This window comes from Halorientalis regularis (assembly GCF_023698535.1).
Classification (GTDB): domain Archaea; phylum Halobacteriota; class Halobacteria; order Halobacteriales; family Haloarculaceae; genus Halorientalis; species Halorientalis regularis.
On record NZ_JALJCL010000004.1, the window covers coordinates 164060 to 218080 of the forward strand.

Sequence of the window (54021 nt, forward strand, 5' to 3'; positions counted from 1 at the left end):
CTTCCCCCGACACCGGAGTGCGTACCTCACGACCGTCGAAGCCGCCGGCTTCGAGTCGTACCTCTCCTATCACGCCTACGGGGACGCTAACGGCGACGGCCAGGCCGAACGGGGCGAACAGTTCTACGCCTTCTCGCCGGGGCCGACGCCCGACCTCGACCTCGATTCGGGCGGCCCCTACCTCGACCGGTACCGCGACCGCTACGCCGCCCGGGAGTGGCGGCCGGTCCCATCCTTCCGCGGCGTGGCTCCAAACAGCGTCTTCCACCCGAACTATGACATCATCGTCGACTACGGACCCTGAGGTCCACACGGAGCGGCTGTTCGTCGGCTTCGGGAGCGACAGCCCCGACTGCGACCGCCTGACCGTCTTCGCCGAGACCACCGTCGGCCTCTGTGGCACGCCCGCAGAGGTCGCCGTCATCGGGAGTTCCCACTACGTCTACGCCCCCGACCTTGGGTTCCGGGAGATCATCTCCTGTAAATCACTCTCCCACGACGCCGTGGCCGAACTCCCCCTGCCCGAGGGCGAGGACCGGCGACTCCGCTACGCCGGCGAGTCGGTGATCGCCGAGACGGCCGTCGCGATCCGCGATATCGACACCTACCCCGGCGGGCACGACTTCGAGCTGGCCCACGAGTTCGAACCCGACGCCTACACCGCCATCGCGGTCGACGGCGACGGCTACGAGACGTATCACACGTACCCCGAGCACGGCTGTCTGGTGTACTCCAGGACGGACCTCCAGCGGACCGACGACGCGACCGACGCCGACTCACCGGTCGATCAGCGGTAGATCTCCCGGCGCTCCCGGTCCGAGAGGTCGACGCTGGCGTTCGCGGACACCCGACAGAACGAACACTCGTCGGAACTGGCGACCGTTTTGAGCGTGAACGTCAGCCCGAACAGACGGAGGACCTTCTCCTCGCGGCGCTCGATCACGCGTTCGGCGTCGTGACCGCAGTACTGGCAGTGGTCGCGCTCGATCTCGGTCTGGTAGGAGACGAGATCGAACCCGAACCAGCCAAGCCCCGCGTAGGCTTCGTCGCGGGTCGTCTGCACGAGGTCGGGTTCGCTCTCGGTCTCGAACGACTCCCGTGAGATCGAGTTCGCCTCGCCCTCGTCGCGTTCCCGCCGGAGCGACATCTCCTCGCCCAGGGACAGCGAGTTGCGGTCGCCGGTGCAGTCGAGGACCACTGTCTCGTCGTTCCCGCGGACGCGGACGGAGTTGTGGTCGCCGGCCAGCGCGAGTCGGAACTCGTCGGCCGCCGGGGTCACGTCGACGGCACAGCGCTCGCCGGTGACGGCCAGGCTCTCGACGGTGCCGGCGTCGACGCTCTCGCGGTCGCCGCCGACCGTCGCCTCGTACTCGCCGGACTCGGGTGCGGAACTCATGGCAGGGCGGATCGGTTACCACTGGGACGGCGGCGGGCTTGAAAGTTCGTGGTTAGTTCTCAGGCGCTACAGACTCGGTGGAGGTCGTCGAGCGAGTCGATGTCCCACGTGGGCCAGACGTTGAGATCCCAGTCGGTGCGGTGGGGACGGCGGATGAACGCGGAATCGATGCCGGCGTTCTCGGCGGCCCGGATGTCGGACTCGTTGTCGCCGACGTACAGCGCCGAGTCCGCGTCGAGGTCGGCGAGCGCCCGCTCCAGGTAGTGGGCGTTGGGCTTGCGGAGATTGAGGCTCTCGATGGTCGCCTCGCGGCCGTAGGCGGTGTCGAACAGCCCGTCGATCTCGAAGTGATCGAGCAGGAAATCGACCGTGGCCTGCTGGTTCGAGCTGACGATGCCCCGCTTGATGTCGAGGTCCGCGATCGTCGATACGTCGCCGTACGGCGTCTTCCGGCCGGCTCGCGCCTCCGCCTGCTGGGCCTCAGAGACCGTGCGGTCGCGTGCGATCCAGAACTGGTCGGGATCGAGATCGTACGTGTCACAGACGGACGCGACCTGTGCTGGGGTCGCGCCGATGGTCATGTCCTCGACGTGGTCGGGGTCCGGGTCGGTGACGCCGAACTGCGCGAACGTATCGGCAGTGGCCTCCCGGAGCACCTCGAAGTGCGTCCGACCGACGAGGACACCGTCGTTGTCGAAGACGACGGTATCGTAAGTCATACTACCCGTAGCGTCGGCGACGAAATAAGGGTTTCCGATCTCACATCTCCGAGCGCTTGATCAGCGCGTACAGCACGAGGCCGCCGAGGATGACCGAGAGGTACACCTCGGCCGCGACCAGGATGCGAGAGGCCCACCCGCTGGCCCCGATGTTCCCGTAGCCGATGGTGAGGAACGTGATGTAGCTGAACGAGACCATCGTGTAGAACTCGCCGAACCCCGAGGGCGTCGCCAGTTGCGAGAGTGAGTCCAGCTGGTGGCTCGGGGCGGTCTCGAAGGCCGGGCCACCGAAGGTGTAGAAGAAGGCAAAAAAGAAGGGGACGACCGCGAACACGGCGAAGATGCGGAAGATGCGCATGCCGTGGCCACAGGTGATTCCGAGGAAGGCGTTCTCGGCGGCGCGGACGCCGTTTTTGAACCTGGAGCCGAGGTCCGCGGCTCCGTCGGCGGCGATGGCGAGGTGTTTCTTCCGGGCGTACTGCTGGCGTTTCACCCGGAACTCGCCGGCGGCTTTCATGTCGCCGGCCGCCGAGGCGCTGTTTTTCGCGTTGAGGTAGGTCGTCTCGATCACTTCGGGGGTCATCTCGACGGCGTAGGTGCGCTCGGTGGTGTCGTCGAACTCGTGGAGCACCCAGTCGTTGCGGTCGAGATAGTCCGTGTGTGTCGAGAAGTCGAACTCGTTGCCGTCGAACTCGCTGAAGACGGTGTTACAGAACCGGAAGTAATCCAGCAGGCGCTGGCCCCCGCCGCTCTCGTCGGCCGACTGGAGCGTGATGTCGCCGATGGAGGCCCGCGTGAGGTCGTAGCGGACCCACCCGTCTTTGGGCTGGGAAAGGGTGCCGCCCTTGATCGTCGCGTCCGTGAGGTTCACGTAGGGGTTATCGTCGATTGCCAGCACCAGCATGTCGATGCGGTCCTCGAAGGTCGCGTCGTCGAAATCGATCGTTCCGGCGAACTCGACGCGCATGAAGTTGGCCGAGGTGAACTCCGTCCCGGAGAAGTTGGCGTCGTCCGCGAACGTCGCGCTGTCGAAAGTGGCGTTGTCCTCCAGCTGGTTGGCGTGGCCCTGGAACTCCGCGCCGCGGAAGACGGCTTTCCCCCGGAAGGTCGTCTCCGAGAAGTCGGCGTCCTCGACGAAGCGGGCCTCGTCGAAGTCGGCCTGCCCGTCGAAGGTCGCGTCCACGAAATCCGCGTCGGCCATGAACCACGTCTCCTCGAAGACGGCCTCGCCCTGGAAGGTCGCGGCCTCGAAGTTGGAGTACCGGAACTCCGCCTCGCCGAACTGGGCCAGGCCGGCGAAGGTCGCATTCTCGAAGGACACGTCGTCTTCCAGCGAGCGCGCGCCACCCTCGAACACCGCGCCCTGGAAGCGTGCCTCGGCGGCGAAGTGCGCCCCGGCGAAGGTGGCGTCCTCCGTGAACCGCGCCTCGGCGAAGTTCGCCAGCGCCTCGAAGCTAGTGTCGGTGAACCGAACGTCGCCGTCGACGCGGATTTCGCGGAACCGCGCCGGCCCCTCGAAGGTCGCACCGTCGAACGTGCTGGCCCGGAGTCGGACCTGCTCGAAGACGGCCTCGTCGGCGAAGGTCGTCTCGGCGAAACTCGTGTTGTCGTCCATGGCGTTGGACTGACCGGAGAAACGCCCGCCCCGGAAGGAGACGACATCCCCGAACGTCGCGCCCGCGAAAGACGTGTCTTCGCCGCAGGTGATCTCCTCCAGGCGCGTCTCGGCCTCGAAGACAGTGTCGGAAAACTCGCAGTCCCGGTCGAACCGGGACTCTTCGGCCTGCACCGGTCCGGTGATCGTCGAGTCGACGACCTCCACGTCGTACTCGAAGTGGGCGTCCTCGATTTCGAGGGCACCGATCTCGCAGTTCTCGAAGACGAGCGGGACCATCACGTCGGCGTGCTCGACGCTGATCTCGTTCTCGAAGGAACAGTTCCGGAACTCGACCGGGTGGTTGTTCTCCCGGCCCACGTCCAGATAGTCGAGTTCGAGTCGCGGGAAGGTCCGACCCTCGAACACCTTCTGCTCGCCCTCGCCGTATCTGATCACCTCGATGAGGGCCTCCTGTACCGCCGCCGTGTCGATCCCTTGTTCGGCCCGCTCGCTGGGGGAGAGCTCCAGGATCGACCGACTCTCCGTGAGCGACGTGTCGGTCATTTGTCGGACCGTCGTGGACCTGGCTCAAAAGTTTTGCGAGAGTGAAACGTAGTCACAGGTCGTCCTTCGGAAACGCTTAGGACGTACCCGCCACACCGTCGAGTATGACCGATCCGTCCGATCTCGCTCGTCGCGTCCGCGAGGGCGAGCTCCGGCTCCACGAACTGGACGACCACGCCGACCCCGAGACGGCCGCCACGGCACGCCGCATGTTCGTCGCCGGCGAGACCGACACCGATCTCGACACCGTCGGGGAGTACGCCTTCGCGGCCGAGACCGCCGAACCCAACATCGAGAACATGATCGGCGGGACGCAGGTCCCCGTCGGCGTCGTCGGCCCCGTCGAGATCGACGGCGGCGCAGTCGCGGGCGAACGGTACCTCCCGCTGGCGACCACCGAGGGTGCACTCATCGCCAGCGTCAACCGCGGCTGTTCGGCCATCCGGGCGGCCGGCGGCGCGACCGCGCGCGTCCTCAAGAACGGTATGACCCGCGCGCCCGTGTTCACCGTCGCGGACGTGGGCGAAGCCGCCACGGTCGCCGCGTGGGTCCGCGAGAACACCGACGAACTCGCCGCGGCCGCCGAGTCGACGACCAGCCACGGCGAGTTGACCGACGTGACCCCCTACGTCGTCGGGGACTCCGTGTTCCTCCGGTTCACCTACGACACCAAAGACGCCATGGGAATGAACATGGCCACCATCGCCACGGAGGAAGCCTGCGGGGTCGTCGAGGCGGAGACACCCGCGTCGCTGGTCGCGCTGTCGGGCAATCTCTGCTCCGACAAGAAACCCGCCGCGATCAACGCCGTCGAGGGCCGCGGGCGCACCGTCGCCGCCGACGTGTTCATCCCCCACGACCTCGTGGAGGAGCGGTTCAAGACGACCGCCGACGCCATCGCGGAGGCAAACACCCGCAAGAACCTCGTGGGAAGCGCCAAGGCGGGCAGTCTGGGGTTCAACGCCCACGCCGCCAACACCGTCGCCGCCGCGTTCCTCGCGCTGGGGCAGGACATCGCGCAGGTCGTCGAGGGGTCGAACGCCATCACCACGGTCGAGGAGCGCGAGGACGGCCTCTACGCCAGCCTCACCATCGCCTCGCTGGAAGTCGGTACCGTCGGCGGCGGGACCGGCCTCGCCACGCAGGCCGAGGCCATGGAGGTGGTGGGTGTCACGGGCGGCGGTGATCCGCCGGGGAGCAACGCCGACGCGCTCGCGGAGGTCATCGCGACCGCGGCGCTGGCCGGCGAACTCTCACTGCTCTCGGCGCTGGCCTCCCGGCACCTCTCCAGCGCGCACGAGGAACTGGGTCGCTGACCGCGGTCACTCGCCGGTTTCCTGGGCAGGTGGAGCCCCAGTCGCATCGTCGGCCGCGTCCGTCCCCGTCGCGGGCGTGACGGTCGTCGTCTCGTCGGCGTATTCGTAGGTCCCGTCGACGGTCATCCCCGTACAGTCGGGGAAGTCGTCCCGCTGGGGACACCCCTGACAGTCGTCGAGCGCGGTCAGTCCCTTGTATGCGACGTACGGAATCAGGAACCCGACGAAGAGGGCGACGGTGACGAGCCGGTCGGCCGGCCGGAAGACGAACGGAAACGCCAGCAACGCCAACCCGACCGCCAGGAGCGCCTTCACCGCTATGCGGCTCCGCGTCCGCCACCGGCCGGGGCTGAGCGACTCGACGACTTTCGGGCCGATCAGCGCGAACCCGAGGCCGTAGAACGCCGGGGTCGCCAGCTCGAACAGCGCCGCGCCCGGCACGGCGAGTCGTGCGACGATCAGCGACGACAGCGCGAGGAGGCCGACGGGATAGACGACGAAACACCCCATACACAGCTGCTGGCCGTACAGCTCGAACGTGTGATGGGAGTAGTAGCGACAGGTCGGGTGGTGTGCGAGGAGCAACGGCTCTTCCTCGCCGATTCGCTGGACGGCCACCCGAAGTGGGTTCCGCATCTATCTGTACTGGTTCAGGTCCTCGCCGCAGTGCCCGCAGGTGGAGGCCCCCTGCGAGACGGTCTCCATGCACTCTGGGCACTGCTCCAGCGTCTCCCTGGCGTCGAAGTAGTAGTAGACGCCGTAGGGGAGACAGCAGAACCCACCGATGATTAGCTTGCCCATGTCGCCCGTGAACTCTTTTTTCGTCTGCAATCCTGCCATCATTTTCACCGTTTTTGCCATCTGGTTTATCTCTTTTGAAACGTAAACAATCGCGCTTCCTCGGGGGAGGGGAGCGCCGATCACCCTGGGGTGGCTCCAACCTGTCGGGAACTACGTCCTCGAACCGGCAGGTGTCCCCGATGATCCCGAGGACGGCCAGTGCGCCACCCAATGCCAGCACGGCGACGAGCAGGGCGAAGAAGGCTCCGCCCAGTAGTGGGACCAGCAGCCAGTCGACGAACGACAGCGCCCGGGCCGCCGCAGACAGGTGAAGCCCGCGGCCTGCAGTTCGTGGCTGAGGACGAAGCGGTACCCGCTCCCGAGCGCGAACCCCGCGACGAACAACAACTGCCCGAGTCGATGGAGGCCGATGGGGCCGACCGTCGGTCGGCCGGCGCTACCCGCGCCCACCACGACGAGCGCCCCGAGAGCGATAGCAGTCCCCGACACCAGCACGAGTACGTCGGCGGACTCCAGTCGCTGGTCGATCGTAATGGTAAGTCACCACGACGCACGGTACAACCCACAGTCGGAGGGCGGACACCTCGCTCCGCCGTCACCCGCGGTCCCGATTCCGGGAGCCCTGCACGACCAGCGCGACGGCACCGCCGACGACGACGGCCAGGCCGAGGACGAGCGCGGTTTCGCTCCCGAACGCAGGTGCGAGCGCGAGCAACCCCCAGCCGACCGCGCCGACGGCGTGGGCGATACCGATCAGGCGCTGTCCGCGCCGGAGGTAGACCACGCCGCCCAGGCCGAAGCCCAGCGCGAGGACGACCGTCGAGAGCGCGACGGGTCTGACCCGGAGGCCACCGAGCGCGAGCGGCCCGACCACCGGTTCGACGAGAAAGAGCAGGCCCGCCAGTCCGACGAGCGTGCCGACGGCCGCCGATCCGTAGTCGATGTCCCGGTCGACGAGGCTCACAGTACTCTGTAGGTGTCGCCGCTCTCGGTCACTTCGCCCTGGCGGACGAGTTTGTCGAGGGCATCCCGGACGTACTCGGCCGGAACGCCGCGCTCGGTGGCGTAGTCGACGACGCTCCCTTCGGTCGGGGCGTCCTGTTCGCGGAGCGCTTCCAGTACCGTCTCCCTGCGGCTCTGGCCGCCGCCCGCCCCCTGCTCGGCGCGGTCGGCGGCTGCCCCGACCGCCGCCGTGTCGACGCCCGACTGTTCGAGGTACGCCTCGTCGTCGACGCCGGCTTCGTCGAGGTAGCGGTCCATCTCGGCGAAGGAATCGAGGTCGTCGAAGGCGTCTTCGTGGCCCTGGCGTTTGGCCAGCATCGCCGCCCGGACCTCCCGGGCGTGGTCCGGATCGTCCGTCGTGACGAACTGCTTGAGTTTCTCGAACTTGCGACTCGCCCCACAGCGGGGACACTCCGACCGTTCCGGGCGGCCCTCGACGACCCGGAGCGCGTCACAGTCGCTGCACCCGACCACGGCGTACATGGTCGTCACTGAGGCCCGTTCGGGGAAGAATCTGCCGTCCGCGTCGCGACGCGAACGGTTAGGTGGGTTCGGTCCCTGTTCCGGCACGAATGCGACGCTCCCACGCCGTAGCCACACTGTGTCTCCTCACCGTCCTGGCCGGGTGTGGCGGACTCATCGACGACCGGGCGACACCCGAACCCGTCGAACTGGGGAACGCGTCGGTGCCGCCGGGAATCACGGCCGACGGGGTGGACGCGTCGACGCTGGCCGCGAACCACGACGCCGTCCTCGGATCGACCAGCTACACCGTCCGGGTCAGTGAAGTAATCACGAGCAATGGGACCGTCCGCCGGAACGCGACACGGGACCGCCGGGTCGCCCCGGGCGCGGACCGGTACCTGTTCCGGCGCGTCCAGCGAACGAACGGCTTCCCCACGTCCTCGCTCGCGCCGGTGTTGACCTACTGGTACGACGGGACGGCCGTTACCCAGCGAGTCGGGACCGGCGCGGATGCCCGGGTCGACCGGTTCCCGACCGAGCCGCCGGGTCCGCTCCGTGACCCGACGAGCCACCGGGGCGTCGCCAGGATCTTCGGTGCGTTCGAGTTGCGGCCGAACCGCACCCTCGGGGACGGACCGGTCCGGCTGACCGGGGTTCGGTTCAGCGATCCCGGGTCCGCGCCGACGCCGTCGTTCGTCGGGCCGCCGCGGAACGCGTCGCTGAGGGCCGTCGTCGACGGCCGGGGATACGTTCGGAGCTACCGCTTCGCGTACGACGCCGACGCCAGCGGTGTCTCGGGGACGGTCCGCGTGGTTCGCCGCGTTCAGTTCGTCGCTGTCGGAACGACGACCGTTGAGGCACCGGCCTGGGCGGACGAGGTCACGTGACAAGCCGCCGGCTACGGTCCGGCTCCCCCGCCACGGCGACCCGGGTGGCTACTCGCTCGCGCCGTCGCCGCTGGGCTCGAACGGGCTGGGGCCAACCCGAAAGAAGGCCTCGACCGGCGCGTCGAGTCCCGGCGGATCTTCGAGTGTGATGGTCGCCTGGCTCCTGTCGTCCCCGATGTCGAGTCGCGTGCCCGGATCCGGCGGCGTCCGTGTCAGCGTCGCGGTCGGCTCGTACTCCCCGGGCGACAGCGAGAAATAGAGCGTGGCACCCGGTTCGATGGGACGGTCCGACTGGACGGTGACGGTCCGGAGTCGGGACGAGAACTCGACGTTCGTGTTCGCCGGCACCGTCGGGCCGCCGGTGATCCGAACCGCCAGCGCGGTGTCGTTGGCCACCAGCGACGCCTCGCCACGGACGAGTTTCGGGACCCACGTCGGCCGCGGGACCGTCTCGACATCCGTCGTAGCCGTGATGTCGAAGCTGGTCGGCGGTCCCTCCCCGGCGTTCACCGTGCCGGTCGCTCGGCGGAGCAGTCCCCGCTCGTCGACCAGCAGACTCGCCTCGTACTGCTGGTACTCGGCGGCGAGCCCGGTCGATTTGGCGCTGTCGGCTTCGAGTCGGACGACCTGCGCTCCCCGGTAGGTGCTCGTGCCGACCCGCTCGAACTGCCCGGAGCCGACGTAGATGGCCAGGCCGAACCCGATACTGCTGCCGGCGGAGATCGCGCCCGACCGGTCGTCGGTGAACACGTATCGCTCGTCGCCCCACCGTTCGTGTTCGGCCGTCCACTCCCGATCGGTGGGCTGGTAGGTGACCGACGAGAACGTGCCACGACTCCGGTGTAGCAGGTGCGAATCGTTGCGGTAGGTCGTGGCGTTCGAGTCGACGGTCCCGTTCGAGCGCGTCAGATAGTGCTGCCGGCTCGCGCTCTCGTTGAGCGCCTCGAAGTGTGCGTTCAGCAGCGCCGACTCGTTGACGCTCCCGTCGACCGCCACGCCCGGAACGGTCGGCCAACCGGCCGTGTCGTCGCGGTCGTTCTCCTCGTCGTCTCCCGGATCGGCACCGGGCGTCGCCGTCGGCTCGCCCGCCAGCCCCGAACACCCGGCGAGGACGAGCGCCAGTACGCAGTGTCGATACAGTATCACGTGCTGGCCGGCCGGCGGACAAATTCGTTCCGGCTTCCGGCCCGGATCACAAAACATTCCTGACGGTCGTCGGAAACAGCCGGTATGCGCGAGCCCTCCCTGTTCGCTCTCGGGGTCGGCGGTTCCGTCGCCGGCACTGTCAGGACGGCCCTCGTCCTGATCGCTCCGCCGCCCTCCCTGCTCGTCGCGGCCGCCGCCGCAGTGGCAGTCTTTCCGGCCGCTACAGCCGTACCGATGCGCCTGTCGACACCCGAACGCATCGAACGGTTCCAGTCGCTGTCCGCGCAGGTCCCGGTCGTCGTCGTCCCAGTGATCCTGACGGCGGCCGTCGTGACCGTCCACTACGGCCTGGCGGGGCCCGGACGGGCCGTATTCTGGCCCGGCATGATCGGCGTCGGGGTCGCCTTCGTCGGTGCAGTGTCGATACTCCACGCCGCCGAACGTCGGTACGCCGCTCGCGTGGAAGCCGAGAGCGACGTGCGCGTGGTCCTGCCGGATCCGAGCGCCGACGGGCCGGGCAAGCGGTGGCAACTGGTCGGCGTGGCCGCTGGCGTCGTCGCCGTGGCGTTGTTTCTGCTGAGTGCCGTTCTCGGGGACAGCCCCGACGTGACCTGGTTGTTCGCCGCGCTCGGCGGGATCGTCCCGACGCTCACCGCCCGGCACCGCTCGGAACTGGTCGTCCTCGACGCCGGCCTGAAACAGGGGGTGGCGATCCGTCCGTGGAGCGACTTCGAGAGCTACGAGATTGCCGACGACGAACTGGTGATCCGGGACGGGAGCTGGTTCCCACAGCAGTGCGCCATCCCGCGCGAGAAGATCGACGACGAGGACGCGGCTGTCGCTGCGCTGTCGCGGTATCTGCCGGAAAAATAGCGCGCCCGCCCTCAGGCCAGGTCGTGGATGGTGTCGGCGACGCGTTCGGCGTACTCGCTGCAGGCGAGTTTCTCGCCGCCCTGGATCTGGCGTTCGATGTCGTAGGTGACCCGCTTGGACTTGATCGTCTCCTCGACGGCGTCCCGGATGAGTTCGCCCGCGTCCTTCCAGCCCATATATTCGAGCATGAGTTTGCCCGAGAGAATCATCGCAGTCGGGTTCACCTTGTCCTGGCCGGCGTACTTGGGGGCCGAGCCGTGGACGGGTTCGGCCAGACAGCGGCCGTCACCGAAGTTCGCACCGGGTGCGATGCCGAGCCCGCCGATCTGGGCCCCACAGGCGTCGGAGAGGTAGTCGCCGTTGAGGTTGGGCATCGCCAGCACGTCGTACTGCTCCGTGCGGGTGAGGATCTGCTGGAGCATGTTGTCCGCGATGCGGTCGTTGACGACGACGGCACCCTCGGGCTGTTCGCCGTCCCGTTCCTCCCAGAGGGTGTCCTCGGTGATGACCTCGTTGCCGTACTCCTCTTCGGCGACCTCGTAGCCCCAGTCCCGGAACGCCCCTTCGGTGAACTTCATGATGTTCCCCTTGTGGACGAGGGTGACCGAGTCATGGTCGTTCTCCAGGGCATAGTCGATGGCTTTGCGGACGAGGCGTTTCGTCCCGAACTCGCTGATGGGCTTGACGCCGATGCCGACGTCTCCCTCGTGGATGGTCTCGTCGAAGCCCATCTCCTCCTCGACGAACTCACGCACCTTCTCGGCACCCTCGGTGCCAGCTTCCCACTCGATGCCGGCGTAGACGTCTTCGGTGTTCTCCCGGAAGGTGACCATGTCCATCTGATCCGGGCGGGTGACCGGCGAGGGGACGCCCTCGATGTGGTAGGTCGGCCGGACGTTCGTGTAGAGGTCCAGCCGTTTCCGGAGCGCGACGTTCAGCGAGCGGAAGCCGGCACCAACGGGTGTCGTCAGCGGCCCCTTGATCCCGACGTTGAACTCCCGGAACGCCTGCAGTGTGTCCTCGGGGAGGTTCTCGTCGTACTGCTCGCGGGCAGTCTCGCCAGCGTAGACCCGCATCCAGCTAATCGAGCGGCCGGTCGCGTCTGCCGCCGCTTCGAGCACCTTCTGTGCGGCCGGACCGACATCGACGCCGATGCCGTCGCCGTAGATGATGGGGATGATGGGGTTCTCCGGGACAGCTAGCTCGTCGTTGTCCGGATCTACCACCTCGATTTTGTCCCCGTCCGCGGGCACGTCGACCTTCTCGTAGGGCATATCTCGGAACATCACACGTCGGGCTAAAAGGCCTACCGCTTCCTGGGAAACTGTAGACAACGACCGTGGTATTTCTGAGCTGTCACACAGCAATCGGCCCGTCGCCGCCGGACCGGGCCGTTCGGGTCCGCGTCGATGTCTGCTCGAACGGGCGGCATCCCACTCGCTGTAGCGCCCGCTTCAAACCGGGCCGCCCGGCGTAGTCGTCTCGGGTTCGGTCGGGGCCGCACCCTCGGTCGGCGTCTCGGTCCCGGGTTCGACCGGCGTCGCGGGTTCGGCCGGCGTCCCGACCGGTTCCATCTCGCCTGTGGTCTCGTTGCTGTCCTCGAACATCAGCGAGTCGACCTCGACCCGTTCGACCGAGAGCGTCGCTGTCACCGCCGCGAGATACTTGTCTCCCCTCCACCGGCCGTTCCCCGACACTGGAAACAGGTGTCCAGACCGTTTTCGCGGCGAAGCGACCGACTGTCTCGGATAGACGGTCGCTGATTGTCGGGCGGTTTCAGGTTGGCCATCGAATCGTGATTGTGCGTCTCGTCGCATGCGCGCGACCGACTATCGTCTCGCGAGCGGGTGAGCACTGAATTTCCTCGGCGCTGTCGGGCGGGTCTCGTCCGATCCCGCCGGACCGACGAGCTCGGCCGACGGACACGGTGGAGCGCAACTCCTTTGCCGCCCTTCGCCGAACGGGCGGGTATGACCGACGTGGATTTAGACGCCGAGCAGTACGACAAAAACCGGGAGGCGGGCGAGATCCTCGCACAGGTCCGCAACGAGGCCGCCGACCGGGTGGAAGTCGGTGCGAGCCACCTGGAGATCGCCGAGTGGGCCGAAGAGCGCATCCGCGAACTCGGGGGCGAACCCGCGTTCCCGGTGAACATCAGCATCGACGAGGAAGCCGCCCACGCCACACCTGGCGTCGACGACGAGACCACATTCGGCGAGGACATGGTCAATCTGGACATCGGCGTCCACGTCGACGGCTGGCTGGCCGACACTGCGGTCACGGTCGATCTCTCCGGCAATCCCGAACTCGCGGAGGCCTCCGAGGCCGCGCTGGAGGCTGCCCTCGATACCGTGGAAGCCGGCGTCGAAACCGGCGAGATCGGTGCGGTCATCGAGGAGACTATCGACGGCTACGGGTTCAACCCCGTCGTGAACCTCACGGGACACGGGCTAGGCCACTGGCAACAGCACACGCCACCGAACATCCCGAACCGCGCGGTCGATCAGGGGATCGAACTCGAAGCCGGCGACGTGGTGGCCATCGAACCGTTCGCCACCGACGGTGGCGGCAAGGTCCGGGAGGGCAGCGAGGAGGAGATTTTCGCACTCGAATCCGAGGGCTCGGTCCGGAACCGCGCGGCCCGCCAGGCGCTGAACCAGATCACCGAGGAGTTCAAGACGCTCCCCTTCGCCACGCGCTGGCTCGACGTGCGCCGCCCCGAGATGGCGCTGCGCCGGCTGAAACAGCAGGACATCCTCCACGGCTACCCCGTCCTCAAAGAACAGGCGGGCTGTCTGGTCAGCCAGAAAGAGCACACGATCATCGTGACCGAGGACGGCTGTGAGGTCACGACGCGGCTGTAGCGGTCGTTCCCGGGGCGCTGGTCTCGGCGATGTCGATGTCAGCGTCAGGCGTTGTTCATCCGCAACACGGTCCGAGCGCCGCAGACGCGACACTCGCTGACCCGGTAGGGTTCGCGCGAGTACTCGGCGTTCTCCGGGGTGGCACTCTCGGTGAGGATCTGCACCGACACCTCGTGCGGTGTCTCGCGACGACACTCCTCGCACTCCTCTGTCATCCCGTCGCCGCCGTCGTTTGTCGCTGACATCGTACCTCTCACTCTCACCGACGAGAGCATAAAAACCCCAATCCGTTCGGCTCCGTTCACGGAATCTTCGGCCGCTGTCTTGCGGTTTTCCGCGAGACTATCTGTGAAGCGAGCAAATCGTTTATGATGACCTCTCGTGTCCTCTTCCTGGTATTAAACTGGAAAACGGCCGAATGGTTTATATACCACTGCGTCAGGATTCGGGTGGTCGAACCGGGCCGTCTCGGCGGGGGCCTCCGTGGCGGTTAAGATACGGGCGGCCACAGGGCCGGCATGGAGCAGGTGTTCGCGCCCTGGCGGATCGACTGGATCGAACGTCCCGACAAGAACGCCGACATCGACGGCTGTGTGTTCTGTGCCTTCGCGGAACGCGACGACGACCGGGCCAACAACGTCGTCGCCCGGAGCAACCACGCGCTCGTCCTCCTGAACAACTACCCGTACAACCCGGGCCACGCGATGGTGATTCCCCACCAGCACACTGGCGACTACCGCGATTTGGACGAGCCGGTTCTCACGGACCACGCCCGCCTGAAACAGCGGACCATCGAGGCCATGGAGACCGCACTCCACCCGGAAGGGTACAACGCCGGGCTCAACCTCGGCGGCGGCGCAGCCGGGGGCTCAATCGACGATCACCTCCACACCCACGTCGTCCCCCGCTGGGAGGGTGACACCAACTTCATGCCCGTCATCTCCGAGACGAAAGTCATCGTCGAGGCCGTCGAAGACACCTACGACCGGCTGTACGAGGGCTTCGCCGAGCAGGAGGGTGCGACCGTCCCCGACGACGGCGCGGTCGAGTTCTAGCTCGACAGGGCGACTTTTTTACCCGGGTGTCCAAACGCCGACGATGGCACGCTCGACGACGCTTCGGCGGGTCGGCCTCGTGGTCCTCGGGGCCAACCTCCTGCTCGCGCTGGCGAAGGGCGGGGTCTGGTACGTCACCGGGAGCCTCGCCGTCGGGTCCGAGGCCGTCAACAGCCTCGCCGACACCGTCTACAGCGTCGTGGTCGTCGCCGGTCTCTACCTCACCACTCGGCCACCGGACTTCGAGCATCCCCACGGCCACGAGCGCATCGAGCCGTTCGTGGGCCTGTTCGTCGCACTGGGTATCTTCGCGGCCGGCGGGGCCGTCATCTGGCAGGCGCTGACCGCGGTCCTCGCCGGCCCGAGTCCGACCACGTCCAGCCCGGCCGCTGTCGGCGTCCTCGCCGTGGCCGCCGTCGCGAAGTATCTCCTCTACCGGTACTGCCTGACCGTCGGCGAAGACCACCGCTCGCCCGCCCTCGTCGCGACCGCGCTGGACAACCGCAACGACATCCTCACTGCCGTGGCGGCGCTTGGCGGGGTCGTCGGCGCGGCGCTGGGCTTCCCGCTTCTGGACCCCGTCGCCGCCGCGCTCGTCGGTGTCGGCATCCTCTACACAGGCGTCGAGGTCGTCCGGGACAACCTCGATTACCTCGTCGGGGCGGCCCCGCCGGAGGACCTGCGGGCCGAGATCGTTCGGCGGGCACTCTCCCACCCCGACGTGAAGGGGGCCCACGACGTGATCGCCCACTACGTCGGCCCGGAGATCGACGTGAGTCTCCACATCGAAGTCGAGGGCGACCGGACCCTGCTGGAGGCACACGACATCGAGACCGCCGTGATCACGTCGATCCAGGAACTCCCGGAAGTCGACGACGTGTTCGTCCACATCGACCCGAAAGAGGCCGGCGAGTGGAAACCCGACGAGGAGGTCGACCGGCTGGCCGATCACGGTCCCGGTCCGGACGGCGGGCCCTGACGACCACCAGGATTTAGCTACGACAGCGCGACGAACGCCGCCGACGAGAATGGCCAGCTGACGGCCGAGTACACCTTCGTCCAGGAGTTCGAACTCAAGCCCCGGACCGGCGAGTACGTCGGCGAACTCGACGAACTGGAGATCGTCTCGTTGCCCGACGACGACCACGTCGGGTTCGTCGTCGAGATCGACCGCGACGCGGACGCCCCGGTCGAGATGGCCGGTGCCGACGAGACCACCACCACGGTCACCTTCGAGGGGGTCGACGAGGAGGACAGACTGGCCGAGAAGTTCCGGGACGCCATCGACCGCAAGCTGTAGGTGGGTACCGGAGCCGCTAGATCGGCTCGCCGAACGCGTACACCGTGTTGTGGCTCGTGATCTCCACGTCGACGGTGTCACCCACTGACAGTCCGCGGTCCTCGGCGTCGGTGATCACGACCTGCCGGTACGCTTCGTCGTAGCCGACAAGCGAGTCGTCGGTGCCGTCCTCGGTCAGCAGGACCGACTGCTCGGTCCCGATCATCTCCTCGTGTGCCTGCCCCACGAGGTCCATCTTCAGGTCGGTCAGCGCCTTCGAGCGGTCCTTCTTGGTCTGGCCGCCCAGCCCCTTCATATCGGCGGCGTCGGTCCCGGGCCGCTTCGAGAATCGGGTGACGTTGATCTTCTCGGGCCGAGTCTCGGCCATCAGGGCGAGACTCTGCTCGTGATCCGCCGGCTCCTCGGTCGGGAAGCCGGCGATGAAGTCCGTCGAGAGCGTCCAGTAGTCCAGATGCTCGTCGAAGGTCTCGACCACTTCCACGTACTCGCCCACGGCGTGCTGGCGACGCATGTCCGCGAGCACGTCGTCGCTGCCCGACTGGACGGGTGCGTGCAGGAAGTTGTAGAGTTCGTCGTTCTCGGCGAACACCCGGGCCAGTTCGTCGCGGACGCCGTGGACGCCCTTCGGGTTGGCCATGCCCACGCGGACGCGGAACTCGCCGTCGATGTCACAGATTCGGTCGAGCAGCTCGGGCAGGAGGCTCTCGCCCTGATTGATATCCCAGCCGTAGACGCCGGTGTCCTGGCCGGTGATCCGGATCTCCTTCGCGCCCGCGTGGACGAGAGCGCGAGCCTTCTCGACGTTCTCCTCGATCGGCGGCGAGTCGATCCGCCCGGTCGCCTGCTTGGTGATGCAGTACGAACAGTCGCTCATACAGCCTCGGGCGATGGGGAGGATGCCGACGACGCCGTTCAGGACCGGGTCGGTCCCGTCGGTGACGGTCGGACACTCGCCGTTGAGGACGTGGTCGGGCACCTCGTCCCAGTGGAGGATCTCGGCGTCGATGTCCTCGTCGCGGAACATGTCTCCCTGTGCGAGCGCCATACAGCCTGTCACCACCAGGTCACCGGGGGTCTCGGCGTCCAACTCTTTGGCCCGCCGGAGCATGTTCTGCTCCGTCTTCTCCAGCACCGTGCATGTGTTGAGGATCGCCACGTCGGCGGCTTCCGGGCCGTCGACGGGGTGGTGGCCCCCCTCGCGGAGCGCCTGCTCGATCTGCTGGGTCTCACCTCTGTTGGAGGTACACCCGTACGTCTCGATGTGATAGCGGGCCATTCGCTACCTCCGACTCCGTGCTCGCCGAGCAAAAACGCGACGGATCCTACTCCCTCGCCGTTCGCCACTCCTCGACGATGGTGACGCCGCTGCTGGCCCCGATACGCTCGGCTCCGGCGTCGAACATCGCTTCCGCGCGCTCCCAGGACCCGATTCCCCCGCTGGCTTTCACCGGCAGGAACTCACTGAGCAGTTCCACGTCGGCGACCGTCGCGCCGCCATCTCCGAACCCGGTGGCGGTCTTGAGCATATCGGCGTCGGCCGCGGCGGCGAGTTCGCCCGCCCGTTCGAGCTTCGCGTCCGACAACAGTGGGGCCTGAACGATGACTTTCACCGGCAGCGGCGTCGCCGCGACGACTTCGGCGATTTCGTCCCGATAGTCGTCGTCCTCGCCGCCGAGCAGGCGGCCGGCGTTGGCGACCAGATCGAGTTCGTCCGCGCCGGCCTCCCAGGCCAACTCGGCTTCCTCGGCTTTCGCCGTCGGCGTGTGCTGTCCGTGCGGGAAGCCGATCACGGTCGCGACCGTCGTCTCGGGTGCGTAACTCGACGCCATCTCGACGTAACACGGCGGGATGCAGGCGTTCGTGCCGTACTCGATGGCTTCGTCGAGGACGGCCAGTACGTCGTCGCCCGTCGTCGCCGGTCCCAGCACCGTGTGGTCGATCTGCCCGGGAACGTCCATGCATCCGATAGCGGCCCGTGGGATAAAAATCGACGTGGCCGACCGGAAGGCTTTCGGCCGCCGCGCAACCCCCTCCGGCATGTTCTTCCAGATACTGCCCGAAGGACTGGTCGTCCCCGGCCTGGCGTATCTGCTCGGTCTGGCGGTCGCCGGTCTCGCCGTCGGCGCGGTGCTTTTCACCCGTCGCCCGCCGGTCACGCAACGACTCGTCGTCGCGTTCACGCCCTGGATGGCGGCCGGTGCGGCGTTTCACGTCCTCTACCAGCTGGAAGCGGTCCCCGATGCCATCGCTCCACTCTTCTCGGCCCCCACAGTGTACGTGACGACGTTTCTCGCCGCTGGGACGGTCTGGGGTGGACTGATCCTCGCGGATCGAGGGGTCCCGCCCGCACTCGCCACGACCGGTGGTGTGGCGACCCTTGCCGGTGCCGCGCTGGTCGTACAGACGGCCACGGCCCGGGGCACGCTCGCGCCGGCGTTGCCCGTCGCCGCGCTGATCGCGTCTGTCGTCGTCGCGGTCGTGACGTATGCCATTCTCGACCGGGTTCGCCCGACCGTAACCGCCCGAACCGGGACGCTCGGCGTGGTCGTCGTGTTCGGCCACGCGCTCGACGGTGTGTCGACGGCTGTCGGCGTCGATCTGCTCGGGAGCGGCGAACGAAGCCCGGTCCCTGCGGCGATCATGGAGTTCGCCGGCTCCCTGCCGACGGCGTCGGTCGTCGGTAAGGGATGGCTGTTCGTCCTGGTGAAACTCCTGATCGCGGCCGCGGTTCTGGTGTTGTTCGCCGACTTCGTGGAGGAAGATCCCGCCCAGGGCAACGCGGCCCTCGGTGTGGTCGCCGCCGTCGGACTCGGGCCGGGAACGCACAATCTGTTGCTGTTTGCCGCCGCTGGACTGTTCTGAGCGGCGCTGTTCGGCGTATTTTCCGAAAGGGAACGAGAGTGAGGGTCGGTACCGGTCAACCCCGTGGTGTTGGGCGTGGTTCGTCCGGTGAGGGTTCGGACGCGTGGTGTTTGCTTGGAGTGGCGTGCTCCGCCTTCCCCCGCGCCCTCATCGTATCCATATTCCCCCGAGAGTATAAAGGTTACTGCTCGTGAACCTTACTTCGTAAGGACGAAATTCGGGTCAAGAGCAGATAGAGCCGTAATCTAAACTCCCCAAGATTAATGCGCATGGCTGAAATATGGATTCCCATGCCCTCAGACTCCGGTTCCGAGGAGTATCCCCGGGCACCCGCCCAGAAGGCGCGGGACGAGAACATTCTGGGCGTCTTCGAGGGGACGGACGACCCTGTCCTGACCACCTCGGAAGTCGCGGAGGAACTTCCAATCGGGAAGCGTGCGACGCTGAACCGGCTGGAGGACCTCGTGGACCGGGACGAACTGGACTCGAAGGACGTGGGGGTCGGTCGCGTGTGGTGGCGCGCAACGCCCGAATCGGAATCCGAACCGGACGTCGCAGCCGAACCCGAGCCGGGACCGACGCCCACCGGGCCTGCTGCTCCCGCACAGCCGGCGGAAACGACGCCGCCGGCTTCCGAGGACACCACGGAGCCACTGGAGACGGAGAGTCCGCGATGGGCCTTCATCGGCAGTCTGGGCCGTCACTCCATCCTGGCGGGAATCTTCCTGTTCGGCCTCGTGCTGGTCGATGGAATCGTCCAGCCCCAGTCGTTGCTTCCGGTGTCAGCGATCTCCCTGTCGCTGACGGCACTCGTCTTCTTCCTGATCGGGTTCCCGGCACGGGGCGCGTACCGGGCCAAGAGGTTCTTCGAGTCGACCGACCTCTCGCTCGCGCAGTTCATGGGACCCGTGGGTCGCCTGTTCGGTCGGGACGACTCGAAGTCCTGAGCGCCGATCCCCGTCCGTTTTGTAGCCGCTGGCTGAATGGCACGTATGGCCAAACAGCCACATCTGCTGGTCGAACCGGGCGACCTGGCGAACGTCGCACTCCTGCCGGGCGACCCCGGGCGCGTCGACCGCATCGCCGACGCCTGCGACGAGGCGACGACGGTCGCACAGAACCGCGAGTACAAGGTCGTCAACGCCACCTACGAGGGCCGTGACCTCACGATCTGTTCGACCGGTATCGGCTGCCCGTCGGCAGCCATCGCCGTCGAGGAACTCCACGCCGTCGGCGTCGAGACCGTGATCCGGGTCGGCACCACGGGTGCGCTCCAGGCCGGGATCGAAATCGGCGACATGGTCGTCGCGACCGGCGCGGCCAAAGACGAGGGAACGACCGGCCGCTACGAGGCCGACACCGTGCCCGCGGTGCCGGACTACGACGTTCTCTCGGCGCTCGTCGATGAGGCCGAAGTCAATGGTGAAGACGTACACGTGGGGCCGGTGGCCACGGACGACGCCTTCTACGCGGAGACGGACGAGTACGTCCGGGCCTGGGAGGCCGCCGGCCTGCTGGCCGTCGAGATGGAGGCGGCAGCGATTTTCTCGCTGGCCCGCCGGAAGGGGATGGCCGCCGGCGCGATCTGCACCGTCGACGGCAACCTGGTCGAGGGGACACAGAAAGGCGAGACCGACGACGACGAACTCCCCGAGAAGGCGAGAAACAACGTCGAGCGGGCGATCCGGATCGCGCTCGACGCCGCGACGGCGCTGTAGCGGTCACGGGATCGGCGCGCGGTTTTTGTGTCCGGCTTCGAAAGGGGTGGGTATGCGCGACCGGGTGCGTGAGCGACTCGCCGCGGCCCGAGCGCGGGTCCGCCGGTTCGAGCGCCGCGAAGTGTGGACGATCCGCCGCTGGCTCGAGAACACCCGCAACCTGGTCCACTTGTCGGTGCTGGTGTTCGTTCCCCTGCTCATCGCAGCGGTCACCTGGATCTCGAACGCCGTCTCCGTGCTGCCCTTCCTGCTCTTTCCGCCGCTGGCCTCGGGGACGTACATGCTCTTCGCCAGACCGGAGAGCGAGTTCGCCTCGCCGACGCGGTTCGTCGGTGGCCTCACCGTCGGCGCGTTCTGTGGCTGGCTCGCGTACGGTGTCGCGACCGCCCTGTGGGCGGCACCCGGGCGAACGACGGTCGATCCCGGTGCCGCGGCGTTTTCGGTCTTCCTCACGGGGCTGGTGACTTGGCTGCTCACGGTCGAGGAAGCCTCCGCGTACTCCAGTGCCCTGCTGGTCCACGTCATCGACGTCAGCAGCGCCAACTCGATCACGCTCGACGTGGTGACGGGCCTGTCGGTGACGCTGACGCCGCGGCTGGCTTACGTCGGGAGCGTCCTCGTCTCCTCGACGCTGGTCGCCGGCGTCTTCCTGCTCTGGCGGGAGACCTTCTTCGAGGAGCGGGCCCGCTATCTCTACCAGTCGACGAAGGGCGACGACCACGTGCTGGTACCGATGCGGACCGACGACGCCGAGGCGACGGCGATGCTGGCCGCGAAACTCGCCGCCGCCCACGAAGCCGGGAAGGTCGTCCTGCTGGATGTCGTGGACGACGAGCAGGTAGCCGCCGCCGAGCGACAACTGCTCGACGGAACGGCTGGAGTTCGGATGGACGGTGGTCCCGCGAGTGATGCGAGCGGGCCCTCGTCGGAGCCACGGTCCGAGGGTAGCCGTCCCGACGACCCCGAGGCGGGCATCGACGCCGGCGACTCGGATTCAGCGGCCTCCGAGGAGGAACTCGACGCGGAGACGCTCGACGAGATGGCCGAACACCGCGCCGCATCGAGCGCCGTCGAACGACTGGAGGAACAGGCCGCACAGGTCGAGACGAAAGTCGGCGTCCCCTGCGAGGTCGTCGTCGCCACGGCCGGCGGGACGCCCGCGTCGACGGTTATCTCGACCGCACACGAGACCAACTGCGATCTGATCGCGACGCCGTACGAACAGCGCCACGGGAGTCTCTCGCCGTTCGTTCGACTCCTCTTTCGGGGCGACGTGGACGTGCTGGTCCATCGCTCCTGTGCGGGGCGGACGCGCTGGCACCGCGTCCTCGTGCCGGTCCGTCGGGCCGGCGACGTGGCCCACGCGATGATCGACTTCGCGCTCCGGTTGGCCGGCCGGACCGGGCACGTCGGCGTCGCCAACTGCCTGCAGGGTGACGGCAACCGTCGCCGCGCCGAGAACATGCTCTCGGATCTGGTCGAGCCCTTCGAGGGCTCGCTCGAAACGCGGGTTTCGAGTGCTCCCATCGAGGACTTCCTGTCGGCGAACGCGACGAACTACGATCTGGTGTTCATGGGCGCGAGCACGGATCGAAGTCGCGCCTCGCGGCTGGTCTCGCCGCCCACCTTCGAGCGTATCCGCGATCTGGACTGTGACGTAGCTATCGTCGACCGCAACCGCTGAGGATCACTCGCCGGCCGCGCTCCCGCCGGAACTGTCGAGCAACTGGTCGGCAACGGTCTCGACGTTCTCGTCGCCCAGCGCCGACTCGACCAGCAGGTGGCCACCGATGACTGCGGGGCTGATGACCGTGTCCGCACCCGCGCGTCTGAGTTTCTCGACGTTCTCGCGGTCGGTCGCGCCCGCGACCACCCGGATGTCGGCGTTGAGTGACTTCGCGGTGAGGATCGCCAGCGCGTCGTTGGCGTCGTTGTTGGTCGCCGCGACGACCGCGCGGGCGTCCTCGATGCTCGCGCGCTGGAGCGGTGCCTCGTCGCTGGGATCGGCCGACAGCACCGCGATGTCGCGGGCGTTGAGCTCCGCCGCCGCCTCCTGGTCCGGAGTGATGACGACGAAGGGGACCGTGCCGTCGAGTTCGTCGATGATCGGTTCCGTCAGGTCGCCGTAGCCGAGGACGATCACGTGGTCCTCGAGCAGTTCGAGTTGTCGTTCTGTCATGGTACCGAGTGCCTGTGCGAACCGCGCTTCTATGGCTGGGCCGAGTAGCGACCCCAGTGCGAGCGTGAAACTCGCCACCCCGAGGATCAACACGGAGATCGAGAACAGGCGGGCCTGCTGTGTGGTGGGAATCGCATCGCCGTACCCGACCGTGCTGGCGGTGACGATGGTGTAGTACACCGCGTCGAGGATGGTCTCGACGTTGTTGAAGTCCTCGCTGAGTCGGTAGGTGCCGGCCGTCCCGTAGACCATCGTGCCGAGGAGGGCAGCCGTCGCGGCGAGTTGGGTCGTCGACAGGTCGATCTGCCGGTCGAACCGGCGGTAGTTGAGCAAGACGAACGGAATCGAGAGCAGGGAGAGCGCGATCAGCGGCGTCGAGGCCACGCTGGATTGGGCCAGTCCCTGGACCGCCGTCACGGGCAACAGCAAGACGGTCGAGTACCACGCGACCCGAAGTCCGCGGCGGAGTCCGAGGACGCTTCCGAGCATCAGAAATCCGGTGAGCGCGCCCGTGAACCCGGCCGCACGTTCCAGATCCTCCGGAACGTACGCCGCGACCGATTCGTCGACGCCGGTGGTCCCGATTTTGACGACGCCAGTCGTAAACGAAAGCACCGCGACGAGCGTCACGAGAACCATCGTCACACGAGCACCGAGCAACACGCGCCGGGACGCCATGCTCCTCCGTCCGACGTGAGCGCGGATAAAACCGCCGACCCGGACGCTCCATCCGGCGGTACTGGTTTGTACGAGGCGGTCCCAGCCAGTCCATGGCCTCGCTCCCAGTCGAAGTTCTGCTGGGCATCTATCTCGGCTTTCTCACTGGTATCATCCCTTCGCTTGTCGCGTGGACGCTCGGCTTCGGATTCAAATACTTCACCGGCGTCTCCATCCCCGGGTTCGGTGTGGTTGTGCTTGCGGTCGCGCTGGCGGGCGTCAGCGGCGGTTTGCTGGCGCTCGCGGATCCGACCGTCACCCAGTCGACCAACGCACCGACGCTGGTGACCGCCATCCTGGTGGTGACGGCGCTGTCGCTGTACGCCCACGCCAAGGGCGACCAGCTCGGCGCGAACGCCCCCCGGAAACTCTCACTGTCGAAACTCCGCGAGCGCACGCTCTCGCGGGATCTCGCTGACCTCGTGGCGGGCGGTCAGGTCCGTATCGACGTGGTCGGCGACGTGTCGGACATGGAGGGGTACCCGCCGCTGTCCGACGACCTCCGGACCGAGATCCGCGAGGCCGAGTACACCTTCCCGGCGGACCTGCGTGTCGCGGAACTGGAAGAACGGGTCGCCGAACGGCTCCGGACGGAGTTCGACCTCGGGGACGTGACGGTGACCATCGACGAACGCGGCCGGGCGTCGGTCGCGGCCGCACCGCCCTTCTCGGGGCTCTCGAAGCGCGTCCCGGCGGGCGAGCGGGCCGTGTCGGTCGACGCCCTCATTCCGACCGGGCTGGCCCGGGGCGACGAGGTGACGCTCATCACGGCCGACGCGCAGGTCAGTGGAACGGTCGTAAGCGCGAAATCGGCCGACCCGGCGGCCGACAAGCGCCTGACTGCGCCGACGACGCCCGCACACGTCGATGACGACGACGCGGAGTCGACCCCGCGGGCCGTGCGAGCGCCGACGACGGCTGGCGGTGAGGGGCGACTCACGGCTGCGGTCACCCGGACCGACGCGGAGCCGCTGGTCCGGGCCGACCGGGCCCGCGTCGTCGTGGAAGCACGGGGAACCCGGCTGGAGTACGAACTCATCTCCCTGCTCCGGCGCAGTGGCAAGCGGTTCCGCCGGTTCACCGTCGCCGCCGAGAGTGCCCTCGACGGCGTGACGCTCGGGGCTGCCAGCGCCCGGGAGACACACGGTGTGGCGATACTGGCTGTCAGGAAACCGACGGGCTGGCAACTGGTCCCACAGGGGACGACCGCGCTCGCCGGCGGCGACGAGGTGTTCGCGGTCGGGCCGCCCGACAACCTCGACGCGTTCGCGGAGGTGGTCGCGTGATGGTCCAGACGGTCACGCTGTTCGACCGGCTAGTACTCGCACTCGCGAAACTGGTCGGCCTGGCCGTGCTGGCGGGCGTCCTCTCGGGAATCGTCGCACTGCTGTACCGGTGGTATACGCGCGACCGGATCCAGCGTGGCCTCCCCGTCCTGGTGGGACTCGGCGGTGTCGCGGTCTCGTTGAACACGATGACGGCACTCGGCCAGGTCATCGCGCCGACGACTGGCGGTACCAACCCCCTCTCGCCGGAAACCGCGCTGTTCAATATCGCGGCCGTCGTCGTCGCGAGTCTCGTCGCGGCCGGGGCCGTCGACGTGGGCGACCGCTTCGGCAACGACCTCTTTGCCGCGACCGGCAGCACGAGCGTCGAAGGCGAGGTCAGTCGCGTCGTCGAGGCGGTCGGCCGCGTGATCGCGGTCGACCTCCCCGAGGAGATCGACGACATCGTCGGCTACGATCCCGTCGCCGCCGAGACCAAAGAGCAACTCGCCGGCCGGACCTTCCTCTTTCCCAAGCGGCTGACCGTCGCGGATCTGGAAGACCGCCTGCGGACCCGGATCAAGGGTGATTTCGGTGTCGGCCACGTCGACGTGGACCTCGCCGACGACGGCACCGTCGAGTACCTCGCCATCGGTGCGCGGGTCGCGGGGATCGGCCCGACGCTCCCGCCCGAGACCGCCGCCGTCGCTGTCCAGGCCGACCCCGCCTTCGCCGCCAGCTCCGGTGACGTGGTGCAGGTGTGGCGACCCGCCCCCTTCGAGCGGGTCACGACCGCCGAAGTGCGGGGGATCGCCGGCGACACCGTGACCCTGGCCGTCGACGCCGCCGACACGCCCAAACTCGACGCCGAGACCGAGTATCGCCTGATCACGCTGCCCGTCGAGTCCCGGACCGACCGGGAGTTCGCCTCCCTCCTGCGGGCCGCCGAGGAGACCATGAGCGTCGTCGAGGTCGAGACGGGGAGCCCGCTGGTGGGCCAGCCTATCGGCTCGCTCGACGTGGCGGTGATCGCGATTCGGCCGGCCGACGGCGGCATCGAGGCGCTCCCGAACCGGAACCACGTCCTCGCGGTCGAGGACGCGGTCTACGCGGTCGCCAAACCCGAACGGCTCCGCAAGCTCGAAGCCGCCGCAAAGGGGGCCGACCCGGCCGCGACGCGGGTCGAAGCGGCCGACACGAGCGACGACGACTGACGGGCGGTTCGACCCTGGGAGAACCGGTGTCCGTCCGAGCGGGCGCGAGCCCGCGAGCAGCGAGGTCGACGACCGAAGGGCAACGGCTTTTGCCGCCGCGGCCGCTCCTCCGGGTATGGAGTGGAAGCTGTTCGCCAGTCTCAAGGAGGTCGTCGGTCAGTCCGAGGTCGAGGTCGACGTACAGCCGGGCGCGACGTTCGGCGACGCGCTCGACGCACTGCTGGAGGCCAATCCCGAACTCGCCGAGGAAGTGCTGAACGACGACGGCGAGTTGCGCGACCACATCCGCGTCCTCCACAACGGGGACAACCCCTTCGTCTCCGGCGAGGGCCGGGATACGGAACTGGAAGCGGGCGACGAACTCGCACTGTTCCCGCCGGTCAGCGGCGGATGAAGTTAGGACCGACGCGTGCTGTCACCGCCCGCTCAGGTCCGCTTCCAGCACGAAATCGGGGTCCTCGCCGAGTTCGACGCCCGCGTACGCGGCGTCGCTGACCGCCCGGGCAGTCTCGGGGATCAGCACGCGCGTCCGGTCCGCGCCGACCGCGGCGGCGTCCCGAGAGATCGCGGCGAACAACGTCCGAGCGGCGGGCACGTCCGCCCACGCGGCGACGCCGTACTCGGCGATTCGCGCGTCACCCTCGCCGGGTTCGTAGTCCCGAACTCTGTAGGCCATCCCGCGGGTCCCGCTGCCGTCCTCCTGCACCGCGAACACGGCGGTCTCGTCGGCGAGTCGCCGGAGGTCCGCGCGAGTCAGTTCCCGGACGGCCCAGGACTCGTCGGGGGCCAGCGCCAGCCCCTGAAGCGCCCGATTGGCGTCGCTCCGTCGCCAGCAACTCCAGGCGGCGTCCGCGTTATCGGTGATCTCGTGGTCCGTGTCGACGCTCGCACCGGCGTCGGGTTCGGGGTGGGCCCACCGGAACTCGGAGACCGGCTCGAAGCCGATGCCCCGCGAGGTCCCAATCCCCTGTGCGTTCCAGGAGAACACGAGGTTGCGACAGACGGCCGCGCCCTGCTCGGCTGCCCAGTCGAAGACCGCCCCAGTGAGTCGGTGGGCCAGACCCAGCCCGCGGGCGTCGGGGGCGACGCGCATCCCCTGCGCCCACCCCTCGTACTCGGAGAGCATGACGCCCTGCAGGACGCCCGCGGGGTCACCGTCGACCGTCGCGACGAACGTCCGCTGGTCGGGGCCGTCGCTCTCGACCCACTCGGGGAACACGCGAGGCAGGTAGTCGCTCACGTCGCGGTCCGGCCAGGTGTCCTCGGTGAAGGCGACGATCCCGTCGTGGTCGTCGGCGCGGGCCTGCCTGACGCGGACGGTCGGATCGACCGCCTTCTCGCCGCTCTCGTCGGCCATCTCAGGTCCAGGGCCGCGACTGGGCCCGGATCTCGCCGGCCAGGGACTCTCGCATGGCCCGGGCGGGGTCGTCGGCGTTCGCCAGCACCCACATCAACTTCACCTTCGCCGTCCCCGGGAGCATGTCCTCGCCCTCGATCACGCCGGCGTCGAGCAGGTCGCGCCCGGTGTCGTACACCCGATCACAGACCCGCCCTTCCAGACACTGACTGGTCATCACGACGGTGGTGCCCGCGTCGGTCACGGCCTCGACCGTCTCGATCCAGTCGGTGTCGACGTGGCCCAGTCCTGTCCCCTCGATGACGACGCCGGCCGCGCCGTCCGCCGCGGTTTCGAGCATCGCGGGGTCGGTGCCGGGCGTGAACTTCACGAGGCTCACGTCGGTCGCCAGGTCGTCCTGCAGCGTGAGGTCGGTCTCGCCGCGCCCGGCGTACTCGCGGCGGAACGTGATCTCCTCGGTGTCGTAATCGACCTCTCCCAGTGGCTTCGCCCCGACGGTCTCGAAGGCGTCCCGCCGGGACGTGTGGTTCTTCCGGACCCGGGTGCCCCGGTGGAGCGCACACCGCTCGTCGGCCTCGTCGGCGTGCATACAGACCATGACCTCGGCGCAGTCGGATTTCGCCGCTTCGACCGCACAGACGGCGTTCATCACGTTGTCCGAGGACGGCCGGTCGGCCGACCGCTGACTGCCCGTGAAGACGATGGGGACGGGCGTGTCCAGCATGAACGCCAGCGCGGAGGCGGTGAACTGCATCGTGTCGGTGCCGTGCATGACGACGACGCCGTCCGCGCCGGCCTCGATCTCCTCGTTCACGGCGCGTGCCAGGTCCTGCCACACGCCGGGCGTCATGTTCTCGCTCAGGATGTTGGCGACGACCCGGCCGCGGTAGTTCGCGCGGCCGGCCAGGTCCGGCACCGCCCGCAGCACGTCCTCGGCGTCGAACTGGGCGGTCACCGCGCCCGTCCGGTAGTCGACCGTCGAGGCGATGGTCCCGCCGGTCGAGATCAGCGAGATCGTCGGCAGGTCGTCGTCGAACTCGATGGCCGACTCGCCCTCGGCGTCCTGTGCGCCTTCCACGTCGTAGGTGTCGGCTTCGAGTACCTCGACCGACGCCGCGTCCCGGTCGACGCCGACGTTGTAGCCGCTCTCCAGTTTGACGACGAGGTTCTCGGCGGTCGTCGAGGGCAGCAAGACGCCCTCGTAGCTCTGGTCCGCGCGCTCGACGCGGACCCGGTCCCCTGGGTTCATACCCGAGCGTACCGCGTGCCCGGACTTGAAACCATCCTTCCGACCGGCCCGCGGGAAAAGACTCACGTCGCCCCGCGGGGAACGTCTCCTATGGCCGAACGTTCCGACCAGCGGACCCGGCCGGACGAGTCCGTCGAGGAGCCACTCGACGAGGCGTCGTTCGGACTCGACGACGAGCCACCGGTCGAGACCGACACCGGGCCGTCCACGCCGGACGAGACCGGCAGTTCCGGCCTCACCGGCCGACTCGGGGCGGCCGTCCGTGCGCCGTTCGGCGCGGTCGCGTCGCGTCTGCGGTCGCCCTTCGAGGGGCTGTTCTCGCTCCGCGCGTTCCTGCTCTTGCTGGTCACCAGCGTCGCCGGCATGCTGCTGGCGGGCACGGTCCTCCCCTTCGGCTCTATCGGCGGACTCGTCGGGATCGCCGCGGCGACGTTCGCTGCCGGCCTCGCGGGCGAGCGGTCCCGCTACGTCGAGGCGTCGGCCAGCGGCGCGCTCGCGTCGGGGATCAGCTGGTTGCTCGGGAATCTGGTCCTGACGGCGGTCGGACCGGGCGTCCCGCTCGTCGCCGTCGGCGTCGGATTCGGTGTCCTCGCGGCGCTGCTCGGGCACTACTTCGGCCGGGACCTGCGGTCCGGGCTGACCCGTGACCTCTAGTCGGTGAGCCGCCACTGCTCGCCGTCGCGGGCGAGCAGATCGTTCTCCTCGAGTTCGGCCAGCGCCTCGCGGACGACCGGTGGGGGTGCTTCGACGCCCTCGACGATCTCGTCAGTGGTCGCCGGTTCCTCGACCAGTTCGCTCAATACGTCGGCGTAGAGGCGGGTGTCGTCCACGTCCAGCTTCTCGCCGAGCTGTTCCATGACGGCGGCGAGTCGCCCCTGGACCCACCGCTGGGCCATCGACAGCTCGTTTTCCAGCTGTTCGAGCCGCGCCAGTTCCGTCGCCACGTCGCGGATATCGCTCGGATCACGCGTACTCACGTCGATTTTCAGGTGGCGACAGCTGGCGGTCACGTCGAGGCTCTGGCTCGCGGGGTAGGCGCTTTTCGCCCCGAACCCGTACGGCGAGACGCTGACCTCCAGCCGGAGGTTCTGTGAGATGAAGTAGTACTTCCGTCGCTGGTCGTCGGTCCGGCTCTCGACCAGGTCGGCCTCTTCGAGTTTCCGGAGGTGGTCGATGACCGCTTTCGGACTCACGCCGAGGTACTCGCTGATCTCGGTCACGTAGCAGGGCTTCCGAGCGAGCAGCCGCAGGATCCGTCTGCGGTTCTCGTTTCCCAGGAGGTTGAGTAACTCGGCCGAATCCATTTACCGAACGTAAGCGATGACCAGTGAAAAGGCTAACTGGCCGCGGTCAGGTGCGGCCGGGCGGTCCGCCGCCGGTGTCGCCACCCCCGGCGGGGCCCGCAGGTCCGCCGTTTCCGGGGCTGTCCGAGCCAGCGGCCGATCCACCGCCCGCCTCGCCGGCACCGTTGCCCGCCTCGTCGGCTCCGCTCCCGGTGTCGTCGGCGGTGTCGCCCTGGTCCGCGTCGTCGGATCCGTCGGCCGAGCCTGCCGATCCGCGATCACTGCTGTTTGCTCTCCGGTCGGCCGGTGACTCACCGTCCGTCGACGGTTCGGTCTCTTCGTTACCGGGTGGCCCGTCGTGCCGGCCGCGGTCGGCCGGCGGTCCCGGCTGGTCGTCGTTCGTTACGTTCGTCGACGGCCCCACACCCTCGGGCGGGCCAGCCTGTCCCGGGCCTCGGTCGTCGGGCGGTCCAGCGTTACCGGGCCCCCTGTCTTCCGGCGGGCCGGCGTGATCTGGCCGACCCACGCCGAGTTCACGCGCGACGGCCGCGACCTCCTGCCCGCTCAGGTTCCGGGCCTGCGTCCGGAGCCGATCGAGTTGCGACGTGTTCACACCCACGGCCCGCGCTCGGTCGCCCGTCTCGTTGATCGACTCGTCGAGCGCGTTCAGCTCCGCGGTGAGCCGGCTCGCCCGTGCTCTGTAGGCCACCCGTGGGATCGTACCGTTCTCGTATTTCGCCTGGAGGTCCGACATGCGCTCGCGCAACCGCTCGCTCCGGCGCTCCAGTCGGTCGATGCGGGACTGGACGACGGCCGGCCGCTCGTCAGCCTCGGACCGGTTGAACTCGGCGGCCCACATCCCCGCCTCGACGGAACTGTCCGTCTCCGCGCTGCTCGCCTGCATGAACGAGGAGATCCGGGCCCCGAGACTCACGTTACTCGCCGTCTCGTTGGTTCCGTTCGTCTGGACCGCCGACGCCCCGTCGCTGGCCGGTGCGATGCCGCCGACGGCACCGAACACCGGGACGGCGACCAGGGCGACGCCGACCACGACGGCGACCGCGGCCAACAGTGTCCCACGAGCACTCATACTGACCGTATCTATACCGGTAACCCACAAAAAAGCGGAGATCCGTTCTCACTGTTCACCCGACCCCTCTCACGACCCCAGACCGTCCAATAGCGTTTACACGCCCCGCTCCACCGTCCGCTCCCGAAACCGCCCCAGTCGACCCGTCGGCGACGACACTCTCGCCGCCCGCGTTTCCCGTCCCCGCGCGCCCCGACGCCCGAAACCCGCTGAAAGCGCGACGACATAAGGGCTCCGGCCAAGGTTTTTCTACGGTGATGTGGTAGGTGTCACCGTATAGCATGTTTGAGCGGTTTTCGAGCGGGTACTACCTCGGCCGGTTGTACGTGACGCCGGGCGAGAGTGAGACCGCAGCCATCAGTCGGGACCAACACGAGCGCGTCAACGAGCAACTCTACGCCGACGGCGAGGGCGTCGAGCGACTCGACAGACCGCTGGTGATGAAAGTCGACGAACGACACTTCCCCGTGACCGGCGCGGACGACGTGCCACAGGACACACTCGCAGTGCCACCGTCGGTGCTCGAAGACACGCGCGTCCGAAACCCACCGGCGCTCACGGAGGTCTTGCTGGCCAAGGCCGACCGCGCCCGACAGTTATTGACCATGACTGGGGGGAGCGTCGCCGTCGACGACCTCGAGGACGGCCCGGGCGGCCCCGCAATTTAAGCCCCCTCCGCTGTCCTGTCCGGTGATGCTCGACGAGCTGCTGGGGCGTGCCGACCTCAAAGAGCGCATCGCGGAGCTAGAGGAGGACAAGCGCCACCTCGAACGACAACTGGAGGCCGAACAGGAGCGCCGCGCCGACGCTGCCAGCGCTCGACAGGAGGCTCAACAGCGGGCCAACCGCCTCGAAGACCGGATCGCCGATCTGGAGGGCACCGTCGACCGCCTCCAGGACGAGGAGGCGTCGCTCGACTACCGCCGCCGCGAACAGCTTCGGGATGAGCGTCTGACTGCGGTGCTGGACCGCCTCGAATCGGTCGACACCGGTCCCGAGGGCGCGTTGACGGCCTACGTCGCCGACGACACCCCCGACGCAGTGCGTGACGGCTTCGGGAAGCGTGCGACGCTGGTATCCGAGGCGACGCCCTGCCTCGCGGTGACCGACGACGCCGGCCTCGTCAGCGCGACCCTCTCGGTCCCGGCCCCACCGGACCCGTTCGCCGAGTGGGGCGACGGGTTCCAGTTCGACCGGACCTGGTTCGAACCCGATGCCCAGTTCACCCTCGCACTGATCCGGTCGGACCTGTTCGCCATGGGCGAGTACGACGGCCGCGAGCGGACCGCGTTCCACGGCTTCGACTCCGATCTCAAGAGCCAACACTCAAAGGGTGGGTTCTCGCAGGCCCGGTTCGAGCGACTGCGCGACGAACAGATCGACTCGCACGTCGATCGCTGTCTGGAGGCGCTCGACGAGCGGACGACCGACCCGCTGTACGTCGTCGGCGAGCGGACGGTCCTCACGGAGTTCTCGTCGGTGGCGGACGTGACCGCCACGGTCGACGCCACCGGGGACCCCGAACCCGCGCTGAATGATGCCTTCCGTGACTTCTGGACGGTGCAGTTGCGTGCTATCTGAGCCGGGTCGCGAGCAGACCGCAACTCACGATGACCAGGGCGACCAGGGCCGTCGCGGGCGAGAAACCCGGGCCGACCGCGTCGGTGACCGTCACCACGCCCGTCGAGTTGTCGGTCGACTCGGGGGTCGTGGTGCTGGCGTCGGTCGGACTCTCGGGTGCGGTCGTGTCGGTTGCGGGCTCGTCAGGCGTGTCGGGCGTCTCGTCCGTCGTGGGAGCGGAGTCGGTCGGTTCGTTCGGTGTCACGTCGTCCGGTGTATCGGCCGTGGGTGTGTCGGGCGTGTCGACCGTCCCTTCGTCGACAGGTGAGTCCGTCTCGAGTGCGGCTGCTCTGACCGAGTCCGAGAGTGGCGTGACCGACAGCGGGACCGGGAACGCGCCGCTACGGAGCGTCGCGGCCAGTTGTCGAGCTTCCGCCGTGGTTTGGGCGATGAGAAAGACCGAGGGGTCTTCGTCGTACTCCTGGAAGTTGATGGCCCAGGCGATGTCCCCGCCCAGCGACCGCGCGGAGACGAACTCGCCGTTGAAGTAGGTGTAGATGCAGTACCCCTGGGCCGTGTCGGGGTTCTCGGCCGCGTCGTCGGGACAGGCCGTGACGCCATCCTCGGTGAACCCGGCGCGTTTCACCGTCGCGGCGGCTTCACGGGCCGCTTCGACGCCGAGGAACACCTCGACGGTCGGCCGATCCGTGAAGGCCCGACTCGCTCGGGCTTCCCCGATGCGGACGAAGTCCTCGTTTTCGAGGATGGTCGTCTCTCGGTAGACCGTCTGCCCGTTGGTCGTGGCCGGATAGTGCGCGATGATCTCGATTCGACCCTGGTTCCGGAGAATCGCACCGACCTGGGTTCGGTTCGCGCCCGTGACGACGACGTGTGGAATGCCGTCGACGGTGACGGTCTTCGCGGTCGCGTCGATCCGCCGCATATCGAGTCTGGCCTGCAGGACCCGGACGACGGCCGTCCGCGTCCGGTCGGTGGCTCCCCGGCGCACCGCGTTCGGCGAGAACCCGGCCGCGGCGACCCCGTCCGCGATGGCGGCCGTCGACAGGTTCGGACCGAACACCTCGGCCGTCCCGTTCGCCGGTTGCAACAGGACGTTGTCGGTCGGAACGCTGAGGTTCGCGGCCACGGTTCGACGGGTCCGCTCCGTCGCGTTCTCGTCTATCGCGAGCCCCGTGACGGTCCAGGTGTTAATTTCGACGCCGACGGCCGTCTCGTTTCCGTCGGTCGTGGACTGTGCGCCCGCCGCCGGCGTGGCGACGAGTGTGAGTACTAAGATGCCCCCACCAGGAGCGCTGTCGTTAGACGGCGCATACCGAACTGTCACGCAATATCTATACAAAAAGATGGGTGTAGTGTTTATGCCCGAGCCACGAGACGGGTCGGGTATGAACGTCGCCGTTCTCGCCCACGAGCGGTTCCCCGACCGCGCCAAGACCGCCGTCGGCGTCCTCCGATACGCCGACTACGACGTGACCGCCGTCCTCGACCGCGACCGCCCCGGCGAGCGGGTCGCCGACCACCGCCCGGACGTGCAGGACGCCCCAATCGTCGCCGGCATCGACGATGTCCCTGAGCCCGTCGATGCGATGGTGATCGGGGTCGCCCCCATCGGCGGTGACTTCGACGAGTCCTGGCGACCCGACGTGCGCGAGGCCATCGAACGCGGGTGTGACGTGCTCTCCGGCCTGCACTACTTCCTCGCCGAGGACGACGAGTTCGCCGCCCTCGCCGACGACCACGGGGTCTCCCTCCGGGACCTGCGCCGGCCGCCCGCGGATCTGTCAGTCGCCGACGGTCGCGCCCGCGAGGTCGACGCCGACGTGGTACTCACCGTCGGGACGGACTGTTCGACCGGGAAGATGACTACGAGCGCCGAACTCGTCGCGGCCGCCCGCGAGCGGGGGATCGACGCCGCCCTGATCCCGACCGGCCAGACCGGCGTCCTGATCGAGGACTGGGGGATCGTCGTCGACCGCGTCCCGAGCGACTTCGTCGCTGGCGCGGTCGAGCGGCTGGTCCGCGAGCGCGGCGACGACCACGACCTGCTGGTCGTCGAAGGCCAGGGGTCGATCACCCACCCGGCCTACTCGGCGGTGACCTGTAGCATCCTCCACGGGGCGATGCCCGACGCGCTCGTCCTCTGTCACGAGGCCGGTCGCGAGGCGATTCACGGCTACGAGGAGTTCCCTATCCCGCCCGTCGCCGAGGTCCGTTCGCTGTACGAGGATCTGGCCGCGCCCGTCGCGGACACAACCGTGGCCGCCGGCGCGCTGAACACGAGCGGACTGGCCGACGCCGACGCGAACCAGGCGGTCGTCGAGTACGCCACGGCCATCGACGCGCCCGCGACCGACCCCGTTCGCTTCGGGGCCGACGAACTGCTCGATGCAGTGCGATGACTCTCGCCACCGCCTTCGACTGGCACGACCTCGAACTGGACGAACCCTTCGGGATCTCCCGTGGAACGACGACCGTCTCCGAGAACGTCGTCGTCCGGGTGGAAGACGAGGCGGGCCATCGCGGCGTCGGCGGCGCGGCCCCGGCCGACTACTACAGCCCGTCCCGCGAGGCGATCACCGACGCGCTCCCCGACCTGCTGGCGGCCGTCGCGGACTGTGACCCGCACAACCGCCAGCGGATCGCGCGCCGACTCGCCGCCGCCGCGGGCGGTCCCACCGCGCTCCCGGGAGCCCGGGCCGCCGTCAGTATCGCGCTGACGGACCTGGCCGCGAAGCGGGTCGACCTCCCGCTCTATCGGCTCCTCGGCCTCGATCCAGACCGCCCGATCACCTCCTCGTTCACCGTCGGCATCGACGACACCGACCGGATGGCCGAGCGGGCGGCACGCGCGGCCGAGACCTACGGAATCCTGAAACTCAAACTCGGGACCGACCGGGACCGGGAGATCGTCCGGGCCGTCCGCGACCGGGTGCCCGACGCGACGATCCGGGTGGACGCCAACGGGGCCTGGGACGCCGACGAGGCCGTGACGATGGCCCGATTTCTCGCCGACCAGGCCATCGAATTCGTCGAGCAACCCGTTCCGGCCGACGACCTCGCAGGGCTGGCCCGGGTCAGCGAGGACGGCCCCCTGCCGGTCGCCGCCGACGAGAGTTGCGTGGTCCCCGCCGACGTTCCCCGTGTCGCCGAGGCCGCCGACATCGTGGTGCTGAAACTCACGAAGAGTGGCGGCGTCTGGCCCGTCTTCCGGATGTGCCACGCCGCCCGCGCGTGCGGGCTTGACGTGATGTTGGGATGCATGACCGAGACCGACGCGTCCATCGCGGCCGCGGCCCACCTCACGCCGCTTTCCGACTACGCCGACCTCGACGGGGCGCTGTTGCTCGCCGAGGATGCCTTCGAAGGTATCGAGATGCCGGGCGGCGAGATCGACCTGTCGCGGGTCGACCGGGTGGGGACGGGTGCGCAGGAGCGGTGAGCGAGCGGGCGAGCCGGCCTCAGAGCCAGTCGGCGAAGGTATCGTGCTCCCGGGACAGCCGGGCGTACTCCGACTGCATCGTCGCGAGCGCCTCGTCGAGGCTCGCGCCCGCGTCCAGTTCTGCGCGGGCACGGCCGATCTTCCACTGGCTCGGAGTCGTCCGCTCGTCCCAGCGCGCTTCGAGTGGACCGAGGTAGCGGTCCGCGGTGGCGTCGTCGATGCCTTGCTCGGCGAGCCCGCGGCGAGCGAACTCGAAGACCTCGGGGAAGATGATCTCGCTGTCATCGGTCCGCTCGCCGTCCGCGGTGATCCAGGCCAGTTCGGCGTCGAGCCCGTTCTCGACGGCCGCGTAGAAACTCCGTTCCGCGGCGTCGTGGTCGAGGTCGCCCAGCGGGTGGTCGGCGGCGACGAGGCCCCGGAGGAGGCCGCCGACGAGCGCCTGAAAGCCCACGATGTCACGGATCGACGGCTGGGTCGGGAGCGGGCGGTACTCGATGCGGATCGAGCGGCGGCCGCCGATGCCGTCGACGTGATCGCCGCCGATGACCCCGCGAAGCCAGCGCCAGAAGGTCCCACGCTTGTGGTCGAACTCCCAGATCTCGCCGGTGAAGCCCTCCTCGGCTCCCTCGACCCACTCCGCGAGGAAGGGGGCCAGGAGTGGGTCATCGACGACGTAATCGACGGCGTCGGTGTCCGTCTCCAGGTCGTCGGGCACGCGAACCTTCGGCGGGTCGGTGTGGTTGACCGACTGCTCGAACGCCGCGATCCGGAGTTCGTGGTGGGTCTCGTCGAGCAGTGTCTCGGGGTCGACGCCGTCGTCGTACATGTCCCCCGGGAGGAACGGGGAGTTGGTCGCGAGCGCCAGCACCGGGCCGAGCGTCCGGATGCCGAGGTTGTGGTACCGCGGGAACTCGGTGGCGTCGGGGATCTGGACGTGCGGCTGAATCGACGTGGCCAGCGACTCGAACAGGATCGTCGGGAACTCGACGGTCGCGCCGGGCACGTCGAAGGGGACGGCCCCGCCGGCCAGGTTCACGCAGTGGCGGTCGATGGCCCAGTACCGCGGGACCGGCCGCATGTTCGCCGGGAGGTCGGTCCCGTCGTGGTCGTCGGTATCGCCGAGATACGCCACGCTCCCCTCGGCCGGCGGCGTCGTCCACATCGCGTCCAGTACGAGGTCACAGCCGTGATCGCGGGCCGCGGCCTGTGCCCGTTCCCACTGGGCCGCCAGCGCCTGCGCCTGTGCGTCGAGCCCGTCGGCCGTGAACGGGTCCGGATCGGTGTTCAACTCGGCGTTGTGAAGCCCCAGCTCCTTGTTGCACGCCTCGAAGACACCCTCGGGGATGGTCGTGAGTCGCCCGCCGTCGTCGACGGCGTACACTTCCAGTTCTAGCCCGATAGCGAACCCCTCGGTGTCGAGGTCGCCCTGCTCCAGCGCCGTTCTGAGAAATTCCGCTTGCTCGTCCACGCGGTCCTCGAATGCGTCCCGCGTCGCCGGAGAGAGCGACTGCCCCACCAGCTCGACCGGATCGGTCATTGCTAAAGAATCCCGAGAGCGAGGGATTCAGTGTTGCGGATTGCCCGCGCCCGCCGAACCACCACGCCGAGCCGGGGAACCGAACACGTTTCACCCCCGCTTTATTTAAAACACCTTTCTTTACCCACGATATTTATTTGAGTTATCGGAAGGTATTGTCGATAACTCATGGCTGGGGACGTGTACACGGTTGCGGGCGGCAAGGGCGGTGTGGGCAAGACGACGACGGCCGTAAACACGGCGATCGCACTGCAAGCGGCCGGCCGACGGACCATCGTGGTGGACGCGGATCTGGGGATGACGAACCTGAGCGAACTGCTCGGGCTGGATCACGAACCGCGCCTCCACGACGTGCTGGCCGGCGATGCCGAGCTGGGCGACGCCATCGCCGAGGGGCCTCGGGGTGTGTCGGTGCTGGCCGGGCGGGGCACGCTGGAGTCGTTCGCGGAGGCCGATCCGTCGAACCTCCGGCCGGTCCTGCGGGCACTGCGACGCTCCTACGAGGCGGTCATCGTCGACACGGGCGCGGGGCTCTCCCACGAGACGCTCGTGCCGGCGGGGATGTCCGACGGCATCGTCCTCGTGACGACGCCGGACGAAGTGTCGCTGACCGACGCCAAGAAGGTCGGCGACCTGGCCGAGCGCGTCGACGGGTCGATCGTGGGGGCCGTCCTGACGAAGGTGCGCGACGACATCGACGTGTCCGCGGTCGGCGACGAACTGGGCGAGGAGATCCTTGGCGTGGTGCCACAGGACGACGAGGCGACGGCGGACGAACCGCTCGTGGTCACCTCGCCGGATAGCTACGCCGCACAGGCCTACCGTCGCCTCGGGACGAAACTCGCCGACCGAATCGACGACCCGACGGTCGAACGGCCCGTCGAGTCCTGATCGAGCCGATTCCTGTCGGCTCGGCGACCTCGGACTGGTCGCCCGGCTCTCAATACACTTATCCCGCGGTGCCGACTTGCCACGGGTATGAGCGAGGTCACGGTCACGCTCCCCGACGGGTCGACCCTCGAGATGGAGCAGGGGTCGACGGTCGAGGACGTCGCGTTCGAGATTGGACCGGGATTGGGTCGGGACACCGTCGCCGGGGTCGTCGACGGCGAACTCGTCGACAAGCACGCCCCCATCGAGACGGACGTGGACGTGGAGATCGTCACACCGAGCGCCGACGAGTACCTCGACGTACTCCGCCACTCCGCGGCCCACGTGTTCGCACAGGCCCTGGAACGACTCTATCCCGAGGCGAAACTCACCATCGGCCCCTGGACCGACGACGGCTTCTACTACGACATCGCCGGCGTCGACCTGGACGAGGACGACCTCGAAGCCATCGAGGAGGAAGCCCACGACATCATCCATGAAGACCTCGATATCGAGCGGGACATGGTCGCCCGCGACGAGGCGTTCGACCGCTACGAGGACAACCGCTTCAAACGGGAGATCCTCGACGACGAGGCGGCCGGCGAGGACCCCGTCCAGTTCTACCAGCAAGGCGAGTTCTACGACCTCTGTCAGGGGCCCCACGTCGAATCCACGGGTGAGATCGGCGGGTTCTCCCTGCTGGAGATCTCCGGCGCGTACTGGCGCGGCGAGGAGGACAACGAGATGCTCACCCGCGTCTACGGCACCGCCTTCCCCTCCGAGGACGATCTGGAGGAGTTCCTCGAGCAGCGCCGGAAGGCCCAGGAACGGGACCACCGCAAGATCGGCCAGGAGATGGACCTCTTTTCCATCGACGAGACGACGGGCCCGGGCCTGCCGCTCTACCATCCGAACGGGAAGACGATCCTGAACGAACTCTCGGACTACGTGGCCAGCCTCAACCGCGAGAACGACTACCGCGAGGTCGAGACGCCCCACGTCTTCCGCACCGAACTCTGGAAGAAGTCGGGCCACTACGAGAACTACGTCGACGACATGTTCCTGCTCGACGTCAACGACGAGGAGTATGGGCTCAAGCCCATGAACTGTCCCGGCCACGCGACCATCTTCGATCAGGGGCAGTGGTCCTATCGTGACCTCCCGGTTCGGTACTTCGAGGACGGGAAAGTCTACCGCAAGGAACAGCGAGGCGAACTCTCCGGCCTCTCGCGGGTCTGGTCGTTCACTATCGACGACGGCCACCTGTTCGTCCGCCCGGACCAGATCGAAGACGAGGTCGAGGCGATCATCGACATCATTCTCGACATCCTCGATACGTTCGATCTGGACTACACGGTGCAGTTCGCTACCCGCCCGGACAAGTCGGTCGGGAGCGACGAAATCTGGGAGCGCGCCGAATCACAGCTCGGATCGGTCCTCGACAGCGCGGACATGGAGTACGTCGTCGAGGACGGCGACGGGGCCTTCTACGGGCCGAAGATCGACTTCGCCTTCGAGGACGCACTGGGACGGGACTGGGACGGGCCGACGGTCCAGCTGGACTTCAACATGCCCGAGCGGTTCGACCTGACCTACGTCGGCGAGGACAACGAGGAACACCGGCCGGTGATGATCCACCGCGCGCTGTATGGCTCCTACGAACGGTTCTTCATGGTCCTGACCGAACACTACAACGGGAAGTTCCCCACCTGGCTCGCGCCCGAGCAGGTGCGCATCCTCCCGATCAGCGACGACCACATCCCCTACGCCGAGGAGATCAAACGCGAACTTGGCGACTACCGCGTGACCATCGAGGAACGCTCCTGGACGGTCAAAAAGAAGATTCGTCAGGCCCACGAGGACCTGGTGCCGTACATGCTCATCCTCGGTGACGACGAGGAAGGCGAGGGGACCATCTCCGTGCGCGACCGGAAAGAACGGGAGGCAAACGACGTGGACCCGACGGCCTTCCGCGAGCACCTCGACGACGAGGTGGGCCAACAGCGGATCGAACCGGACTTCCTCGATTAGTCGTCGATACCCGCGCTGTCGCCGCTTTTCGTCTCCGTATCGCCCCAGTCCAGATCGCGCTCCCGGTCGGTCTCCCGGAGGACGAACGGGCCGATGGCCAGCGTCCGTTTCGTGACCGTGACGATCCGCATGATGTACGACAGCAGGATGGCGAAGGGCAACAGCGATATCGTCACCGCCAGCGCCACGAGATAGAGCGCGTCGGTCTGGCCGAACGTCGTCGACGTGATCGTGCTGACCTCGAAAAACAGGAGCATGCCGATCGCGACGATCAGCGCCGGAACCGCGGTGAAGAGGATGGTTCGCGAGAGGGTCGTCAGCTCCCACTGGAAGTACAGCGTCTTGAAGTGTTCCCGTGCCGGCCCGAATAGCTCCAGCGCGTCGACGAGTTCTTCGAACGCCTCGGTCGCGGGGTCGGTCAACACGTCCTCGTATTCGGCCCGGATACGCCGGGCGGCGTACAGTTTCCAGGAGTAGTTGTAGTTCAGCGCCGAGAACACCACGTCGAACTCCCCGAACTGTGCGCCTTCGAGGTTGCTCGTGACCGCGTCGGCGTTCTGTTCGACACTGTCGACGTAGATTTCGACCTGTTCGGCGAGGTTCTCGTCGTCGATGTCGTCGACGGCCTCTTGGACCGCCTGTGCGCGCCGCCGGGTGAGTTTCACCAGCGACCGGAGGAACGCGGAGGGCTGGGCCGGGCTCACCGGCTCCTGGATCACGTCTTCCACGTCGCGACGGAACGACATGGCACCCTCCATGCGCTCGCGCTGGTCGCCGACCGGCCCCTGCTCCTGTGAGAGGACCAGTTGACTTAGGGTCAACACGAGCGTGACGCCCGTGACCGTCGCACCGATGATCGCCTGGAACAGTGTCTCCAGTGGGTCGCCGTTCGTCAGGAGCCGGAACGGGGGAGCCGGGGCGACGAGTCCGAACACGATCACCCCGAACAGGATGGCCGCTGAAATGAGCGTCGTCACGACCCACCGATCCGCGACGAGCATGAACCAGAACTTGGCGCTGTTCTCGGGCACCCGCTGGCGCATCGTGTCGCTCGGTTGCCCACTGTCGCCGTCGGAGTCCGGCATACACCCACCGACGGTCGGGTGTCTAAAAAAGAGCAGTGACTACTTCTCTTCTTCTTTCAGCTCTTCGAGTTCGGCGTCGAGTTCCGCGTCGCTGACCTCCGTCTCCTCGGCGTCGGGCGTTTCGACGGCTTCCGGGTCCACGTCGGCGGCGTCGACATCTCCCTCCGTCTCGGTGTCCGTGTCGGCGGTTCCGGTCTCGGACTCGCCCTCGTCTTTCCCCATCTCGGCTTTGAGCGTGTCGAGTTCGGCGTCGACCTCGCCCGTGGTGCGGATCTCCTCGAGTTCCCGGTCCAGCTGGTCCTTGTCGCTCATGGCGTCCTCGAAGGCACCGCTCTCCTGGAGTTCGTCCATCGCGGCCGAGCGCGCTTCCATCTCCTCGGTGCGTTCCTCGGCCCGCTGGATGGCCCGACCCACGTCTTCCATCTCGTCGCCGGCACCGGTCATCGCCTCGGAGACGCGGTTGGAGGCCTCGGCGGCCTTGTAGCGGGCCTTCATCGTCTCCTTTTTCGTGCGGAACTGCTCGATGCGGTTCTGGAGTTCGTCTTTCTTCTCGATCAGCTGGTCCTGCTGGCGCTGGAGGTCCTGGATCTGGCTCTCCAGATCCTCGATCTGGTTCATCTTCTGTTTTTTCTTCTCCAGCGCCCGGCGCGCGAGGTCCTCGCGGTCCTGGCGGACGGCCTCACGGGCCTGGTCGTTGTGCTTCTCGACGTTCTCTTCGAGGCGGCGCTGTTGAATCTCCAGCCGTTTCTTCTGGGTCGTCAGGTCGGCGATGCCCTGCTTGACGTTCTGGAGTTCGTCGCGCATCTGCTCGTAGGAGTAATCGAGAGTCTCGGAGGGGTCTTCGGCCCTGTTGAGAACCCCGTTGACCTTCGAGCGGATGATGTAGGAGGCGCGCGAGAGGATGCCCATGGCATGCCTTGGGTACCGCTGCCCTTAAATCTCTCACACCTGACTGTCTCCCTACATGAGCGAACAGCGCCACATCGACGGCGACCGCACGATCCAGGTCACCGTCGACACGCCCGACGCCGACCGGGCCGTCGTCGCCTGCCCCCCACACCCACAGATGGGCGGCACCCGGTCGGATCCCCGCCTGCGCGCCGTGGGTGAGGCCCTGGCCGACCGTGGCGTGGCTTGCCTGCGCTTCGACTACGGCCCCTGGGACGAGGGCGAGGCCGAGCGCCGGGACGCGCTGAACGTCCTCGCGTCGGCGCGGGACCGCTACGCCGACGTGGGGCTGTTCGGCTACAGCTTCGGTGCCGGCGTCGCGCTGCTGGTGGCGGCCGAATCGGAGCCGGCCGCCCTCGCCGTCCTCGCACCGCCAGCGACGCTCGGTGATGCGGACACGGTGGCGGCCCTCGATTCCCTCACCTGCCCCGTCCAGATTTGCTACGGTGAGCGCGATTCCACCGTGGAGTGGGAACCGGTGGTCGAGCGCGCCCGCGAACGCGAGGACACAGTCGAGTCGATCCCGGGCGATCACTTCGTCGCGGGGCAGATCGAGCGGATCGGCGAGTCGGTCGCGGCATTTCTCGGTGCACGAGCGTAGTCGGGTCCCGGACGACTGTCGACCCCGGATCAGAAGTGTGCATACGTTGCACACTCGGGGCTTCCCGTAACCGTTTTGAGCGCGCCGCGCGCACCGTCGGTATGCCGACCGAATCAGAGACGAACTACGACCCCGAGCTGGGTCGGAAGTTCATTTTCGTCACCGGCGGCGTGATGTCCGGACTGGGGAAAGGCATCACCGCCGCGAGCACGGGGCGGTTGCTGGCAAACGCCGGCTTCGACGTAACGGCGGTCAAGATCGACCCCTATCTCAACGTCGACGCGGGGACGATGAACCCCTACCAGCACGGCGAGGTGTACGTGCTGAAAGACGGTGGGGAGGTCGACCTGGACCTGGGGAACTACGAGCGGTTCCTCGACATCGACATGACCTTCGACCACAACGTCACCACGGGGAAGGTCTACCAGCACGTCATCGAGAAGGAACGCGCGGGCGACTATCTGGGCAAAACAGTACAAATCATCCCGCACATCACCGACGACATCAAGCGCCGCATCCGGGAAGCCGCCGAGGGCCACGACGTGTGTATCGTCGAGGTCGGCGGCACGGTGGGAGACATCGAGGGGATGCCCTATCTGGAAGCCCTGCGCCAGTTCGCCCACGAGGAAGACGACGACGACATCCTCTTTACCCACGTCACCCTCGTCCCCTACTCGAAGAACGGCGAACAGAAGACCAAGCCGACACAGCACTCGGTCAAGGAACTCCGGTCCATCGGCCTCCAGCCCGACATCCTCGTCGGGCGCTGTGAGGACAAACTCCACGCCGACGTGAAAGAGAAGATCGCGCTGTTCTGTGACGTGCCCACCGACGCCGTCTTCTCCAATCCCGACGTCGAGGATATCTACCACGTCCCGCTGATGGTCGAGGAGGAAGGCCTCGACGAGTACGTGATGGAACGGCTCGACCTCGAATCCGAGGCCCTGCCCGAGGCAGAACGGGACAACCGCTGGCGGGAACTCGTGACCCAGGACACGACCGGCGAGGTCGAGATCGCGCTGGTCGGAAAGTACGGGCTGGAAGACGCCTACATCTCGATCCACGAGTCGCTGAAACACGCCGGCCTCGAAGCCGGTGTGGACGTGAACACGACGTGGGTCCACAGCGAGGATCTGGCCGACGGCTACGACGGGGAACTCGACGACGTGGACGGCGTCGTCGTCCCCGGCGGCTTCGGCTCCCGGGGCATCGAGGGGAAGATCGAGGCCTGCCGGTACGCCCGCGAGAACGACCTGCCGTGGCTCGGCCTCTGTCTGGGTTTCCAGATGGCCGTCGTCGAGTACGCGCGTAACGTCCTCGATCTAGAGGACGCCCACTCCGCCGAGATCGAGGATGGCACGCCCCACCCCGTGATCGACCTGCTCCCCGAGCAGTACGACCTGGAAGACATGGGCGGGACGATGCGCCTGGGCGCACACGAAACCGACATCGACGCCGGGACGCTCGCCCACGAGCTGTACGGTGACACGTCCTGTACCGAACGCCACCGCCACCGCTACGAGGTCAACCCCGAGTACATCGACGACCTCGAAGACGCCGGCCTCGTCTTCTCGGGCCACACCAACAAGCGCATGGAGATTCTGGAACTACCAGACCACCCCTACTACCTGGGGACGCAGTTCCATCCCGAGTTCCGCTCGCGGCCCGGCCGCGCCAGTCCGCCGTTCGTCGGGCTGCTGGAGACCGTACTGGACGAGACCGGCGCCGAACCCGAGGAGGTGGAGGCCTGATGGTCGACGTGGATTCGTTCATCGACGAGAAGATCGACGAGATCAGCGAGTCGGTCGGTGACGAAAACGCCGTCATCGCCCTCTCGGGGGGCGTCGACTCCTCGACGGCCGCCGCGCTGGCCTACGAGGCCATCGGCGATCAACTGACGCCGGTCTACGTCGACACCGGTCTGATGCGCAAAGGCGAGACCGAACAGATCGCAGAGACCTTCGAGTACATGGACTCCCTGCGGATCGTCGAGGCCAAGGATCGCTTCCTCGACGCGCTCGAAGGCATCACCGATCCCGAGGAGAAGCGCCACGCCATCGGCGAGCAGTTCATCCGGGAGTTCGAGACCGTCGCTCGCGAGGTCGACGCCGACTACCTCGTGCAGGGGACCATCTACCCCGACCGCATCGAGAGCGAGGGGACGATCAAGTCCCACCACAACGTCGGCGGCCTGCCCGAGGTCGTCGACTTCGAGGGCATCGTCGAGCCGATGCGGGACCTCTACAAGGACGAGGTCCGTGAGGTGGCCCGCGACCTCGATCTGGAGGCGATCATCGCCGAGCGGATGCCGTTCCCCGGCCCCGGGCTGGCGGTGCGGATCATCGGTGAAGTGACCGAGGAGAAACTCGGCGTGGCCCGGGAGGCCAACCACGTGGTCGAGGAGGAACTGGAGGACCACGACCCGTGGCAGGCGCTGGCGGCCGTCATCGGGAAGGCCACGGGCGTCAAGGGGGACAACCGCGTCCACGGCTGGGTCGTCGCCGTCCGCTCGGTCGAGAGCCGGGACGGGATGACCGCCCGCGCCCAGAACGTCGACTGGGAGACGCTCCAGCGCATCCAGAGCCGGATCACCGGTGAGAACGAGAACGTCGCGCGCGTGCTGTACGACGTGACCCACAAGCCGCCGGCGACCATCGAGTACGAGTAACCCCCAGTCTTCTTTTCGCTGGCGCGAGTTCGGGGAGCCGATGCCCTCCAACGGAGCGTCCGAACCAGACGATCAGGCCCTCGATCTGCCGGGCCGTCCGGAACCGATCCGGGCGGAGATCCGAGCCGTGCCGGTCCTGAACCCGCTGGCCGTGGCCGTCGCCGGCCTGGTCTACGCGGTCGTCCTCGCCGTGCTCCTCTCGCTGTGGTGGGGACTGGGACTGCTGGTTGCCCTGCCGACGCCGCCGATCTCGCTGCGCACGGGACTGATACTCTGGCTCGTGGGGATCGGGCTGGCGGTCGGGCGTGACGCGGCCCGGAAGGCCCGGATGTCCGTGGCGATCACGCCGGGCTGGATCACGCGCTCGTTCGGATCGCGGTCGGCGACGGTGCCGCGCGCGGAGATCGAGCGGGTGCAGGTTCGGACGACGCTCGTCGACCGCCTCGTCGGGACCCGGACCGTCGACGTGTACGACGCCGACGGCCACCGGCTCCGCATCCCGCGTGTCCGCGCCTCGGCGGCGGTCGAACGGGCACTCGCCGCCCACGTCGAGTCCGCCGAGTGCGGTCGGTCGGCGTGACACGACCGTGAGAGCCAAATCCCGGGGGGCACAGAGGGCTACCATGAACGCAGTCATCGCCGGCCCCGACGAACACGACCTCGGGGCGGCGCTGTCGGCAGCTGGATTTTCGGTGACGCGCGCCGCGGGCACCGCCAACCGCCCGGCGCTGGAGGAAGCGGGGATTCACGACGCGGAGCTGTTGGTCCTCACCGACGCTGCGCTGGCGACCGCGATTCCGGTCGCCACCGACCTCAACGACGACATCCGGATCATCGCCTACACCACCGACTCGCTCCCCGAATTCGTCAAAGGACAGGGCCACATGGCACTCGATCCCGAGCTGTTCGATCCCGAGGACGTGGCCGAAGAAGCGGCCGACGCGGACGATTAGGGCCGCGGAGATAGCTACAGCGAGTCGGCCAGCGCGTCGAACGCGTCTCGGCCGCGAGCCGCGAAGGGTGTGCCGTGACCCATCGCGGCCACCGAGAAGTCGGGCGCACGGTCGGCCAGATCCAGAACGCTCTCTCTGACTGCGTCGGTGTCGTAGCTCATGAGCCACGGCGAGGCTCGGAGGTCACCGCCGGATTCCCGGACGAGGTCGCCGAGGAAGGCCGCGTCCAGAGCCTCGCTGACGTAGGCGACGTGGCCGGGCGTGTGTCCTGGCGTGTGGTAGGCGGTGAACGACCCGATCTCGTCGCCGTCCGGGACGGTCTCGACGGAGAGGGCGGGGGAGTTCAGGAACGGGCCCAGTGCGTTCTGAAGCGCGCCCTTGTGGTTCGAGAGCGGCGGCCGTTCCTTGCCGGTCAGGTAGGGTTCGTCGGCCGACCCGACGTAGACGGTCGCGTCCAGACCCTGCAGGCGACCGAGGCCGCCGACGTGGTCGAAGTCGTAGTGGGTGAGCAGGACGCGATCCACGTCCTGCAGGGAGTAGCCGGCCTGATCCACGCCGAGAACGAGGTTGCGTCCGTCCCACGGGTTGCCCGCGTCGACGAGCGTCACCGTCCCGTCGTCGACGAGGTAGGCGTTCACCCCGCGCAGGTCGTACCACCACACGTCGTCCCCGAGTTCGGTTACCATCGCCAGGGTCTGGGGCCGCCAGCGGCTAAAAGCCATGCCAAGCGACAGGCTCGACGGGGGAACCGCTAAGGGCGGGCCGGTCGACCATTCGGGTATGCCACTGGATCGACTGCCCGATGTCGACCCCGATGCGGGCGAGGTGATCGACGAAGAACTGGCCGTCAGCGACGACGTGCTGGTGAAGGTCTTCGCCCTTGGACCGGGTGCGGAACTCGACCCGCACGTCCACGACGATGCGTCCAACGTGTTCCACGTGCTCGACGGGACGGTGACCGTCGTGCAGGACGACACCGAGGCGACGATCACCGCGCCCGGCGTGGTGTTCAACGAGCGTAGCCAGTCACACGGTGCGCGAAACGAGACCGACGACGTGGTGATTCTGACGGCGAGTCTCTGCCCGCTCCCCGGGTGAGGGGCGCTCGCGGCGGCGCTCGGACTGGCGCTGGCCGGGGTGCTGGCGGCCCGGCGGCGGTTCGACTAGCTCACTCCCGCTGGGCGAGCCCGGCGAGATGTGGGGCCTGCTCGACGATGATCTCCTCGGTGCCGAGGCGGGCGGCGTTCTCACTGCCCGGGAGGCAGAAGACGACCGCACCGTCGACGATGCCCGCGGTGGCGCGCGTCCCCACGACTTTCGTCCCGATCTCGTCGTAGGAGAGATTCCTGAACAGTTCGCCGAATCCGGGCAACTCCTTGTCGAACAGCGGGGTGACGGCTTCGATGGTCACGTCGTCGGGCGTGACCCCTGTCCCGCCGGTGGTGACGACGGCGTCCACGTCGCCCCGGCTGGCGACCGCGTCGACGGTGTTTTGCACGCCGTCGTGGTCGTCCCGGATCACGTCCCTGACGACGACCCCGTGGCCCGCCTCGGTCAGGCCAGTCTCGATGACGTCGCCCGCGGGGTCGTCCTCCCGCGTCCGTGACGACGAGACGGTCACGACGGCCACCCCGAGGGACTCGGGGTCGTGTTCGTGGTGATCGTGGTCGTGATCGTGGGTGTGCTCCGCCTCGTGTTCGTCGTTATCGTGTTCGTCTCCCTCCGCGTCGGCGGCTGTCGTGTCGACCGCCTCCGTGTCCTCGGTGTCGGTTTCATCCTCGTCGTCGAGCGAGCGTCGTGTGTCGCGTGACTGGAAGTCGACCATAGCGAGGTTTCCGGTCGCGTCCCCTAAACACTCCCGCCCGGGCCCGGGGGATTCCTCTCGATCACGAAGCGGCCGGCCCCATCGCCGAATCGACGGCTCAGTGGCCAACAGTCCAATATATGTCGATGGAAAGCTATTAATAATAATGCGTGCTGAATTACATATTATGGCACGGTACCACTTCGTCTGTCACGACTGCGAGGCGGAAGCCATCGTGGCCGACCGCGAATCGGCCGCGGGACGGCGCGACGATCACGTCGCACGGACCGGACACGAGGCGAGTTTCGCGGCGTTCGTCGCCGCGGAGGGGGCCTGACTGGCGGGTCGATCAGTCGACACCGTTTTGGACGCGCCGTCCGACCCAACGGCTATGCAGGCAGTCCAATTCTCCGAGCACGGCGACACCGACGTGATCGAGTACGGCGAGTTCCCGGACCCCGAACCGGCCGACGACGAAGTTCTCGTTGACGTGAAGGCGGCGGCGCTCAACCACCTCGACGTGTGGACCCGGCGCGGACTCCCGGGGATCGATCTGGAGATGCCCCACATCCCCGGCAGCGACGCGGCCGGCGTCGTCACCGAGGTCGGGGCGGACGTGGACCGCTTCGAGGCGGGCGACCACGTTGCCGTCTCGGCGGGGGTCTCCTGTGGCTCCTGTGAGTTCTGCCGCGACGGCGAACCGACGATGTGCGTGGACTTCCACATCCTCGGCGAGCACGTTCGGGGCGTCCACGCCGAGCAGGCCGCAGTCCCCGCGGACAACCTCGTACCGGTGCCCGACCACGTCGACTGGGAGGTCGCGGGGTCGGCGTCGCTGGTCTTCCAGACGGCCTGGCGGATGCTGGTGACGCGGGCGGACCTCCAGCCCGGCGAGAAGGTGCTGGTGCTGGGAGCGAGCGGCGGCGTCGGCCACGCCGCGCTTCAGATCGCGAAGTACGTCGGCGCGGAGGTGTACGCGACCGCCAGCAGCGAGGAGAAACTCGACTACGCCGAAGAACTCGGCGCGGACGAGGTCATCAACTACGAGCAGGAGGACTTCGACGACGCCATTCAGGACATCACGGGCTACCGCGGCGTCGACGTGGTGGTCGACCACATCGGGGCCGCCACTTGGAACAAGTCGCTGGCCAGCCTCGCGAAAGGCGGCCGGATCGTGACCTGCGGTGCGACCACCGGTCCGAACCCCGAGACCGACGTGAACCGCATCTTCTGGAACCAGCTCGAAGTCATCGGCTCGACGATGGGCACCCCCGGCGAGGTCGACGACGTGCTGGAACTGGTCTGGGAGGGCGAGTTCGAGCCCCGCGTCCGTGACACCCTGCCGATGAGCGAGACGGCCCGCGCCCACGAGATGCTCCAGGAGCGGGAAGGGTTCGGCAAGGTCGTCGTCAGACCCGATAGCGAGCTGTGAGCGACGACACGTACGTCCACGAACCGGGCGCCGTCGAGGACAGCGACGGCGATACGACCGACGAGGAGGACGACACAGACGACGCCTATCCGCGCAACACCGTGGGCGACGTGGACGAGGAGTTCGACTGGCGCGGCTGGCTGCTGGTCGCCGCCATCGTCGTCGCCTTCCTGATCGTCCCGGGCGCGCTGTACCTGCTGCCCGCGGCCCGCGGGAGCGTCGCCGCCCTCGGCTGGGGCTGGCGCAACACCTACCTCGCCCTGCCGCTGATCCCCGCGCTCGTCCTCGGGGCACTCGCCGTCTGGTCGGCGGTCAGCTCCCGAACGGACTGAATCCGCTCTCAATTTTGATAGCGTCGAGGGAACCCTTATTCTCGGGGTTGGCGTTGTCCCGGTAATCGGAGCGATGCAACTCCAGTACACACCCTACACTGCACCCGTGTTTCTCTCTGCGGTCGTGGGGCTCGGTGTGGGTGCGTTCGCGTTCCACCACCGCGAGCGCCCCGGTGCTTTCCCGCTCGCGGTGTTCATGATCGGTGCGAGCCTCTGGTCGTTCGCCGAGGGGATGAATCTCGCGGCGGCGACGCTCGGGCCGAAGGTGTTCTGGACGCGACTGGAGGTCGTCGCCTCCGGTATCGTTCCGCTCGCGTGGCTGGCGCTCGTCCTCGAGTACACCGGCAACGACGAGTGGATCAGCCGGCGAACAGTCGGCCTCCTGCTGGTCGAGCCCGCCGTAATCGTCGTGATCATCTGGGTCCAGCCGTCGCTCGTCCGGTCCGGGCTCGCCCTCGATACGAGCGGATCGTTCGCCGTCATCACCGGGTCACTTGGCCCCGTGTTCTACGCGCACCTCACCTACTCGTACCTGCTCGTGTTGATCGGTGGTGCCCTGTTGTTGCGGGTCATCCTCTTCGCCGAGGGGGTCTACCGGACGCAGGCGACCGCGCTGTTGATCGCGATGTTCGTCCCGCTCGTTGGCAACGCCCTGTACGTTTTCGACTACCTCCCCGCGGGAATCGATCCGACGAACGTCGGGTTCCTGTTCAGCGGGGTCATCGTCGCGGGGACGATTCTGCGCGGGCAGTTACTGGAACTCGTTCCGGTCGCCCGGCACCTCGCACGCGACGAGATTCTGGAGAACATGGAGGACCGGGTGATCGTCCTCGACGACAACCAGCGGATCGCGGACATCAACCCGGCGGCCGCGGAGTTGCTCGACAGGTCCGAAGCCGCCGCGGTCGGGGAGCGAATCGAGACGGTCCTGCCCGACTTGGCCGCGTTGCTGTGCGAAGCGGCTGGCACACACGTCCAGACGGAACTCTCGCTGGAGGGGGAGGACGGTGTCAGATACTACAACGTTCGGGTTTCGCCGCTCCACCGGGCGCGGGGTGCGCTCGCCGGGACGCTCATCAGCCTGCGAGACGTGACCGAGAAACGCCAGCAACGCCAGCGACTCGAAGTCATCAATCGCCTGCTCAGACACAACCTCCGCAACGAGATGAACGTCGTCGCCGGCAACGCCGAACTCGTCGAGCGCCAGCTGGCCGATCCGGACCTCCGCGAGCGCCTCGACCTGATCGCGGAGACGGCGACCCGGATCACCGACCAGAGCGACAAGGTCGGGCAGGTCTCGCGGACGTTCGACGAGGACGGCACGGTGACGGTCGACCTCGGCGAGGCGGTCAGGACCGAAGTCCAGGACGCCCGGGACCGCTATCCGGCCGCGGAGATCTCCGCCGACGTGCCGGCGGACCTGGACGCCGAGGTCGACTCCGCCATCGCAATCGCGCTCGACGAACTCCTCACCAACGCCGTCCAGCACAACGACACCGACCACCCCACGGTCACCGTTCGGATCCGCGAGGACGACGACTTCGCGGTGCTGGAAGTCGCCGATAACGGCCCGGGGATCGATCCCCACGAACTGGCCGTGCTGGAAGAGGGCGAGGAGACGGCGCTCGAACACGGGAGCGGGGTCGGGCTCTGGGTCGTCTACTGGACCGTCGAGCAGTTCGGCGGTCGCCTGGCGTTCGAGAACGACGGCGATGGGTGTACCGTCAGGGCGTGGTTGCCGGACACCGACGAGGCGGACGAACCAGGCACCGCACACTCCGACGGGTTCGTCGGAATCAGGCAGGCGCTGGACGCGTCGGAAATCGAGTTCTCGGCCGACGACTGAATTCACCAGTCGATTATCTGTCGGTCCCGCCAGAACTGTCCACGGGGACACTCGGGTTTGAACCGGGCGAGCCAGGCCGGGGTGTCCGCACCTTCTTCGGGACTGCGCTCGGCGTCGGGGCCGCCCATCGCGGTGCGGGTCCAGCCCGGACAGGCGGCGTTGGCGATGAGGCCCTGGTCGCCGTACTCGGCGTCGAGGTAGGCCGTCAGCGCGTTCAGCCCGGACTTGGAGATGCGGTAGGCGGGCATCCCGCGGCCGGCGTCGCTCCGGAGCGACGCCAGCGCCGAGGAGACGTTGACGACGCGGCTCCCGTCCCGCCACAGCAAGAGCGGGAGGGCGTACTTCGTGAGCAAGAGCGGGCCGCGCAGGTTGGTATCGAGGGTCTCGTCGATAACGCCCGTGGGCATCTCCGCGAGCGCCGACCGACTGTCCATCACCCCGGCGTTGTTCACGAGGATGTCGAGGCGCCCCTTCTCGTCGTCCACGCGGTCGATCGCGTCGACGACGGCGTCCTCGTCCGTGAGGTCGAGCTCCAGCGGGAGCAAATCCGGTCCCGTCACGTCGTCGGGGTCCCGAGCGCCCGCGTACACCGTCGCTCCGCGGTTCGAGAGGTCCGCGGCGATGGCGGCCCCGATACCACGGGTTGCGCCGGTGACCAGAGCGATCTGGCCACCGAGCGAGTTGTACGTCTCGACCTCCATGTCTCGCCAGGCGACGGCCACCGGCAAAAAGCCGACCCGCCAGTTACCAGCAGTGAAAACCTTCACCGAATCCGGCCGCCATCCTGCAATTTCATTCCACAACTCCACCCATAAATTACTGTCTGACTGAAGCGAAATATTATATGTATGGAACAATCTATGAAGACCTGGGGGTAGCGGAATGCAAACCTTGCAAGCAAATCGTAAGTTACTGTACTCAGCCGGGTTGACGGCACTGCTTATCGCTATTGTGGCGATGGGGATGGTGGCGGTGCAACCCGCAGCGGCGACAGACGTATCGACACAGACGACGGATCAGGCGGAATTCGGGAACGTTACCGCCGAAGTAACGAAGGAGACGCTTTTCACGGGGAAAGTTTCCAAAGTAACAGTTACGTACACGGCTCCTGCGGGGGAGACAGTCGACATCACGGTCGCGGACGATAGCAAGACCGTGACGGCGGACGGAACCGAGAGCGAAGTGACGCTCCAGGTCGGGGCGTTCTTCTTCTTCGGTGAGTCCTACCCGGTCGACGTTTCGGCGGCCATCCAGGGCGGCGAATCCGTCGACGGGACGATCAACGCCGACGACGGCGTCGTCACGCTCAAACGCGTCGACGACGAGCCGGAACCGGAGCCGGCCACCTTCGCCGTCGGCGACCTGAGCACGACCTCGCCGGTGACCGAAGGCGAGACGCTGGAGGTCACGACGACGGTCGAGAACACGGGCGACCAGCAGGGCACCCAGACGGTGACCCTGGACGTCGCTGGCGCACAGCGGGACAGTCAGGACGTGACGCTGGCGAGCGGTGCGAGCCAGACGGTCACGCTGTCCTGGACGACCCAGAGCGGTGACGCGGGCGATTACACCGCGACGGTCGCCAGCGCCAACGACAGCGCGTCGGCCGCCGTGTCGGTGAACGCGCCGGCCACGCCGGCGAACTTCGCGGTGTCGAACCTGCAGGCGCCGTCCGAAGCGACGGTCGGTGACACGATCACCGTGTCGGCCGACGTCGAGAACACCGGTGATCAGCAGGGCACCCAGACCGTCGCGTTCGGCGTCGATACGGACAGTGACGGTAGTCTGGAGACGCTGGCGTCCCAGGACGAGACGCTGGCCAGCGGGGCCAGCACGACGGTGACGTTCGACGTGGACACGAGTGCGCTGTCGGCAGGCACCTACACGCACGGTGTGTCGACGGCCAACGACACGGCGACGGCCCAGATCACGCTGACCGCGCCGCCGGTCGAACAGCCGCCGAACTTCCAGGTGC

At 67.7% G+C, this 54021-nt stretch carries 58 protein-coding genes and 1 pseudogene (2 of these 59 only partly in view); 34 read left to right on the forward strand and 25 right to left on the reverse strand.

Features of this window, described 5'->3' with window-relative positions:
- On the forward strand, positions 1–304 hold the 3' end of the coding sequence (locus MU521_RS21605; protein WP_092688894.1) for a spermidine synthase. Its footprint begins 1502 nt before the window's first position; 304 of the gene's 1806 nt are visible here — the last part of the coding sequence; the start codon falls outside the window, past its left edge; it ends in the stop codon at positions 302–304.
- Complete coding sequence (locus MU521_RS06620; RefSeq protein ID WP_092688897.1) at positions 276–797, forward strand: DUF2617 family protein; 522 nt, start codon at positions 276–278, stop codon at positions 795–797. Before MU521_RS21605 ends, MU521_RS06620 begins: the two co-directional genes overlap by 29 nt.
- Here the strand turns inward: MU521_RS06620 and MU521_RS06625 are convergent.
- Genes MU521_RS06625 through MU521_RS06635 form a run of 3 tightly spaced genes read right to left on the reverse strand, consistent with a single transcriptional unit; the run spans position 788 to position 4276 of the window.
- The gene (locus tag MU521_RS06625; RefSeq protein WP_092688900.1) at positions 788–1396 is read right to left on the reverse strand and encodes a hypothetical protein; all 609 of its coding nucleotides are present in this window, start codon (positions 1394–1396) and stop codon (positions 788–790) included. The genes MU521_RS06620 and MU521_RS06625 overlap by 10 nt on opposite strands.
- 59 nt (positions 1397–1455) lie before the next feature.
- A complete protein-coding gene (locus MU521_RS06630) occupies positions 1456–2115 on the reverse strand; it encodes an HAD family hydrolase (RefSeq protein ID WP_092688903.1) in 660 nt (219 codons plus the stop codon).
- 40 nt (positions 2116–2155) lie between these two features.
- Positions 2156–4276, reverse strand: coding sequence for a pentapeptide repeat-containing protein (locus MU521_RS06635; RefSeq protein WP_092688906.1), 2121 nt, complete (start codon positions 4274–4276; stop codon positions 2156–2158).
- 104 nt (positions 4277–4380) lie between these two features.
- Between MU521_RS06635 and hmgA the strand changes: the two genes are divergently transcribed.
- The gene (gene hmgA / locus MU521_RS06640; protein ID WP_092688909.1) at positions 4381–5592 is read left to right on the forward strand and encodes a hydroxymethylglutaryl-CoA reductase (NADPH); all 1212 of its coding nucleotides are present in this window, start codon (positions 4381–4383) and stop codon (positions 5590–5592) included.
- A 6-nt stretch (positions 5593–5598) separates the two neighbouring features.
- Here hmgA and MU521_RS06645 read toward each other — a convergent pair whose 3' ends face one another.
- The 4 genes from MU521_RS06645 to MU521_RS06660 form a co-directional block, all read right to left on the reverse strand.
- Complete coding sequence (locus MU521_RS06645) at positions 5599–6228, reverse strand: hypothetical protein (protein WP_092688912.1); 630 nt, start codon at positions 6226–6228, stop codon at positions 5599–5601.
- Positions 6229–6432, reverse strand: a complete 204-nt coding sequence (locus MU521_RS06650; protein ID WP_139171060.1) for a hypothetical protein — start codon at positions 6430–6432, stop codon at positions 6229–6231.
- 556 nt (positions 6433–6988) lie between these two features.
- Complete coding sequence (locus MU521_RS06655; protein ID WP_245681144.1) at positions 6989–7357, reverse strand: hypothetical protein; 369 nt, start codon at positions 7355–7357, stop codon at positions 6989–6991.
- A complete protein-coding gene (locus MU521_RS06660; protein WP_092688918.1) occupies positions 7354–7878 on the reverse strand; it encodes a DUF5817 domain-containing protein in 525 nt (174 codons plus the stop codon). The genes MU521_RS06655 and MU521_RS06660 overlap by 4 nt, the downstream gene beginning before the upstream one ends.
- An 89-nt stretch (positions 7879–7967) precedes the next feature.
- Here MU521_RS06660 and MU521_RS06665 point away from each other — a divergent pair, with 89 nt between their 5' ends.
- Positions 7968–8747: a hypothetical protein gene (locus MU521_RS06665; protein WP_092688921.1), complete on the forward strand. Its 780-nt coding sequence runs from the start codon at positions 7968–7970 to the stop codon at positions 8745–8747.
- Between the two features lie 48 nt (positions 8748–8795).
- On the opposite strand, the gene MU521_RS06670 is transcribed toward MU521_RS06665, so the two are convergent.
- Entirely contained in the window at positions 8796–9893 is a 1098-nt protein-coding gene (locus MU521_RS06670) for a hypothetical protein (RefSeq protein ID WP_092688924.1), read from the reverse strand.
- Between the two features lie 84 nt (positions 9894–9977).
- Between MU521_RS06670 and MU521_RS06675 the strand changes: the two genes are divergently transcribed.
- Positions 9978–10766 carry a hypothetical protein gene (locus tag MU521_RS06675; protein ID WP_092688927.1) on the forward strand — a complete coding sequence of 263 codons (789 nt, stop codon included), beginning with the start codon at positions 9978–9980 and terminating at the stop codon, positions 10764–10766.
- An 11-nt stretch (positions 10767–10777) separates the two neighbouring features.
- On the opposite strand, the gene icd is transcribed toward MU521_RS06675, so the two are convergent.
- Both icd and MU521_RS06685 read right to left on the reverse strand, forming a co-directional pair.
- Complete coding sequence (gene icd, locus MU521_RS06680) at positions 10778–12040, reverse strand: isocitrate dehydrogenase (NADP(+)) (protein ID WP_092688930.1); 1263 nt, start codon at positions 12038–12040, stop codon at positions 10778–10780.
- 180 nt (positions 12041–12220) lie between these two features.
- Positions 12221–12463 carry a hypothetical protein gene (locus tag MU521_RS06685; protein WP_092688933.1) on the reverse strand — a complete coding sequence of 81 codons (243 nt, stop codon included), beginning with the start codon at positions 12461–12463 and terminating at the stop codon, positions 12221–12223.
- Between the two features lie 273 nt (positions 12464–12736).
- On the opposite strand from MU521_RS06685, the gene map reads away from it, so the two are divergent.
- Entirely contained in the window at positions 12737–13630 is an 894-nt protein-coding gene (map, locus tag MU521_RS06690; protein WP_092688936.1) for a type II methionyl aminopeptidase, read from the forward strand.
- Positions 13631–13674: 44 nt separating this feature from the next.
- Here the strand turns inward: map and MU521_RS06695 are convergent, their stop codons facing one another.
- On the reverse strand, positions 13675–13875 hold the full coding sequence (locus MU521_RS06695) for a DUF7835 family putative zinc beta-ribbon protein (protein WP_092656997.1): 201 nt from the start codon (positions 13873–13875) through the stop codon (positions 13675–13677).
- Between the two features lie 273 nt (positions 13876–14148).
- On the opposite strand from MU521_RS06695, the gene MU521_RS06700 reads away from it, so the two are divergent.
- The 3 genes and pseudogenes from MU521_RS06700 to MU521_RS21430 all read left to right on the forward strand — a co-directional run.
- A complete protein-coding gene (locus MU521_RS06700) occupies positions 14149–14685 on the forward strand; it encodes an HIT family protein (RefSeq protein ID WP_092688939.1) in 537 nt (178 codons plus the stop codon).
- Positions 14686–14728: 43 nt separating this feature from the next.
- Entirely contained in the window at positions 14729–15664 is a 936-nt protein-coding gene (locus tag MU521_RS06705) for a cation diffusion facilitator family transporter (RefSeq protein WP_092688942.1), read from the forward strand.
- A gap of 21 nt (positions 15665–15685) precedes the next feature.
- Positions 15686–15985: pseudogene (locus MU521_RS21430) on the forward strand (sporulation protein); the annotation flags it as partial.
- A 16-nt stretch (positions 15986–16001) separates the two neighbouring features.
- Here MU521_RS21430 and MU521_RS06715 read toward each other — a convergent pair.
- Together MU521_RS06715 and deoC are read right to left on the reverse strand one after the other, a co-directional pair.
- On the reverse strand, positions 16002–17261 hold the full coding sequence (locus MU521_RS06715; RefSeq protein WP_092688948.1) for a tRNA (N(6)-L-threonylcarbamoyladenosine(37)-C(2))-methylthiotransferase: 1260 nt from the start codon (positions 17259–17261) through the stop codon (positions 16002–16004).
- Positions 17262–17307: 46 nt separating this feature from the next.
- The gene (gene deoC, locus MU521_RS06720; protein WP_092688952.1) at positions 17308–17943 is read right to left on the reverse strand and encodes a deoxyribose-phosphate aldolase; all 636 of its coding nucleotides are present in this window, start codon (positions 17941–17943) and stop codon (positions 17308–17310) included.
- Positions 17944–18022: 79 nt separating this feature from the next.
- Between deoC and MU521_RS06725 the strand changes: the two genes are divergently transcribed.
- The 4 genes from MU521_RS06725 (at position 18023) to MU521_RS06740 (ending at position 22249) form a co-directional block, all read left to right on the forward strand.
- The gene (locus MU521_RS06725; protein WP_092688955.1) at positions 18023–18847 is read left to right on the forward strand and encodes a DUF63 family protein; all 825 of its coding nucleotides are present in this window, start codon (positions 18023–18025) and stop codon (positions 18845–18847) included.
- 290 nt (positions 18848–19137) lie between these two features.
- Positions 19138–19794 carry a hypothetical protein gene (locus tag MU521_RS06730; protein ID WP_175452785.1) on the forward strand — a complete coding sequence of 219 codons (657 nt, stop codon included), beginning with the start codon at positions 19138–19140 and terminating at the stop codon, positions 19792–19794.
- Between the two features lie 45 nt (positions 19795–19839).
- Complete coding sequence (locus MU521_RS06735; RefSeq protein WP_092688958.1) at positions 19840–20565, forward strand: guanosine phosphorylase; 726 nt, start codon at positions 19840–19842, stop codon at positions 20563–20565.
- Positions 20566–20617: 52 nt separating this feature from the next.
- A complete protein-coding gene (locus tag MU521_RS06740) occupies positions 20618–22249 on the forward strand; it encodes an HPP family protein (RefSeq protein WP_092688961.1) in 1632 nt (543 codons plus the stop codon).
- Between the two features lie 3 nt (positions 22250–22252).
- On the opposite strand, the gene MU521_RS06745 is transcribed toward MU521_RS06740, so the two are convergent.
- The gene (locus tag MU521_RS06745) at positions 22253–23422 is read right to left on the reverse strand and encodes an NAD-binding protein (protein ID WP_092688964.1); all 1170 of its coding nucleotides are present in this window, start codon (positions 23420–23422) and stop codon (positions 22253–22255) included.
- Between the two features lie 92 nt (positions 23423–23514).
- On the opposite strand from MU521_RS06745, the gene MU521_RS06750 reads away from it, so the two are divergent.
- The 3 genes from MU521_RS06750 to MU521_RS06760 all read left to right on the forward strand — a co-directional run bounded on the left by MU521_RS06750 (position 23515) and on the right by MU521_RS06760 (position 26334).
- Entirely contained in the window at positions 23515–24747 is a 1233-nt protein-coding gene (locus MU521_RS06750; protein ID WP_092688967.1) for a potassium channel family protein, read from the forward strand.
- The gene (locus MU521_RS06755) at positions 24747–25940 is read left to right on the forward strand and encodes a TrkA C-terminal domain-containing protein (RefSeq protein WP_092688970.1); all 1194 of its coding nucleotides are present in this window, start codon (positions 24747–24749) and stop codon (positions 25938–25940) included. Before MU521_RS06750 ends, MU521_RS06755 begins: the two co-directional genes overlap by 1 nt.
- A gap of 115 nt (positions 25941–26055) precedes the next feature.
- A complete protein-coding gene (locus MU521_RS06760; protein ID WP_092688973.1) occupies positions 26056–26334 on the forward strand; it encodes a ubiquitin-like small modifier protein 1 in 279 nt (92 codons plus the stop codon).
- A 21-nt stretch (positions 26335–26355) separates the two neighbouring features.
- On the opposite strand, the gene MU521_RS06765 is transcribed toward MU521_RS06760, so the two are convergent.
- Both MU521_RS06765 and gatD read right to left on the reverse strand, forming a co-directional pair.
- Entirely contained in the window at positions 26356–27297 is a 942-nt protein-coding gene (locus MU521_RS06765) for a GNAT family N-acetyltransferase (RefSeq protein ID WP_092688976.1), read from the reverse strand.
- Position 27298: 1 nt separating this feature from the next.
- Complete coding sequence (gene gatD / locus MU521_RS06770) at positions 27299–28546, reverse strand: Glu-tRNA(Gln) amidotransferase subunit GatD (RefSeq protein WP_092688979.1); 1248 nt, start codon at positions 28544–28546, stop codon at positions 27299–27301.
- Positions 28547–28636: 90 nt separating this feature from the next.
- Between gatD and MU521_RS06775 the strand changes: the two genes are divergently transcribed.
- On the forward strand, positions 28637–29200 hold the full coding sequence (locus MU521_RS06775; protein WP_092688982.1) for a DUF8526 domain-containing protein: 564 nt from the start codon (positions 28637–28639) through the stop codon (positions 29198–29200).
- On the opposite strand, the gene MU521_RS06780 is transcribed toward MU521_RS06775, so the two are convergent.
- Together MU521_RS06780 and MU521_RS06785 are read right to left on the reverse strand one after the other, a co-directional pair.
- Entirely contained in the window at positions 29197–29850 is a 654-nt protein-coding gene (locus MU521_RS06780) for an ArsR/SmtB family transcription factor (protein WP_092688985.1), read from the reverse strand. The two genes, MU521_RS06775 and MU521_RS06780, sit on opposite strands and share 4 nt — an antisense overlap.
- Positions 29851–29896: 46 nt before the next feature.
- The gene (locus tag MU521_RS06785; RefSeq protein ID WP_092688987.1) at positions 29897–30919 is read right to left on the reverse strand and encodes an ICP22 family protein; all 1023 of its coding nucleotides are present in this window, start codon (positions 30917–30919) and stop codon (positions 29897–29899) included.
- A 281-nt stretch (positions 30920–31200) separates the two neighbouring features.
- On the opposite strand from MU521_RS06785, the gene MU521_RS06790 reads away from it, so the two are divergent.
- Positions 31201–31587, forward strand: coding sequence for a DUF5802 family protein (locus tag MU521_RS06790; RefSeq protein ID WP_092688990.1), 387 nt, complete (start codon positions 31201–31203; stop codon positions 31585–31587).
- 25 nt (positions 31588–31612) lie between these two features.
- Positions 31613–32500 (forward strand): Vms1/Ankzf1 family peptidyl-tRNA hydrolase, encoded by an 888-nt coding sequence (locus MU521_RS06795; RefSeq protein WP_092688993.1) that lies wholly within the window; start codon positions 31613–31615, stop codon positions 32498–32500.
- On the opposite strand, the gene MU521_RS06800 is transcribed toward MU521_RS06795, so the two are convergent.
- On the reverse strand, positions 32493–33824 hold the full coding sequence (locus tag MU521_RS06800) for a preprotein translocase subunit SecD family protein (RefSeq protein ID WP_092688996.1): 1332 nt from the start codon (positions 33822–33824) through the stop codon (positions 32493–32495). The genes MU521_RS06795 and MU521_RS06800 overlap by 8 nt on opposite strands.
- Positions 33825–33885: 61 nt before the next feature.
- Between MU521_RS06800 and MU521_RS06805 the strand changes: the two genes are divergently transcribed.
- Complete coding sequence (locus MU521_RS06805; protein WP_092688999.1) at positions 33886–34899, forward strand: N-acetyltransferase DgcN family protein; 1014 nt, start codon at positions 33886–33888, stop codon at positions 34897–34899.
- Positions 34896–35939 carry a dipeptide epimerase gene (locus MU521_RS06810; RefSeq protein ID WP_092689002.1) on the forward strand — a complete coding sequence of 348 codons (1044 nt, stop codon included), beginning with the start codon at positions 34896–34898 and terminating at the stop codon, positions 35937–35939. Before MU521_RS06805 ends, MU521_RS06810 begins: the two co-directional genes overlap by 4 nt.
- Positions 35940–35958: 19 nt before the next feature.
- On the opposite strand, the gene MU521_RS06815 is transcribed toward MU521_RS06810, so the two are convergent.
- Positions 35959–37476 carry a glutamate-cysteine ligase family protein gene (locus MU521_RS06815; protein WP_092689005.1) on the reverse strand — a complete coding sequence of 506 codons (1518 nt, stop codon included), beginning with the start codon at positions 37474–37476 and terminating at the stop codon, positions 35959–35961.
- Between the two features lie 168 nt (positions 37477–37644).
- Here MU521_RS06815 and MU521_RS06820 point away from each other — a divergent pair, with 168 nt between their 5' ends.
- Both MU521_RS06820 and thrS read left to right on the forward strand, forming a co-directional pair.
- Entirely contained in the window at positions 37645–38367 is a 723-nt protein-coding gene (locus tag MU521_RS06820; protein ID WP_092689008.1) for a MinD/ParA family ATP-binding protein, read from the forward strand.
- An 87-nt stretch (positions 38368–38454) separates the two neighbouring features.
- Positions 38455–40377, forward strand: a complete 1923-nt coding sequence (gene thrS / locus MU521_RS06825) for a threonine--tRNA ligase (protein ID WP_092689011.1) — start codon at positions 38455–38457, stop codon at positions 40375–40377.
- On the opposite strand, the gene MU521_RS06830 is transcribed toward thrS, so the two are convergent.
- Together MU521_RS06830 and MU521_RS06835 are read right to left on the reverse strand one after the other, a co-directional pair.
- Positions 40374–41462 (reverse strand): DUF7972 family membrane protein, encoded by a 1089-nt coding sequence (locus MU521_RS06830; RefSeq protein WP_092689014.1) that lies wholly within the window; start codon positions 41460–41462, stop codon positions 40374–40376. The two genes, thrS and MU521_RS06830, sit on opposite strands and share 4 nt — an antisense overlap.
- Before the next feature lie 39 nt (positions 41463–41501).
- A complete protein-coding gene (locus MU521_RS06835; RefSeq protein WP_092689016.1) occupies positions 41502–42371 on the reverse strand; it encodes a PspA/IM30 family protein in 870 nt (289 codons plus the stop codon).
- A gap of 55 nt (positions 42372–42426) precedes the next feature.
- Here MU521_RS06835 and MU521_RS06840 point away from each other — a divergent pair, with 55 nt between their 5' ends.
- The 5 genes from MU521_RS06840 to MU521_RS06860 all read left to right on the forward strand — a co-directional run bounded on the left by MU521_RS06840 (position 42427) and on the right by MU521_RS06860 (position 46632).
- Positions 42427–43011, forward strand: coding sequence for an alpha/beta hydrolase (locus tag MU521_RS06840; RefSeq protein WP_092689019.1), 585 nt, complete (start codon positions 42427–42429; stop codon positions 43009–43011).
- Between the two features lie 101 nt (positions 43012–43112).
- On the forward strand, positions 43113–44762 hold the full coding sequence (pyrG, locus tag MU521_RS06845; RefSeq protein WP_092689022.1) for a glutamine hydrolyzing CTP synthase: 1650 nt from the start codon (positions 43113–43115) through the stop codon (positions 44760–44762).
- Positions 44762–45679, forward strand: a complete 918-nt coding sequence (gene guaA, locus MU521_RS06850; protein ID WP_092689025.1) for a glutamine-hydrolyzing GMP synthase — start codon at positions 44762–44764, stop codon at positions 45677–45679. The genes pyrG and guaA overlap by 1 nt, the downstream gene beginning before the upstream one ends.
- Before the next feature lie 40 nt (positions 45680–45719).
- Positions 45720–46259: a PH domain-containing protein gene (locus tag MU521_RS06855; RefSeq protein ID WP_092689027.1), complete on the forward strand. Its 540-nt coding sequence runs from the start codon at positions 45720–45722 to the stop codon at positions 46257–46259.
- A 43-nt stretch (positions 46260–46302) separates the two neighbouring features.
- Positions 46303–46632, forward strand: coding sequence for a DUF7126 family protein (locus MU521_RS06860; protein WP_092689030.1), 330 nt, complete (start codon positions 46303–46305; stop codon positions 46630–46632).
- Positions 46633–46646: 14 nt separating this feature from the next.
- Here the strand turns inward: MU521_RS06860 and MU521_RS06865 are convergent, their stop codons facing one another.
- Positions 46647–47318 carry an MBL fold metallo-hydrolase gene (locus tag MU521_RS06865; RefSeq protein ID WP_092689033.1) on the reverse strand — a complete coding sequence of 224 codons (672 nt, stop codon included), beginning with the start codon at positions 47316–47318 and terminating at the stop codon, positions 46647–46649.
- Between the two features lie 94 nt (positions 47319–47412).
- Between MU521_RS06865 and MU521_RS06870 the strand changes: the two genes are divergently transcribed.
- On the forward strand, positions 47413–47730 hold the full coding sequence (locus MU521_RS06870) for a cupin domain-containing protein (RefSeq protein ID WP_092689036.1): 318 nt from the start codon (positions 47413–47415) through the stop codon (positions 47728–47730).
- Positions 47731–47800: 70 nt separating this feature from the next.
- Here MU521_RS06870 and MU521_RS06875 read toward each other — a convergent pair whose 3' ends face one another.
- The gene (locus tag MU521_RS06875) at positions 47801–48457 is read right to left on the reverse strand and encodes a MogA/MoaB family molybdenum cofactor biosynthesis protein (protein ID WP_092689039.1); all 657 of its coding nucleotides are present in this window, start codon (positions 48455–48457) and stop codon (positions 47801–47803) included.
- 166 nt (positions 48458–48623) lie between these two features.
- Between MU521_RS06875 and MU521_RS06880 the strand changes: the two genes are divergently transcribed.
- The 4 genes from MU521_RS06880 to MU521_RS06895 all read left to right on the forward strand — a co-directional run bounded on the left by MU521_RS06880 (position 48624) and on the right by MU521_RS06895 (position 52046).
- The gene (locus MU521_RS06880) at positions 48624–48773 is read left to right on the forward strand and encodes a hypothetical protein (RefSeq protein WP_175452773.1); all 150 of its coding nucleotides are present in this window, start codon (positions 48624–48626) and stop codon (positions 48771–48773) included.
- Positions 48774–48827: 54 nt separating this feature from the next.
- Complete coding sequence (locus MU521_RS06885) at positions 48828–49868, forward strand: zinc-binding dehydrogenase (protein ID WP_092689042.1); 1041 nt, start codon at positions 48828–48830, stop codon at positions 49866–49868.
- Positions 49865–50200 carry a DUF7977 family protein gene (locus tag MU521_RS21610; RefSeq protein WP_092689045.1) on the forward strand — a complete coding sequence of 112 codons (336 nt, stop codon included), beginning with the start codon at positions 49865–49867 and terminating at the stop codon, positions 50198–50200. Before MU521_RS06885 ends, MU521_RS21610 begins: the two co-directional genes overlap by 4 nt.
- Before the next feature lie 73 nt (positions 50201–50273).
- Positions 50274–52046: a histidine kinase N-terminal 7TM domain-containing protein gene (locus MU521_RS06895; protein ID WP_092689048.1), complete on the forward strand. Its 1773-nt coding sequence runs from the start codon at positions 50274–50276 to the stop codon at positions 52044–52046.
- 2 nt (positions 52047–52048) lie between these two features.
- On the opposite strand, the gene MU521_RS06900 is transcribed toward MU521_RS06895, so the two are convergent.
- Positions 52049–52747 carry an SDR family NAD(P)-dependent oxidoreductase gene (locus MU521_RS06900; RefSeq protein WP_092689051.1) on the reverse strand — a complete coding sequence of 233 codons (699 nt, stop codon included), beginning with the start codon at positions 52745–52747 and terminating at the stop codon, positions 52049–52051.
- A gap of 271 nt (positions 52748–53018) precedes the next feature.
- Here MU521_RS06900 and MU521_RS06905 point away from each other — a divergent pair, with 271 nt between their 5' ends.
- Positions 53019–54021: the 5' end (the start) of a CARDB domain-containing protein gene (locus MU521_RS06905; RefSeq protein WP_139171061.1), read on the forward strand. The gene runs 1586 nt beyond the window's last position; the window shows 1003 of its 2589 coding nt (coding positions 1–1003); the start codon lies at positions 53019–53021; its stop codon lies off the right edge, out of view.

What these genes read in the sequence shown, in the direction of transcription:
- MU521_RS06705 (WP_092688942.1), top strand. Translation starts at nt 14,729, where the DNA reads ATGGCACGCTCGACGACGCTTCGGCGGGTCGGCCTCGTGGTCCTCGGG.
- pyrG (WP_092689022.1), top strand. Translation starts at nt 43,113, where the DNA reads ATGCCGACCGAATCAGAGACGAACTACGACCCCGAGCTGGGTCGGAAG.
- MU521_RS06620 (WP_092688897.1), top strand. Translation starts at nt 276, where the DNA reads ATGACATCATCGTCGACTACGGACCCTGAGGTCCACACGGAGCGGCTG.
- MU521_RS06695 (WP_092656997.1), bottom strand. Translation starts at nt 13,875, where the DNA reads ATGTCAGCGACAAACGACGGCGGCGACGGGATGACAGAGGAGTGCGAG.
- MU521_RS06900 (WP_092689051.1), bottom strand. Translation starts at nt 52,747, where the DNA reads ATGGAGGTCGAGACGTACAACTCGCTCGGTGGCCAGATCGCTCTGGTC.
- MU521_RS06865 (WP_092689033.1), bottom strand. Translation starts at nt 47,318, where the DNA reads ATGGTAACCGAACTCGGGGACGACGTGTGGTGGTACGACCTGCGCGGG.
- MU521_RS06830 (WP_092689014.1), bottom strand. Translation starts at nt 41,462, where the DNA reads ATGCCGGACTCCGACGGCGACAGTGGGCAACCGAGCGACACGATGCGC.
- icd (WP_092688930.1), bottom strand. Translation starts at nt 12,040, where the DNA reads ATGCCCTACGAGAAGGTCGACGTGCCCGCGGACGGGGACAAAATCGAG.
- MU521_RS06840 (WP_092689019.1), top strand. Translation starts at nt 42,427, where the DNA reads ATGAGCGAACAGCGCCACATCGACGGCGACCGCACGATCCAGGTCACC.
- MU521_RS06650 (WP_139171060.1), bottom strand. Translation starts at nt 6,432, where the DNA reads ATGGCAGGATTGCAGACGAAAAAAGAGTTCACGGGCGACATGGGCAAG.
- MU521_RS06740 (WP_092688961.1), top strand. Translation starts at nt 20,618, where the DNA reads ATGCGCGACCGGGTGCGTGAGCGACTCGCCGCGGCCCGAGCGCGGGTC.
- MU521_RS06870 (WP_092689036.1), top strand. Translation starts at nt 47,413, where the DNA reads ATGCCACTGGATCGACTGCCCGATGTCGACCCCGATGCGGGCGAGGTG.
- MU521_RS06775 (WP_092688982.1), top strand. Translation starts at nt 28,637, where the DNA reads ATGGCCGAACGTTCCGACCAGCGGACCCGGCCGGACGAGTCCGTCGAG.
- MU521_RS06810 (WP_092689002.1), top strand. Translation starts at nt 34,896, where the DNA reads ATGACTCTCGCCACCGCCTTCGACTGGCACGACCTCGAACTGGACGAA.
- hmgA (WP_092688909.1), top strand. Translation starts at nt 4,381, where the DNA reads ATGACCGATCCGTCCGATCTCGCTCGTCGCGTCCGCGAGGGCGAGCTC.
- thrS (WP_092689011.1), top strand. Translation starts at nt 38,455, where the DNA reads ATGAGCGAGGTCACGGTCACGCTCCCCGACGGGTCGACCCTCGAGATG.
- MU521_RS06790 (WP_092688990.1), top strand. Translation starts at nt 31,201, where the DNA reads ATGTTTGAGCGGTTTTCGAGCGGGTACTACCTCGGCCGGTTGTACGTG.
- MU521_RS06745 (WP_092688964.1), bottom strand. Translation starts at nt 23,422, where the DNA reads ATGGCGTCCCGGCGCGTGTTGCTCGGTGCTCGTGTGACGATGGTTCTC.
- MU521_RS06780 (WP_092688985.1), bottom strand. Translation starts at nt 29,850, where the DNA reads ATGGATTCGGCCGAGTTACTCAACCTCCTGGGAAACGAGAACCGCAGA.
- MU521_RS06835 (WP_092689016.1), bottom strand. Translation starts at nt 42,371, where the DNA reads ATGGGCATCCTCTCGCGCGCCTCCTACATCATCCGCTCGAAGGTCAAC.
- MU521_RS06630 (WP_092688903.1), bottom strand. Translation starts at nt 2,115, where the DNA reads ATGACTTACGATACCGTCGTCTTCGACAACGACGGTGTCCTCGTCGGT.
- MU521_RS06885 (WP_092689042.1), top strand. Translation starts at nt 48,828, where the DNA reads ATGCAGGCAGTCCAATTCTCCGAGCACGGCGACACCGACGTGATCGAG.
- guaA (WP_092689025.1), top strand. Translation starts at nt 44,762, where the DNA reads ATGGTCGACGTGGATTCGTTCATCGACGAGAAGATCGACGAGATCAGC.
- MU521_RS06735 (WP_092688958.1), top strand. Translation starts at nt 19,840, where the DNA reads ATGGCCAAACAGCCACATCTGCTGGTCGAACCGGGCGACCTGGCGAAC.
- MU521_RS06855 (WP_092689027.1), top strand. Translation starts at nt 45,720, where the DNA reads ATGCCCTCCAACGGAGCGTCCGAACCAGACGATCAGGCCCTCGATCTG.
- MU521_RS06860 (WP_092689030.1), top strand. Translation starts at nt 46,303, where the DNA reads ATGAACGCAGTCATCGCCGGCCCCGACGAACACGACCTCGGGGCGGCG.
- MU521_RS06765 (WP_092688976.1), bottom strand. Translation starts at nt 27,297, where the DNA reads ATGGCCGACGAGAGCGGCGAGAAGGCGGTCGATCCGACCGTCCGCGTC.
- MU521_RS06760 (WP_092688973.1), top strand. Translation starts at nt 26,056, where the DNA reads ATGGAGTGGAAGCTGTTCGCCAGTCTCAAGGAGGTCGTCGGTCAGTCC.
- MU521_RS06880 (WP_175452773.1), top strand. Translation starts at nt 48,624, where the DNA reads ATGGCACGGTACCACTTCGTCTGTCACGACTGCGAGGCGGAAGCCATC.
- MU521_RS06635 (WP_092688906.1), bottom strand. Translation starts at nt 4,276, where the DNA reads ATGACCGACACGTCGCTCACGGAGAGTCGGTCGATCCTGGAGCTCTCC.
- gatD (WP_092688979.1), bottom strand. Translation starts at nt 28,546, where the DNA reads ATGAACCCAGGGGACCGGGTCCGCGTCGAGCGCGCGGACCAGAGCTAC.
- MU521_RS06645 (WP_092688912.1), bottom strand. Translation starts at nt 6,228, where the DNA reads ATGCGGAACCCACTTCGGGTGGCCGTCCAGCGAATCGGCGAGGAAGAG.
- MU521_RS06795 (WP_092688993.1), top strand. Translation starts at nt 31,613, where the DNA reads ATGCTCGACGAGCTGCTGGGGCGTGCCGACCTCAAAGAGCGCATCGCG.
- MU521_RS06755 (WP_092688970.1), top strand. Translation starts at nt 24,747, where the DNA reads ATGGTCCAGACGGTCACGCTGTTCGACCGGCTAGTACTCGCACTCGCG.
- MU521_RS06785 (WP_092688987.1), bottom strand. Translation starts at nt 30,919, where the DNA reads ATGAGTGCTCGTGGGACACTGTTGGCCGCGGTCGCCGTCGTGGTCGGC.
- MU521_RS06715 (WP_092688948.1), bottom strand. Translation starts at nt 17,261, where the DNA reads ATGGCCCGCTATCACATCGAGACGTACGGGTGTACCTCCAACAGAGGT.
- map (WP_092688936.1), top strand. Translation starts at nt 12,737, where the DNA reads ATGACCGACGTGGATTTAGACGCCGAGCAGTACGACAAAAACCGGGAG.
- MU521_RS06875 (WP_092689039.1), bottom strand. Translation starts at nt 48,457, where the DNA reads ATGGTCGACTTCCAGTCACGCGACACACGACGCTCGCTCGACGACGAG.
- MU521_RS06820 (WP_092689008.1), top strand. Translation starts at nt 37,645, where the DNA reads ATGGCTGGGGACGTGTACACGGTTGCGGGCGGCAAGGGCGGTGTGGGC.
- MU521_RS06660 (WP_092688918.1), bottom strand. Translation starts at nt 7,878, where the DNA reads ATGTACGCCGTGGTCGGGTGCAGCGACTGTGACGCGCTCCGGGTCGTC.
- MU521_RS06805 (WP_092688999.1), top strand. Translation starts at nt 33,886, where the DNA reads ATGAACGTCGCCGTTCTCGCCCACGAGCGGTTCCCCGACCGCGCCAAG.
- MU521_RS06750 (WP_092688967.1), top strand. Translation starts at nt 23,515, where the DNA reads ATGGCCTCGCTCCCAGTCGAAGTTCTGCTGGGCATCTATCTCGGCTTT.
- MU521_RS06815 (WP_092689005.1), bottom strand. Translation starts at nt 37,476, where the DNA reads ATGACCGATCCGGTCGAGCTGGTGGGGCAGTCGCTCTCTCCGGCGACG.
- MU521_RS06665 (WP_092688921.1), top strand. Translation starts at nt 7,968, where the DNA reads ATGCGACGCTCCCACGCCGTAGCCACACTGTGTCTCCTCACCGTCCTG.
- MU521_RS06675 (WP_092688927.1), top strand. Translation starts at nt 9,978, where the DNA reads ATGCGCGAGCCCTCCCTGTTCGCTCTCGGGGTCGGCGGTTCCGTCGCC.
- deoC (WP_092688952.1), bottom strand. Translation starts at nt 17,943, where the DNA reads ATGGACGTTCCCGGGCAGATCGACCACACGGTGCTGGGACCGGCGACG.
- MU521_RS06730 (WP_175452785.1), top strand. Translation starts at nt 19,138, where the DNA reads ATGCCCTCAGACTCCGGTTCCGAGGAGTATCCCCGGGCACCCGCCCAG.
- MU521_RS06625 (WP_092688900.1), bottom strand. Translation starts at nt 1,396, where the DNA reads ATGAGTTCCGCACCCGAGTCCGGCGAGTACGAGGCGACGGTCGGCGGC.
- MU521_RS06895 (WP_092689048.1), top strand. Translation starts at nt 50,274, where the DNA reads ATGCAACTCCAGTACACACCCTACACTGCACCCGTGTTTCTCTCTGCG.
- MU521_RS06725 (WP_092688955.1), top strand. Translation starts at nt 18,023, where the DNA reads ATGTTCTTCCAGATACTGCCCGAAGGACTGGTCGTCCCCGGCCTGGCG.
- MU521_RS06700 (WP_092688939.1), top strand. Translation starts at nt 14,149, where the DNA reads ATGGAGCAGGTGTTCGCGCCCTGGCGGATCGACTGGATCGAACGTCCC.